The sequence below is a fragment of the Rhizobium sp. FKL33 genome, from assembly GCF_005222915.1.
Taxonomy (GTDB): Bacteria; Pseudomonadota; Alphaproteobacteria; order Rhizobiales; family Rhizobiaceae; genus Rhizobium_E.
In genome coordinates, this window is record NZ_STFX01000015.1 from 110,885 (window position 1) to 153,077 (window position 42,193).

A 42,193-nucleotide genomic window follows, 5' to 3' on the forward strand; every position below is an offset into this window, starting at 1 on the left:
CCGCAATGCGGTCGCCGCTGCGCAGGCCGCCTCCGGCTGGTCCTCGGCTACGGCGCATAACCGCGCGCAGATCCTCTACTACATCGCCGAAAATCTCTCGGCCCGCGAGGACGAGTTCGCCGCCCGCATTGCCGCCCAAACCGGCCGCAGCGCGGCCTCCGCCAAGGCCGAAGTCGAGGCGTCGATCTCGCGTCTCTTCACCTATGGCGCCTGGGCCGACAAATATGAGGGCCTCATTCACACGCCGCCGCTGCGCGGCGTGGCGCTGGCCCTGCCGGAGCCGCAAGGCGTGACGGGCGTCATCTGCCCGCCGGAAGCTCCGCTTCTCAGCTTCATCTCGCTGGTTGCGCCGCTGATCGCCGTCGGCAATCGCGTTGTGGCCGTTCCCAGCGAAGTTCATCCGCTGTCGGCGACGGACTTCTACTCCGTGCTCGAAACCTCGGATGTGCCCGCCGGCGTCGTCAATATCGTCACCGGCTCGGCCATGGAGCTCGGCAAGGCTCTGGCGACCCATAATGATGTCGACGCGCTCTGGGCCTTCGGCTCGCCCGCGCTCGCCGCCATGGCCGAGAAGGCCTCCGCCGGCAATCTCAAACGCGTCTTCACCGATTACGGCAAGGCGATCGACTGGATGGATCCGGCGCAATCGGAAGGCCCGCTCTTCCTGCGCAAGGCGACCGACATCAAGAATGTCTGGATCCCCTACGGCGAATAAACCGCGCCTTCTCTCCAATGAAGCCTCCGTTCGAAAGAGCGGGGGCTTTGTCGTTTCCTGCCCCGCAAGGGCCGGAATTGCAGCCTTTCGGCGGCAAGAACCTTTACATTTTTAGGCGTTCCATTGTATGCGCTCGCCCATGAGCACAGAAAATCGCACGCCCCTTTCCCATATCCGCAATTTCTCGATCGTGGCCCATATCGACCACGGCAAATCGACGCTGGCCGACCGTCTGATCCAGACCTGTGGCGGCCTTGCAGCGCGCGAGATGTCCGAGCAGGTGCTCGACAATATGGACATCGAAAAGGAACGCGGCATCACCATCAAGGCCCAGACGGTGCGTCTGCACTACAAGGCCAACAATGGCGAAACCTATGTGCTGAACCTCATGGACACTCCCGGCCATGTCGACTTCGCCTATGAAGTCAGCCGGTCGCTCGCCGCCTGCGAAGGTTCGCTCTTGGTGGTGGACGCCTCCCAGGGCGTCGAAGCCCAGACGCTGGCGAACGTCTATCAGGCGCTCGACGCCAATCACGAAATCGTTCCGGTGCTCAACAAGGTCGACCTGCCCGCGGCCGAACCCGAGCGCATCAAGCAGCAGATCGAGGACGTCATCGGTCTCGACGCCTCCGACGCGGTGATGATCTCGGCCAAGACGGGCCTCGGCATTCCCGACGTGCTGGAAGCGATCGTCAATCGCCTGCCGGCGCCCAAGATCGGCGACGACAAGGCTCCGCTCAAGGCCATGCTGGTCGACAGCTGGTACGACACCTATCTCGGCGTCATGGTGCTTGTCCGGATCATCGACGGCGTGATGAAGAAGGGCCAGCTCATCCGTATGATGGGCACCGACGCCAAATACACCGTCGAGCGCATTGGCGTACTGACCCCGAAAATGGTCAATGTCGACGAACTCGGCCCGGGCGAGGTTGGCTTCATCACCGCCTCGATCAAGGAAGTGGCCGACACCCGCGTCGGCGACACCATCACCGATGATCGCAAGCCCACCGCCGAGGCGCTGCCGGGCTTCAAGCCGGCCCAGCCGGTGGTGTTCTGTGGTCTGTTCCCGGTCGACGCCGCCGATTTCGAGGATCTGCGCGCCGCCATGGGCAAGCTGCGCCTCAACGACGCGTCTTTCTCCTTCGAAATGGAAAGCTCCGCTGCGCTCGGCTTCGGCTTCCGCTGCGGCTTCCTCGGCCTGCTGCATCTCGAAATCATCCAGGAGCGTCTCGAGCGCGAATTCAATCTCGACCTGATCGCCACCGCGCCGTCGGTCGTCTATCAGATGTCGATGACCGACGGCTCCGAGATCGAGCTGCACAATCCGGCCGACATGCCCGACGTCGTCAAGATCAAGGAAATCCGCGAGCCCTGGATCCGCGCCACCATCATGACGCCGGACGATTATCTCGGCTCGGTGTTGAAGCTCTGCCAGGATCGTCGCGGCATCCAGGTCGAACTCACTTATGCCGGCTCCCGCGCCATGGTCACCTATGACCTGCCGCTCAACGAAGTCGTGTTCGATTTCTATGACCGCCTGAAGTCCATCTCCAAGGGCTACGCCTCGTTCGACTATCACCTGACCGATTACCAGCCCGGCAATCTCGTCAAGATGTCGATCCTCGTCAACGGCGAGCCGGTCGACGCGCTCTCGATGCTGGTTCACCGCTCGGCGGCGGAAAAGCGCGGTCGCGACATGTGCGAAAAGCTCAAGGAGCTGATCCCCAAGCACATGTTCAAGATTCCGATCCAGGCGGCCATCGGCGGCAATGTCATCGCCCGCGAGACCATTTCCGCACTTCGCAAAGACGTGACGGCGAAGTGCTACGGCGGCGACGCCACCCGTAAGCGCAAGCTGCTCGACAAGCAGAAGGAAGGCAAGAAGCGCATGCGCCAGTTCGGCAAGGTGGAAATTCCGCAGGAAGCCTTCATCGCCGCCCTGCGCATGAGCGACGAGTAAGTCACAAAATTAAAGCTTTGAGAACCTGAACAAATTTAGGTTCTCTTTAAGATTTGACATTACGTTGCGTTGAGTAAGCTCCACAACTTGGGGACTCGACGATGACCGTCGCGACACTGGATCAGATCGATCATGAACTGGCCGGCGGCTTCCGCTGGTTGCGCTTTGCGGACGCTCTGGAGCGTTCTTACGGGCGCGAATTCGCCGAAGCCCGCATCAAGCTGGCCATGTTCTGGGCTCTGGTCGGAACCTTCATTTACGATCTGGTCTATTTCGGCGACGTCACGATGATGCATGACGTCTTTCCGCAACTCGCTTTCGTGCGCTTCTGCATATTCACGCCCTACGCCTTCATCGCCGTCTGGCTGGTGCGTCGGCGGCCCACGGCGCTCAATTATGATCTGCTGGCGATCTCGGTCTGCGTTCTCGGCGGCTTCCTGCCGATGGCGGCGAGCGTTCCGAGCCAAAGCCCGCATTTCTTCGTCTACCAGAACGGCAATATCGCCACGCTCCTGTTCTTCGTGATCGCGCTTCAGCCGCGATTTCCCGCCATCGTCATCGGTCTCGCGACGCTCTGCACGGTGCATTTCACGTTGATTCAGATGAATGGTTCGCTGGATGCGGTCGCCTTTTCCGGCGTGATCACCTTTTTCGTCACCCTGGCGATTTTCCTGGCGCTCAGCGCCTATTTCATGGAGCGCAAGGACCGGCTGAATTTCCTCAACCGTTTGCGCGGCGAACTGCTGCAGGCGGAACTGAGGCACCAGTCCGAGCGGGACGAATTGACCGGACTCTACAACAGGCGGTCCCTGAGCCGCATCGCAAAATCCGTATGGGAGCGGCCGGCAAGCACAGCCGTTTCCGTCATCATGCTCGATATCGACCATTTCAAGCTCTATAACGATGTGCACGGTCATGTCGAAGGCGACGCCTGCATCAGGCAGGTGAGCGCCTGCGTGGCGGAAGAGATCCGCGAATTGGGGGCCGCCTTTCGTTACGGCGGGGAGGAAATCCTTATCCTTCTGCCCGGATGCGATGGGAATACCGCGCAGATGGTGGCCGAACAGCTTCGGCAGGTCATCGAGGCGTCGGCCGTCCCCCATCACGGACTGGCCGAAGGCGGCGTCGTCACCGCAAGCCTGGGCGTGTCGTCCGCGCAGAGCGGCTTGTTCAGCCTCGACGATCTTGTCAGAGCCGCCGACGCAGCTCTTTACGACGCAAAGCGCGGCGGTCGAAACATGGCCGCCTTCCGCAGGCCCGAACCGCAAGCGCAGGATCAATTGCGGCTGGCGGGCTGAGCCTCAAAGCGCGCGGGCCATCTCCGTGATCACGTCGAAGGCCATGTCGATATCGGCTTCGGTCGTGTCGAAACTGCCGGCCTGGAAGCGGATGGCGATCCGGCCCGCGACACGCGTCTGGGTGAGATAGATCCGGCCATCGGCGTTGATGGCGTTGACCAATGCGATGTTATGCGCATCGGGATCTTCCCCGCCTCTGTGTCGGAAGGAGAACAGCGACAGGATCGGCTCCGTCACCAGTTCGAAATCCTGTTCGGCCGCCAGTCGACGCGCCAGCTTTTCCGCCCAGGTCACGTGATTGACGATGACCGCGCGCAGGCCCGACAGGCCGTAATGTCGAAGCAGGAACCACAGTTTCAGCGCCCGGAAACGCCGGCCGAGCGGCACGGTCCATTCGGAATAATTGACGATGCCGTCGGCGCCATGGGTTTTCAGATATTCCGGCTGGATGGCCAGCGTGCGCACCTGCTCCTCCGGTCGGCGCAGGAACTGGATCGAGCAGTCGAACTGCGCGCCGAGCCATTTATGCGGATTGAAGACGATGGAATCAGCCGTCTCGATGCCTGTCCATAGCATGCGATAATCGGGGCAGATCATCGCCGATCCCGCCCAGGCGGCGTCGACATGCAGATAGAGATCATGCTTGCGGGCGATCTCCGCCACCTCCGCGATGGGGTCGCAGGCCCCGATCGAGGTGCCGCCGGTGCAGGCGATGATCCCCGCCGGCAGCAGGCCGGCGGCCTTGTCTTCGAGGATCCGCGCTTCGAGCGCTGCCGGATCCATGCCGTGCAACGGACCCGTGACCGGAATGCGCACGAGGTTTTCCTCGCCCACGCCCGAAATCCAGATAGCCCGGTCGATGGATGTGTGAACCTGGCTGGAGGCATAGATCCGCACGGCTTTTTGACCGGAAAGGCCCTTCGTATTGCCGGTCCAGCCGAGCGCACGCTCGCGCATGGTCAAGACCGCCGCGAGCGTCGCAGAGGAGGCGGAATCCTGGATGACGCCGGAAAAGCCCTCCGGCAGCCCGAGCGCCTGGCGCATCCAGTCGATCACGCGGGTCTCGAGTTCTGTGGCGGCGGGCGAGGTCTGCCAGAGCATGCATTGCGCCGCCATGGCGGAGACCAGATATTCCGCGACGACCGACACAGGGGCAGCATTGGCCGGGAAATAGGCGAAGAAGCGCGGATGCTGCCAATGCGTCATTCCGGGGAGGATCACCCGCTCGAAATCGGCGAAGATCGCTTCCATGGCCTCGCCAGTCTCCGGCGGCGATGGCGCGATCTCGGCGGCGATGGCTCCGGGGCTTGTCTGCGCCCGCACGGGGCGGTCGCGCAGGCTTTCCCGATAGTCTGCGCCCCAGTCGGCAGCCTTGCGCGACCATTGTTTGAAATCCTCACTGTTCATCTCATCCTCCTTCGTCCTCCGCGCTCTATAGCCGCATTCACGAGCCCGCGCCACGGATTGACCAGCCTCACAATGGGCTATAGATTAGAATAATTCTAAAGAGGTGGTTATGCTCAACTCGTTCTTCCGTTCCCGCAAACGTCCCCTGGCCTCACTCTCGGAGCAGGAAGTGCTGGCGCTCGCCATTTCCAACGAGGAGGATGACGGCCGCATCTATCTCGCCTATGCCGATGCGCTCCGGCAGGACTATCCGCATTCCGCCAAGGTGTTCGAGGAAATGGCGGAGGAAGAGAGCCATCATCGTCAATTACTGATCGACCGGCATGTGGCGCGTTTCGGCCCGCGCATTCCGCTGGTGCGGCGCGAGCATGTGCGGGAGTTTCCCGAACGCAAGCCGGACTGGCTGATCGCACAACTGCCGATCGCCGAGGCGCGCCGTCAGGCCGAGGCCATGGAAATCTCCGCCCACCGCTTCTATCTCGAAGCTGCGGCCCGCGCCACGGACGCCGAAACCCGCAAACTCCTGGGCGACCTCGCACTCGCTGAAAAATCGCATGAAAGCCTCGCCCGTCGTCTCGGCGAAACCCATCTCTCCGAAGACGCGAGGGAAGAGGAGGAAGAAACGGCGCACAGGCAATTCGTGCTGACCTGGGTGCAGCCCGGTCTCGCCGGCCTGATGGACGGTTCGGTCTCGACGCTCGCCCCGATCTTCGCCGCCGCCTTTGCGACCGGGGACACTACCCAGACTTTCCTTGTCGGCCTGTCCGCCTCCGTCGGCGCCGGCATTTCCATGGGATTTACGGAAGCCGCGCATGATGACGGGGTCATCTCGGGTCGCGGATCGCCGTGGAAGCGCGGTCTCGCCTCGGGCGTCATGACGGCGCTCGGCGGGCTGGGCCATGCGCTGCCCTATCTCATTCCGCATTTCGCCACGGCGACCGCGATCGCCATTGCCGTGGTGTTCGTCGAGCTCTGGGCGATCGCCTTCATCCAGAACCGTTATATGGAGACGCCCTTCTTCCGAGCCGTCCTGCAGGTCGTGCTGGGCGGGGGGCTGGTGCTGGCGGCCGGCATTTTGATCGGAAACGCCTGACGAATGATCTTGCCGATACAAAGTGGATGCACTATGTCCACTTTGTCATCTGGCGGCGCCGTCGCCACGTAAGCGTTAACGTCACTCAACGCGCAAAGGACCGCGGGACACGTCTGGCGGATTTGCGCGCTGGCGCGTCTAAGGTCCTTTTTGTACCGAAAGGACAGACATGGCATCGCAAACCACTTTCCCGGATGCTCCTCCCGCCGAACGCGTGCGTCACGATTTGAAGCGCCGGGAGTTGACGGTTTCCTCCGTCGAACGCGTGACGCCGAATATGCTGCGCATCACGCTCACCGGTCCCGATCTCGCGGATTTTCCGAGCGCCTCGCCGGATGATCACGTCAAGGTGTTCATCACCGGCTCCGACGGCCAGCCGCAGATGCGCGACTACACCCCTCGGCGCTTCGATCGGGCGACTTGCGAACTGGTTCTTGATTTTGCGCTCCACGAGGCTGGCCCCGCCACCGCCTGGGCGCTCTCGGCCGCGCCGGGAGATCCGCTGACCGTGGGCGGTCCGCGCGGTTCGCTCGTTCTGTCGTCCGACATCAAACGCTTCCTGCTGATCGGCGACGAAACCGCGCTTCCGGCCATCGGTCGCCGGATCGAGGAAGCCGGATCGGATGTCGACATCATCGTTTATGCCGCGGTGACGGGTCCCGAGGAACAACAGACATTCGAAACCGAAGCGACGGTTTCCCTGAACTGGGTCCATCGCCCGGCGGAGGATGCGGCGAGCGCGCAGAGAATTCTGGGCGTCCTTCAGGACGTGACGATCGCGCCCGGAACCTATGTCTGGATCGCCGCCGAAGCCTCCGTCGCCCGCGCTGTCCGAAGCCATCTCGTCGGAACGGTGGGCTATCCGCTCGCCTGGATCAAGGCGTCCGGCTACTGGCTGCTCGGCCAGGCGGACGCGCATGAAAAGCTCGATTGATATCCTCGGAAAGCATTGCCGGCGATAGATCGCCGGCAATGAAAAAAGCGCCGCCCTTTCAGGCGACGCCAAATCTGCGCGAGCAGAAACGGTGATTATTGTTCGACGGCGCCGACCAGCACTTCGTCGGAATTCTCGATCGTGACCCAGCGGCCCGTGTCGAACGACGCCTGACGCTTAAGAAAGCGGTAATGCGTGTCCGACCACAGCTTCACATCGGGCTCGAGATTGTCGAGCACATAGTCGCCTTCCGACGTGCGGAGCGTCAGGACGGCGTGACCTTCGCCGTCGGGCTTGCGCACCACGGTCATCAGGAGATCGGCCGGCGAGAAGCCGCGTTCCATCAGAAGCTTGCGCTTCAGCAGTGCGAAGTCTTCGCAATCGCCCGCGGTGGTCGGATAGGCCCAGACTTCGTCGCGACCGTAAAGCTCGGCGTCGGTCACCGGCTCGATGGTGCTGTTGACCTCGGCATTGATCTCGGAGACGACCTTCCAGCCGAATTCCGTGACCTTAGGCGCCACAGAGCTCGGCGACTTGACTGCGCATTCGCTGCGGTGGGACTGGCAGAATTCGTAATGGCCGATCGGCTGCGACGTCACGGCGCCGACCTGCATGAAGCGCGACGCGGCATTCGCCGCGCCATGTGCGGCGGCAAGCGCCAAGGCAGCCATCGCCAGCTTTGTCAGAAGTCCCGCCATCATGCGCCCCTGTCTTCGTTAACAGGGAGTAAACGGGAATTCGACCGCGCGAGTCAATTCTTAAGGAACCGTTAACCATGTCGTTTGTTCAACGTGGTTAACGTCGGTGGCTGATTTTAACCCTTTTGTGACATGTGTGACACAGCCGCGAGCATCCGCTCGATGTCTTCGGGCCGCGACAACCTGTGATCGCCGTCATGGATCAGAGTGAGGATCGCATCGTCGGCGACAATGCGCTCCATGATCTTCAGCGCATGCTGATAGGGCACATCCGGATCCTTCATGCCCTGAAGGATGTGCACCCGGCAGCCGGTTTCGATGAGCCCGGTCATGACCCGGTTCGCCCTGCCATCCTCGATGAGGGCGGCGGTGAAGCGGTTGGGCTCCTCGGAATAGCCCGAAGGCTCCTCGAAATAGCCTTTCTCCGCCAAGGCTGCGCGTTCCGCGTCGGTGAGATTGGGTTCGATGAGTTCGCTGGTGAAATCGGGCGCGGGCGCGATCAGCACCATGCCCGCCAGTCGCTCGGCCTCGCCGCGCTGGCGCAGCGCCTGCGCGAGGCGGAAGGCGATCCAGCCGCCCATGGAGCTGCCGACCAGCAGCAATCGTCCCTTTGGCGCAAGGCCGTCGAGGACGGCGATCGCGTCTTCGAGCCAGATCGAGATGGTTCCGTCCGTATAGTGGCCGCTGGAGGCGCCGTGGCCGGTATAGTCGAAACGCAGAAAGGCCGGGCCAAGCGCATCCATATGGGCTTCGAGCGCCACCGCCTTGGTGCCCGTCATGTCGGAGCGATAGCCGCCGAGCCAGACCACGGTCAGATCCTTGCCGGCGCTTCCCGGCGTGAAGACCGCAGCCAGGCGGCGGCCCGCTATGGTGATTTCGTGGCTCTGTCGCTGGCGTTCGTCACTCATCGCCCATCCTCCGCTATTGCTGCAAGCGCGTATAATCGACCGCGTCGGAGGGGGTGATTTCTCAGAAAAATCATGCTATGGAGCAACCCCTCAGCCGATTTGGCGATTGCTTTCAGCGACCGCTGATGGCAGATAGTGCCACACTTGTAAATCACTCAGGAGAATACGACCATTCGCAGACCTTTTAAGGCGGAAGGCCCCACCAGAGACGGCCCGCGCGCCAACCGTGAAATCCGGGTCCCCCGTGTGCAGTTGATCGACGCCGAAGGGCAGAACCGTGGCGTGGTGCCGACCGACCAGGCGCTCGCGCTTGCGGAAGAGGCTGGACTGGACCTGGTTGAGATCTCTCCCAACAACGAGCCGCCCGTCTGCAAGATTCTCGACCTCGGCAAGCTCAAATACGCGACCCAGAAAAAGGCCGCCGAAGCGCGCAAGAAGCAGAAGATCATCGAGATCAAAGAGATCAAGATGCGTCCGAACATCGACACCCATGACTATGAGGTGAAGATGCGCGCGATCCAGCGCTTCTTCGAAGAGGGCGATAAGGTTAAGGTGACGCTGAAGTTCCGCGGCCGCGAAATGGCGCATATGGAGCTCGGCATGAAGCTTCTGCATCAGGTCCGCGACGACACCCAGGCGATCGCCAAGGTGGAAGCCGAGCCGAAGCTCGAAGGACGTCAGATGATGATGGTGCTGGCGCCGAAATAAGGACGCCGACCGTTACAGTCTCGAAAAGCCGCCGGACAGGATTCGGCGGCTTTTTTGTATTCCGGTCAGATGTCGGCGGACCCTTCGGCGAGGCGATCGGCGCGCCGCTGGGCGATGCTGGTTTTCAGGAAGGCGAGGATGAACACTCCGCTCATGATCAGCACGATGGTCGGGGCCGGCGCGCTGTCGATCATGAAGGACAGATACACCCCTGACAGCGTGGAAATCACTGCCGCCGCAATCGCGATGATCAGCATGGCTGAAAAGCGCCGCGCCAGCAGATAGGCGATGGCGCCGGGTGCGATCAGCATGGCGATGGCGAGAATGATGCCGACCGCCTTGAGCGCCCCGACGATCGTCAGCGAAAGGATGGCGAGTAGGCCGTAATGCAACAGGCCGACCGGCAATCCGCTGGCCTTCGCCTGGGCGGGATCGAAGGCGTGCAGCAGGAAGTCCTTCCACTTGAGCGCCAGAATGAGCGTCACGATGACGGCGATCACGCCGGTCTCAAGAATATCGGGCCAGCCTACGCCCAGCATGTCGCCGAACAGGATATGGTCGAGATGCACGTCGGACTGAATCTTGGTGTAGAGCACGATGCCGCTCGCGAACATGCCGGAGAACACCACGCCCATCACCGTGTCCTGCTTGATGCGGCTGTTGTCCTTGAGATAGCCCGTGAGTAGCGCCGCCCCCATGCCGGCCGTAAAGGCGCCAATGGCCAGCGGCAGCTTGAGGATATAGGCGAGCACCACGCCCGGCAGCACCGAATGCGAGACGGCGTCGCCCATCAGCGACCAACCCTTCAGCACCAGAAAACAGGAGAGCATGGCGCAGGGAATGGCGACCAGCACGCCGATGATCAAGGCAAGCCGCAGGAACTCGAATTGCAGCGGCCAGAGCGCATAGACGAGGATCTCGCTCATGCCGCGTCCTCCGTAAGCGCCGACCGCGCCCGGATCCGCGCCGCCAGCAAGCCGTGCTTCGGCGCGAAGACGAAGGCGATCAGGAAGATCAGCGTTTGCAGCACGACGATCACCCCGCCGGTGGCGCCATCGAGGAAATAGGAGATATAGGCGCCGATCAGGCTGGTCAGCGAGCCGATCGCCACGCTGATGCCGATCAGCCGGGGAAAGCGGTCGGTGAGCAGATATGCGGTCGCGCCCGGCGTCACGACCAAGGCGATCACCAGAAACGCGCCCACGGTCTGCAGCGCCGCCACAGTCGAGGCCGACAAAAGCGTGAAGAAGATCAGTTTCAGCCTGGAGGGATTGAGGCCGATGGAGCGGGCGTGGTTCTCGTCGAAGAACACCACCATCAAATCCTTCCACTTCAGCAAGAGAACCGCGAGCGAAATGAAGCCGATGACGGCGAGCTGCAGCGTGTCTTCCGGCGTGATGGCGAGGATGTTGCCGAGCACGATGGTCTGGATGTCCACCGCGGTCGGCGACAGCGACACCATGAACAGGCCGAGCCCGAAAAAGCCGGTGAAGATCAGCCCGATCACCGTGTCTTCCTTGAGTCGGGTGCGCTGATTGAGAAACAGCATCGCGCCGGCCGCAAGGCCGCCAGCGAAGAAGGCGCCGATCGAAAAGGGCAGGCCGAGCATATAGGCGCCAGCCACGCCGGGAACGATGGAGTGGGACAGCGCGTCGCCGATCAGCGACCAGCCCTTGAGCATCAGATAGGCCGAGAGAAAGGCGCAGACCGCGCCGACCATGGCGCTGACCCACATCGCGTCGATCATGTATCGATAATTGAAGGGTTCCAGCAATAGCTCGGTCATATGCCGCCACCTTCATCAGGCGTTTCCGGCTTGCGGGGGTGGTAGAGCACGAATGGGCGCTCGTCATCTGTGATCACGCCTACGGCATGGCCCTGTTCTGCCGTCTCCAGCCCGAGCGCCATATGCCGGAGCACGCCGCCGAAGGTCTTTTCGAGATTTTCCCGGGTAAAGACCGTCTCCGTGGGCCCATAAGCGAGCACGGTGCGTTTGAGCAGCACCGTCTGGTCGCAGAAATCAGGGACCGATCCGAGATTGTGGGTGGAGACCAGCATCACCCGGCCTTCGGCGCGCAACTCCTTGAGCAGGGTGACGATAGCTTCTTCGGTGGTGACGTCGACGCCGGTAAAGGGCTCGTCGAGCAGGATGACGCGGCCATCCTGGGCAAGGGCGCGGGCGAGGAACACGCGCTTCTTCTGGCCGCCCGACAATTCGCCGATCTGCCGCTTGCGGTAATCGCTCATGCCGACGCGGGCGAGCGCCGCGTCCACCGCGTCCCGATCGCGCTTGGTCGCCATGCGCAGGAAATTCATATGGCCGTAACGGCCCATCATCACCACGTCCTCGACCAGCACCGGGAAGTTCCAGTCGACCTCTTCGGCTTGCGGCACATAAGCGACGAGATTGCGCTTGAGGGCGTCCGCCACCGGCAGGCCGAGAACGCGGATCGAGCCTGTGCTCGCGCGCACGAAACCCATGATTGCCTTGAAGAGCGTGGATTTTCCGCTGCCGTTGACGCCCACCAGCGCGGTGATCGTGCCCGTGCCGATCGAGAAACTGGCGTCTTTCAATGCCGTATGGCCGTTGCGATAGGTGACGGACACATGCGCCACGTCGATGCCGGGACTATCGGCAGATGACGCCTGGATGTCCTGCCGCGCCTGCATGTTCATTCGGACAGCCCCTTGGCGATGGTCGACGCCGTCGTCTTGATCAGGTCGATATAGGTCGGCACCGGGCCGTCGGGATCGCTGAGCGAGTCCACATAGAGCACGCCGCCATAGCGGGCGCCGGTTTCTCGGGCCACCTGTTTGGCCGGCTTGTCGGAAATCGTGCTTTCGGAGAAGATCACGTCGATCTTGTTGGCGCGCATCGCATCGATCACGGTCCTGACCTGACGCGGCGTGCCCTGCTGATCGGCGTTGATCGGCCAGAGATAGAGCGTCTTGAGCCCGAAATCCCGCGCCAGATAGGAGAAGGCGCCTTCGCTGGTGACGAGCCAGCGTTTGTCCTCAGGGATTTTGGCGATCTCGTCGCGGATCGGCTGGATCTCGGCCTTGATGCGGGCCTTATAGGCCTCGGCGTTGCGCTTATAGGTCTCGGCATTGGCGGGATCGTATTTGACGAAGGCGTCGCGGATATTGTCGACATAAACCAGGGCGGCGTCGGGCGACATCCAGGCATGCGGATTGGGTTTGCCCTGATAGGGGCCGTCCGTGATGCCCATCGGCTCGACGCCGTCGGAGACGACGACGCTCGGCACGCCGTTCAGCGTCTGGAAGAATTTCTCGAACCAGCGTTCGAGATTGAGCCCGTTCCACAGGATCAGATTGGCGCCCTGGGCCTTGACGATGTCGCCGGGCGTCGGCTGGTAATTATGGATTTCCGCGCCGGGCTTGGTGATGGATTCCACATCCGCAGCATCGCCTGCGACATTGCGGGCCATGTCGGCGATGACGGTGAAACTGGTCACCGCCTTGAATTTTGCATTCGCGGGCGCGGCGGCGAACAACATCGCCATGGAGAAAACGGCCGCGGAAAACAGCATGCGCTTGATCGTCACGAGGGATCTCCAGCTCTCTTGCGTCATCGGAGGATGACACAGTTTTCTGCTATTGCAACTTATTCGCAATAAGGAAGCGAGAAAAAGGCGCTTTTGCGGCGGAGCCCTGCGTCTTGGCGGAGTTCAGGGGGAGGCGGGCGTGAACCAGGCGTAGCCGATGTGGTAGCGGTCGTCAGCGCGGCCGTAGAGGAACGGCGTCGCGGCCTGCCGGGGCGAGAAGGGCAAGGGCGCCAGCAATGGCTGGCTTGCGCGCCACGTCGCCAGTTCCTCCGGGAGGGCAGGATCGGCCTTTCCTCTGTTGCGCCAGACCATCAACACCGGGCCCTTCGGCGCGGCGACCTCTTGGGCGGCAAAGGCGGAAAAGCCGGGCATGACGACGGGAACGCCCTTGATGTCGAAGCGCAGATTGCCGGCGAGCTGCTGGTCATTGGTCACGATCAGCGCCGGCCGTTGAGTTGACGTCCCGAGGATTGCTGCGCTCGCCGCCTCATAGGGCACGTTGAGTTTCTCATAGGCGCCGAGAGCGCCGAGGATCGGGATGCGCAGGCCGAGCGCGGTGGGGATCAGCGCCATGATGGCGAGCCCGATCAGAACCATCCGGCGCGCGCCTGCGCGATCCAGGAGGGCGCTCTTGTCCAGCTTGAGCGCAAGATAGAGCGGCAGCAGGAAGAGCAGGGGCGTCAGCCAGCGATCCTTGATGTTCTCCGCGCCGGCAAACAGTACCAGCGCCGCGATCAGCAGCAGGAAGGCTGCGAACAGCTTTTCCATGAACCGCGCCCAATCCGACGATGCGTCCATCGCCCGCCACAAGCTCATCCTGAAGGCGGCAAAGAAGAGAAGCAGGGTGACGGCGCTGAAGCCGATAACGGCGCCGACCAGCGAGGCCAGGCCCTCGGCCACCTGGCTCAACCAGGGTTCTCCGGCCTCCGCCATCATCTTGCCCATGGTGCGCTCGGTCGCCAGACCGAGATTGTCCTTGAGCCAGAGCGCATGCGGCGCGACAATCATCAGCGCGATGCCGATGGTGAAGAGAAGTCTTGCATCCAGCACCCGGCGGCGCATGTCCCGGTCCGTCAGCATCACCAGCATGGTCGCCACGGGCATCAGCGTGAAATTGTATTTGGACAGCGCCCCGCAGCCGATCGCGACGCCGGTCAGCGCATAGCCGATCCAGTCGGGCTTCTCGACCGTCCGCGTCAGCGCAAAGATGAACAGGCTCGAGGAAAACAGCACCGCTACCGTATGCGTCAGATCGCGCTGCGCCTCGAAGCCGATCTGCGGAATGGTGAGGAGACCAAGCGTGGCGACGACAACCAGGATCGGGTTCGCAATGAGCCGCCGGGCCGTCAGCGCATAGAAGAGATAGGTGAGAAAGAGCAGCGCGTTCTTGGTGAGCGTCAGCGCCAGCACGGACGGCCCGATCAGGGCGAAGACGCCATATTGCAGCCAGTTATAGAGCGGCGGCTGGCTGTCATAGCCCGCCGCCAGCCATTGGCTGAAGAACATTTGCTGCGCCTCGTCGAGCTCCAGCGAAGCCGGAAGCATCAGCCGGACCGCGGCATTGACGAGAAAATAGCCCGCGAAGAGCAGGACCAGATGGCTGAAACGGCGCTCCAGCCAGTCGAGCATCAGACTTTGTCCGAGCCGAAAATCTCACGGACGGCGTAATGCTGCGTCCCTGTGTTGGAGCGCGCCATGAATTCCGCGAGAATGCCGGTGGTGATCGCCTGAACCGAGCCCATGAACAGCATCACGGCGATCAGCAGCAGCGGCCGCGTGCCGATATCTTCGCCGAGCGCGAATTTCACGAAAGCGAGATAGGCGAAGATCAGGAAGCTCAATCCGCCGAAAGCGAGCCCGATCGAACCGAAGAAATGGCCGGGCCGGGCGCGGAAGCGCATGAAGAACAAGACGGCGAGCAGATCGAGGATCACCCGGAAGGTGCGGGAAATGCCGTATTTGGACTGGCCGAACTGGCGGGCGTGGTGATTGACCACGACTTCGCCGATGCGCGAATGCGGCGCCACGCTGGCGACCCAGGCTGGAATGAAGCGGTGCATGCCGCCGATGATGCGAACCTGCTTGAGGATCTTGGAGCGATAGATCTTCAGCGAGCAGCCGTAGTCATGGATCTTCACGCCGGTGATCTTGCCGATCAGGTAATTGGCGCACCAGGAAGGGATCTTGCGCAGCACCAGCCCGTCCTGGCGGCTCTTGCGCCAGCCCGACAGCAGGTCGAGATCGCGCGCTTCCAGCATGTCGATCATCATGGGAATGTCGACGGGGTCGTTCTGCAGGTCGCCGTCGAGCGTGGCGATCAGTCGTCCGCGCGAGGCGTCGATGCCGGCCTGCAGCGCCGAGGCCTGGCCGAAATTGCGCTGCAATTCGACGATCTTCAGCGTCAGGCCGTCGCGTCCCAGCGCCTTGCGGGCGTTCGTGAGCGTGCCGTCGGTGCTGCCGTCGTCGACCAGGATCAGCTCCCAGGCTTTGTTGAAGTCCTTGAGACCGAAGAGGACGCGGTCGATCATCGGTGCGATATTGTCTTCCTCGTTATAGACGGGGATGACGACCGACAGCTCGATCTCGGGCTGGGCCTCGATCGGGGTCTGGGTGGCTGCGGCATTGAGCACGATGGAACGCTCCGATTGGGTCTGGCTTTGCTGGCGCCTCTGTTATATCAGCGGCCCGGAGGGCGCAACCGCCCGACTTCGATGGATTGCGCATGGCTGACGATGCCAGACGAGGGGCCGGATGGTCCAGACACGGCGTGGCGCTCATCGCCGGCGCCTGCGTGCTGGCCTACGCGGTCTTCATTCAGGTCTATTTCGGCTGGAGCGTCGTGCTCGCCAACTGGGCCGACATCGGCGCGCCGACCATCCTCGCCTCCATCCTCGCGCTGGTCGGCACGCAGTTCATCCGCACGCATCGAATGGCCAGCTATTTTCCCGACCTGTCCAGAGGCTCCTTTCTACAGCTCTACCGCCTCACGCAGATCCACAATCTCCTCAATATCATGCTGCCCTTTCGCAGCGGCGAGGTTTCCTTCCCGGTGCTGATGCGCGCGGAGTTCGGCCTGCCGGTCATGCGCGGCGCCTCCGCGCTCGTTGTTCTCCGGCTGCTCGACCTGCATGCGCTGACGCTGGCCGCGGGGCTGGCGCTTGTGGCCAAGGCCGGGTTTTCTTTCCTCGCCTGGGCCCTCTGGACGGTGTTTCTGCTTCTGCCGCTTCTGTTTTTCCCGATCAGTCGGCGTCTGGTCGGCTGGCTGCAGAGCCGCGCTCCCAAGAGATTGGCGGACAAGCTTGCCCAAGTGGCGGACGGACTGCCCGCGCATCTGCCGGCTTTTTTGCTCGCCTGGGCGCTGACGGTCCTCAACTGGCTGATCAAGGTCGCGGCCTTGGGCCTGTCGCTGTCGATGATGGGCGTTGCGCCGCTCGCGGCTGCATTCGGCGGCGCGGTCGGCGGCGAACTCTCCTCCGTGCTGCCGTTCCACGCCCCCGCCGGCGTCGGCACCTATCCCGCAGGCATCGCGGCGGGCGCTGTCGCTTTCGGCGCGGCGAGATCCGGTGCGGGCTTTTCGGATCTGCTGCAGGCGGCGGTCAACGGCCATCTGCTGATCGTCGTCTCGGCTTTGGCGGCGACCGCTCTGGCCTTGCCGCTGTCCTCCCGCAAAAGGTCTTCCGAGGGCTGAGAAAGATTCCGTTTCCAGCCGGTTGCGCTTTTGTCGGACTGACTGTATAAGCCGCCCGTCCGAACGGTCCGGCAGGGCATGCCGTGGCCGTTCTTTACGCTTGAAACGGGCCTCATCAGCCGGTTTCACAAAAACCAGAACAATGGAGTAGCAAAATGCCCAAGATGAAGACGAAGTCTGCCGCCAAGAAGCGGTTCAAGATCACCGCGACCGGCAAGGTCAAGGCCGCCGCCGCCGGCAAGCGCCACGGCATGATCAAGCGTTCCAACAAGTTCATTCGCGACGCCCGCGGCACCATGGTTCTGGCTGAACCCGATGGCCGCAAGGTGATCAAGAACTACCTGCCGAATGGTCTCTGAGACTAAGAAGCCGCGAAAAAGAACACTAAGGAGATCATGACATGGCACGTGTAAAGAGAGGCGTTACCGCCCACGCCAAGCACAAGAAGGTTCTGAAGGCCGCCAAGGGCTTTTACGGCCGTCGCAAGAACACCATCCGCGCCGCCAAGGCTGCCGTCGATCGCTCGATGCAGTACGCCACGCGCGACCGCAAGGCCAAGAAGCGCAATTTCCGCGCTCTGTGGATCCAGCGCATCAACGCCGCTGTCCGCGAGCACGGCCTGACCTATGGCCGCTTCATCGACGGCCTCAACAAGGCTGGCATCGAAGTCGACCGCAAGGTCCTGTCCAACATGGCGATCACCCAGGCTGAAGCCTTCGGCGCGCTCGTCGAAGCCTCCAAGAAGGCTCTCGGCTACCTGAAGGACGCCGGCACCGCCAACGAGTTTGAAAGCGTCGTCCGTTAAGGTCAGCGCTTCCCAAGACTGTGGAATTATGGGAAACCCGCGCTGGCACGGCTGGCGCGGGTTTTTCTTGTCCGCCTGATATCATCCGCAAATCTTACGAGCGACACATGTCCGATCTCGATCAGTTGAAGACCACCATTCTCGAGGAAATCGCCGGCGCGGCGGACGAAGCGGCGATTGAGGCCGTTCGCGTCAATGCGCTCGGCAAGAAGGGTTCGATCTCGGAACTCCTGAAGACGCTGGGCGCCATGAGCCCGGAAGAACGCCAGACGCGCGGCGCGGCGATCAACGTCATCAAGGCCGAGGTGACCAACGCGATCACTGAACGCAAGACGCTGCTGCGCGACCAGGCGATCAACGAGCGCCTCGCCCGCGAAACCGTCGACGTGACGCTGCCGGTTCGCTCGTCCCCGGCCGAGCGCGGCCGCATCCATCCGATCACCCAGATCATCGACGAGATCACCGCGATCTTCGGCGATATGGGCTTCTCAATCGCCGAAGGTCCGGATATCGAAACCGACTATTACAATTTCACGGCGCTGAATTTCCCCGTCGGCCATCCGGCGCGCGAAATGCACGACACCTTCTTCCTGCCGCCCGACGCAAACGGCGAGCGCAAGGTGCTGCGCACCCACACCTCGCCGGTGCAGGTGCGCACCATGGAAAGCCAGAAGCCGCCGATCCGCATTATCATTCCCGGCAAGACCTACCGGCAGGATTCCGACGCCACCCATTCGCCGATGTTCCATCAGGTCGAAGGCCTGGTGATCGACAAGACGGCCAATGTCGCCAATATGCGCTGGGTGCTGGAAGAGTTTTGCAAGGCCTTCTTCGAAGTGCCCTCGGTCAATATGCGCTTCCGCCCGTCCTTTTTCCCCTTCACCGAACCGTCGGTCGAAGTCGATATCCAGTGCGATCGCTCCGGCGACGTGGTGAAGTTCGGCGAAGGCAATGACTGGATGGAAATCCTCGGCTGCGGCATGGTGCATCCCAATGTGCTGCGCGCCGGCGGCCTCGATCCCGACGAATATCAGGGTTTTGCCTGGGGCATGGGGCTCGACCGCATCGCCATGCTGAAATACGGCATGCCCGACCTGCGCGATTTCTTCAACGCCGATGTCAGGTGGATGAACCATTACGGCTTCCGCCCGCTCGACCTGCCGACGCTGTTCGGCGGCCTGAGCGCATAAAGGAGGATTAGACGATGAAATTCACACTCTCCTGGTTGAAAGATCACCTCGACACCGACGCCTCGCTCGACGCCATCTGCGAGCGCTTGACGCTGATCGGCCTCGAAGTCGAAAGCGTCGACGACAAGGCCTCCTTCAAGCCCTTCGTGATCGCCAAGATCCTCACGGCTGACAAGCATCCGCAGGCCGACAAGCTCAAGGTTCTCTCCGTCGACACCGGCGCGGGCAAGCCCGTGCAGGTGGTCTGCGGTGCGCCCAACGCCCGCGCCGGCCTGATCGGCGCTTTCGCCGCCCCGGGAACCTATGTGCCCGGCATCGACGTGACGCTGTCGGTCGGCAATATCCGCGGCGTCGAAAGCCATGGCATGATGTGCTCGGAAAAGGAGTTGGAGATTTCCGACGACCATAACGGCATCATCGACCTGCCCGAGGACGCCCCCGTCGGCGCCTCTTTCGCGAGTTATTACGGCATTGACGATCCGGTCATCGAGATCAATCTGACGCCGAACCGCCCCGATTGCACCAGCGTCTATGGCATTGCCCGCGATCTCGCCGCCTCGGGTCTCGGAACGCTCAAGGCTCCGAACACGCCTGAGCTGTCGATTTCGGGCGAGACGCCTGTCAACGTCACGCTCGCTTTCGACGGCGAAGACAAGGCGCTCTGCCCCGGCTTCGCGCTGCGCCTTGTGCGCGGCGTCAAGAACGGCCCGAGCCCGGCCTGGATGCAGAAGCGCCTGCGCGCCATCGGTCTGCGCCCCATCAACGCGCTGGTCGACGTCACCAATTATCTGACCTTCGATCAGGGCCGGCCGCTGCATGTCTTCGACGCCGCCAAGGTCAAGGGTGACCTGACCGTGCGCCGCGCCGTGGACGGTGAAAAGGTGCTGGCGCTCGACGGCAAGGAATACACACTGTCGCCGGCCAATGTCGTCATCTCCGACGATAACGGCGTGGAATCGATCGGCGGGATCATGGGCGGCGAGCTCTCGGGCTGCGACGAGAACACCACCGACGTGCTGATCGAATCGGCGCTGTGGAGCCCGCTCAACATCGCCCGCACCGGCCGCTCGCTCGGCATCATCACCGATGCGCGCTACCGCTTCGAACGCGGCGTCGACCCGGAATATATGGTTTCCGGTCTCGACCGCGCCACCGAACTGGTTCTGGAGCTTTGCGGCGGCGCGCCTGCGGAAGCAAGGGTGGTCGGCTATGAGGGCTACGAGCCCCGTCGCGTCTCGTTCCCGCTCAGCGAAGTCAAGCGCCTGACCGGCATCGAGGTCAGCCGCGCTGAAAGTCTCGCCATTCTTGAGCGTCTCGGTTTCGGCGTCGAAGGCGAGGGCGAAGCCGTGAACGTGTCCGTTCCCTCCTGGCGTCCTGACGTCGACGGCAAGGCCGATCTCGTGGAAGAGATCATGCGCATGCATGGCATCAACGAGGTCAAGCCGCAGCCCTTGCCGCGCCTCACCGAGGTCAACACCCGCATCCTCACCACGCTGCAGATCCGCACGCGTCTCGCCAAGCGGGCGCTCGCGAGCCGCGGCATGCTGGAAGCCGTCACCTGGTCCTTCATCCCGGCTGAGCAGGCTGCCCTCTTCGGCGGCGGCGCGCCGGCGCTGAAGCTCGAAAACCCGATTGCTGCGGATATGTCGGACATGCGTCCGTCGCTTCTGCCCGGCCTCCTGACCGCCGCCCAGCGCAATGCCGACAAGGGCTATGGCGATGTCGCCGTCTTCGAAGTCTCCGGCGCCTATGAGGACGACACGCCTTCGGGCCAGCGCCGCATGGCCGCCGGCATTCGTCGCGGCACGGCGACGCTGAATGGCGCCGGTCGCCTCTGGTCCAACAAGGACAAGGGCGGCGGCAAGCCCGTCGACGTGTTCGACGCCAAGGCCGATGCGCTGGCGGTGCTCGAGGCCTGCGGCTTCCCGACCGCCAATCTGCAGATCGAACAGGGCGGTCCCGCCTGGTTCCATCCCGGCCGTTCCGGCACGATCAAGATGGGTCCGAAACTGGTTATCGGCCATTTCGGCGAATTCCATCCCAAGACGCTGGAAGCCATGGATGTGTCGGGCGCGCTCTGCGGCTTCGAACTGTCGCTCGACAAGCTGCCGGACCCGAAGAAGAAGGCCACCCGCACCAAGCCGGTGCTCGGCCTTTCGCCCTTCCAGGCTGTCAAGCGCGACTACGCCTTCGTGGTCGACAAGACGGTCGACGCCGCCTCCATCCTGAAGGCAGCCCAAAGCGCCGATCGCAAGCTGATCACCGGCGTCTCGGTGTTCGACGTCTTCGAGGGCGCCTCCCTCGGCGACGGCAAGAAGTCGATCGCCATCGAAGTGTCGATCCAGCCGGTCGACAAGACGCTGACGGACGAGGATTTCGAGGCGTTGTCGCAGCGCATCGTCGCCAATGTCGAAAAGAACACCGGCGGCAGCCTGCGCGGCTGATCGACTGATAAGTGCAGACATGGCAAAGGGGCGGTTTTCCGCCCCTTTCTTCGTTTATGACAAGGTCTTGGCTATCGGTCTCAAGCGCTCCGGAAGACGTGCGAACATCACGACATTTCCGGTCAGAGTCAGCAGCAGGCCTGCTACCCCCATGGGCGTCCAGTGATAGTCTTCGTAAATGCTCGACAGGCTGAGCGCCACGACCGGAAACAGCACGGTGGCGTAGGCGGCTTTCTGTGACCCGATCCGCGACACCAGGGTCAGATAGGTGGTGAAGGCGACCACGGAGCCAATGGCGGCGAGATAGAAAAGCGCCGCGAGGTAGGTCATGTCGGTCGGCGCAACCATCGGCGCGCCCGTGACGGCGATCAGGAGAAGAAGCGCAGTCGAGCCATAGGTCATGCCCCAGGCATTGGCGATGACGGGTTTGATGCCGGCGGCGCTGTTGCGGCGAGAGGCCATGTTGCCGAACGAAAAGAACAGCGTGCCCAAAGCGGCGAGACCAATGCCTTTCCAGCTCTCCGGCTTCACCGCGAGAAAAATGTCCGGCCCGAACAGCAAGCACAAGCCAAGCGCGCCCAAGGCGGCGGCGAGAAGCGTGCGTGGGTGGATCCTGTCGCCAAAGAAGATCCGCGCATTGACCGCATTGTAGATCGTGGCGAGCGAGAAGACGACGGAGATCAGTCCTGACGGCACATAGGCCGCCGCGTGATAGAAGCACAGGAAATTGCAGCAAAACAGCGACAGCGCCTGGATCAGGAGGAAGGGTTGCTGCTTCAGAGGCGGCGCTTTCATCTTTCCGGTGATCAGGAGAAAGCCGACCAGGATCAACGCCGCGAGCGCAAACCGATAAAACACCGACACCAACACCGGCACGGGTCCGATCTGCAGCGATATGGCGATCCAGGTGGTGCCCCAGATCAGCACGGTGGATGAAAACAGCAGGAAATTGGTCACGGTCACTCCGGATCTTTGCGTTTATGCGAGAGACATTGCCGGTCGTTTTCTGCCGCTTCTTGCAGGATCTTGCGGTGAAATCGGCTGCGCACTGATTGGGGACCAGTTTGTCCATGGCGGTTCGCGGTTATTGCGCTAGAATGGCGGCATTGTTTCCAGAGCTGGGCCATGCTGCAGACTATATCCGTTTTCGACACACTGTCCGCCTCGACGCGCGCCGAGCGCCTCGAGGTTCTCGACCTTGGCGAGGGCAGGGCAAGCGCGATCTGGCGAAACAGTCATGACCGGATGCGCTACGAACGCCCGGATGGGCATACATTCAGTTGCTATCTGCAGGGCGGCGCCGGCACCCGCCGCCTCGACGCTGGCTCTATCGCTGGTTGGCCGGGGGCGTTATGCCTTATGCCGCAGGGGGCGTCGTCCGAATGGGAGATCACGGATCAGTTCGAATTCGTGCATCTCTATGTGTCGGATGTGGAGCTGCGCCGGCTGTTTGCCGAAACCTTCGATCGCGACGCCCGGTTGATGCAGCTGCCCGAGGCGACATTCGCCAGCGTTCCCTGCCTATCCGAAGCCCTTGTCGAGGTGGCCCGCGCTACGGTTTCGGGCGACCTGTTGCGGGCCGATGCAGCGACCGCCGAGGCTGTCGGCCAACTGTTCGCCAATCCGCATTATGGCGGCCAATCATCTGTCACCTTGAAGGGCGGCCTGTCGCCCAATATCAGGCGGAGGCTGCTCGACTTCATCGAAGCTTCGCTTGCCGATTCCATCAGCCTTCGCGATCTCGGCTGCGTCGCAGGTCTCAGCGAGTTCCATCTGCAGCGCATGTTTCGGATGACGTGCGGAGTCTCTCCCCACGTTTTCATCCTCAATCGGCGCATTGCCAGGGCAAAGCGGATGTTGGCCGGCTCAGATCCGATCGCCCAGATCGCGCCCGCCTGCGGCTTCAGTAGCCAGAGCCATCTCAACCGTATGTTCAAGACGATCACCGGCGCCACGCCGATGGCATGGCGACGGGCGCTCACGGCCTCTCGGTAAAGCGCTGCGCTCAGCGCCCGGCCATCCTGGCCATCGCCTCGCTGTAGCGCGCGCCAGCGACCTTGTCGGGCGAGACGATCGAACCCAGCGTCGCGAGATCCTGAGGGGTCAGCGTAATTGCTGCGGCGGCGATATTGCTTTCAAGATTGGCGATCTTGGTGGTGCCGGGGATCGGCACGATGAAGTCGCCCTGCGCCAGAACCCAGGCGAGCGCCAATTGACCTGCCGTCACGCCCTTCTCCGCCGCCATGGTTTCCAGCGCCTCCACAAGCGCGAGATTGGCGTCGAAATTCGCCTGGTCGAAACGCGGCAGGCCGCGGCGGAAATCATTGGCGCCGAGCTTGGAGAGATCCTTCAAGGCGCCTGTCAGCATGCCCCGGCCGAGCGGCGAGAAGGGCACGAAGCCGATGCCGAGCTTGCGGCAGGCGTCGAACACGCCATTGGTCTCGGGATCTCGCGTCCAGAGAGAATATTCGCTCTGGATAGCGGCGATCGGATGGACGGCATGGGCGCGCCGCAGCGTCGCCGCGCTGGCTTCCGAAAGACCGAGGGTCCGCACCTTGCCCTCTTTCACGAGACCCGCCATGGCGCCGACGGTCTCTTCGATCGGCACATCGGGATCGACGCGGTGCTGGTAGAACAGATCGATGACCTCGACGCCGAGCCGCTTGAGCGATGCTTCCGCCACTGCGCGCAAATGTTCCGGCCGGCTGTCGAGACCCGAGGGTCTTGCCGCCTTGGCCTCGTCGCCGATGGTGAAGCCGAACTTCGTGGCGATCGCCACTTTGTCGCGGTGCCTGCGCAGACCCTGTCCGACCAGGACCTCATTGGTGAAGGGGCCATAGACTTCGGCCGTGTCGAAGAAGGTGACGCCGAGCTCGACGGCGCGGTCGAACAGAGCCTGGGCGGCCTTCTCGTCGACATCAGAGCCATAGGCATGGCTCATGCCCATGCAGCCGAGGCCGAGAGCAGAAACACGGAGGCCGGAGCCGAGCGAACGGGTTTTCATGGACGTCTCCAGAGGTGAATGGAATCAACACTCCTACAATAACCGCGCATCATGGTCGCGATAAGCCGTGCAATTCACGCCGCCTTGTTCTATTATTTAGAACAATGAACCGGATCCAGCTCTCACAACTCGCTGTTCTCGCCGCCGTCGCCGAAGGCGGCGGCTTTCGCCGCGCCGCCCGCGAACTCGGTGTGGCCCCCTCCGCCGTCAGCCATGCGGTCTCGGCGCTGGAGGAGAGCTTGGGAATCCGGCTTCTCGCCCGCACCACCCGCAGCGTCGCGCCGACTGAGGAGGGGCGACGGCTGCTCGAATCCCTCAAGCCGGCCTTGGGCGAGATCGGCGCGGCGCTCGATGCGCTGGTCGAGAACCGCGACCGTCCGGCCGGCCCCTTGCGCATCACCATGCCTAGACTGGCCTGCGAGCATCTGGTGGCGCCGCGTCTTGGGGACTTCATCGCGCTTTACCCCGAGATCGAGCTGGAGATTGTCACACGAGATCAGTTCGAGGACATTGTCGCCCAGGGGTTCGACGCGGGTCTCAGATTGGGAGAACATCTCGAAGCCGATATGATTGCTGTCGGGGCAAGCCCGCTCTGGCGTGCTTCGGTGGTCGCTGCGCCCTCTTATTTTCAGGATCGGCCGCTGCCCCGGCATCCCCGCGATCTGCTCGATCATCGCTGCATCCGCCGCCGCTTTTCGAGCGGCTCGATCTATCGCTGGGAGTTCGAAAAGGACGGCAAGGCGCTCGCCGCCGATATATCGGGTCCGCTGATCCTGCCCGAAGATCGGCTCATTCTCGTCGCCTGCCTTGCCGGCGCGGGCCTCGCCCAGCTGTTCGATGCGCGCGTCGACGACTATGTGAGGGAGGGCCGCCTCATCCGGGTGCTGGAGGACTGGTGTCCGCCTTTCGACGGTTTCTATATCTATTATCCCAGCCGCCGGCAGATGCGTCCGGCGCTCCGGGCCTTCGTCGATTTTTTCAAGTTTCAGTAGCGAGCGACGAGAGGTTTGCGGGCGCCGCGGATCGGCGGCAGGCCCGGCTCCACCCAATTGCTCGGCGGATGCGTAAGCGCTGCCGGCGCGGCTGGGGCTTCGAGATCGTTGAGCCACAGCCAGGCCAGCATGCAGAACCAGGCGTCCTCGAGCGCGCCGTGCTGCTTGCCGCGGGCGGAGAGGCCCATATGCTCGAGAACCTTGTCGAGCCCGCCCGGGCGCTGATGCTTGCGCTTATAGGCCTTGAGCGTGCAGTCGAAGCGTGACGCGGGCAGCTCATACCCCGCCATGCGAAATTCTGTTCTCAGGAAACGCTCGTCGAAGGCGGCATTGTGGGCGAGCACCTGATCCGCCTCGGTGAAGGCGGGAAGAATCTCTTCGGCATGGACGGCAAAACGCGGCTGGCTGGTCAGCACCCAGTCCTGATAGCCATGCACGGCGGCGGCAAAGGGATTGCTGGGCCGGCCGGGATTAAAGATCAGATGGCTCAGTTGAACCGCGTCGCGCCCGTCCTTGAGCGCGTCGAGATCGAGCGCGACCATGCCGAGCGTGATCACCCGGTCGTCATAGGTGAGACCCGTAGTTTCCGTATCGACGAATAGCAGCCGGCTCATGCGCCGATCCGCATGCGGTAGCGTACATGGCCATCGGTCTTGACATAGGAGTCGTAGAGCTTGCGGGCGGTGGCGTTGCCTTCATCCGTATGCCAGTAGAGCCGCGCCCAGCCCTTGTTCTTGCAGATGCCGATCAGGTCGTCGATCAACGCCCGGCCGACGCCACGCCCCCGAAAGCGGGAGTCGAGATAGAGATCTTCGAGATAGCAGTCCTCATCCGCCACCCAGGTGGAGGGGTGATGCAGGTGGATAGCGAAACCGGCCGCCTCGCCATCGACAAAGGCCAGCCGCATCGACACGGGCGAGCCCGGATCGAGAATGCGCCGCCAGGTGCTGTCGGTCACCTCGGGCGCGAGATCCACTTTGTAGAAGGCGAGATAGCCCGCCCAGAGCTGTCTCCAGGCGGCTTCGTCTGTTGCGGTGGCGGTGCGGATCGTCGGCTCGGTCATATCGTGTCCTCTTGGGACCGGTCTAATCCCGGCCCGCTCGATCCGCAAGCGGCTGGATCAGCAAAGATCGATCGAGGTTCCCACCATGCCGAGATGCAGTTGCGAACCGCTCCAGGGATGGGCGTCGCAGACCGCTTCATCCAGTTCCACGCCGAGGCCCGGCTCGCTGGAGGGGATGACATAACCCTCTTCGACCACGATCTTCTTCTTGAGCAGCGTCTCGTGGAAGCCGTCGAAGGTCTTGATCGCCTCGAGGATGAGGAAATTCGGCAGCGTCAGCGCGAGCTGGATATTGGCGGCCGCGACGATCGGGCCGCAATAGCAATGCGGCGCCACCTGAATGTGATAAGCCTCGGCCATCGCCGCGATCTTCTTGGTTTCGAGAATGCCGCCGGAGCGGCCGAGATTGGGCTGCAGGATGGAGGCGGCGCGATGTTCGATCACGCGGGCGAATTCCCATTTCGTTGTCAGCCGCTCGCCGGTCGCGACCGGAATGGAGGTGCCGCGCGCCACCTGCGCCATGACTTCGGGCATGTCAGGCGGCACCGGCTCCTCGAACCACAGCGGATCGTATTTTTCGAGCGCGCGGGCCATGCGCAGCGCGCCCGAAGCGGTGAATTGTCCATGTGTGCCGAACAGGATGTCGGCCTTCGCGCCCACCGCCTCGCGCACGGCTTTCACCATGCGTTCGGAGAGATCGATGTCGATGAGCCGCGGTTGGTGGCCGTCATAGATCGTATAGGGGCCGGCGGGATCGAATTTCAGCGCCGTGAAGCCTTCCTTCACATATTCCAGCGCGGTCGCGGCGGCGATATCCGGATCGTTATAGACATTCTTGCCTTCGATCTCGGCCGGCACGACCGAGCCCGATTTCGGATAGAGATAGGTATAGGTGCGGATGCGTTCATGCACCCGGCCGCCCAGCAGCTTGTGCACCGGCTTGCCGGCTTCCTTGCCGATAATGTCCCAGCAGGCCATTTCCAGCGCTGAGACGCAGCCCATCATGCTGAGATCGGGCCGCTGCGAGAAGCCGGAGGAATAGGCGTTGCGGAAGAAGGTCTCGATGTCGTGCGGATCGCGGCCGACGAGATAGCGCGCGGCGACGTCCTCGATCAGCTTGGCGGTCAGATGCGGATCGAAGTTGGCGTTATAGGCCTCGCCATAACCGACGACATTGCCGTCGGTGACGAGCTTGACGAAGATGAAATAGCGTCCGCCCGCGCCCGGCGGCGGATTGCCTACGACCCAGGTCTTGACGTCGGTGATTTTCATGGCGTTCCCTCACGACTGGTTTGCGCCCTTGTATACCAGTTTTGCGTCACGGGCCTGCGCAGGCGCGTCAGGATCGAGGCGGAAATGGAACCGGTCTGTGCATAAGACCGTCAGAGACTTGAACCGAAGCGCCGCTTGCGGCTTCCATCAGGGCAAAGGGAGTGGATGATGAACGACACCGGCATCAAGCTCGAAGACAGCTGGCGCGCCGCCTTGGCGGCAGAGTTTTCAAGCCCCTATATGGCCAGCCTCAAGGCCTTCCTGCAGGCGGAGAAGAGCGCGGGTAAGACCATCTTCCCGAAAGGGGCGGAGTATTTCCGCGCGCTCGATCTGACGCCGCTTGGTCAGGTGAAAGTGGTGATCCTGGGGCAGGACCCCTATCACGGCGATGGCCAGGCGCATGGCCTGTGCTTCTCCGTCCGTCCCGATATCCGCATTCCGCCGTCGCTCGTGAACATTTACAAGGAGATGCAGAGTGATCTCGGCATTTCCCCCGCCCGCCACGGCTATCTGGAGCATTGGGCGCGTCAAGGGGTGTTGCTGCTGAATTCAGTGTTGACGGTCGAGCGCTCGCTCGCCGCCTCGCATCAGGGCAAGGGCTGGGAGAAATTCACCGACGCCGTCATCGCCCGGGTCAACGAGCAGGACACGCCTGTCGTCTTCATGCTTTGGGGCGCCTACGCCCAGCGCAAGGCAGCCTTTGTCGATCAGTCCCGGCATCTGGTGCTGAAGGCGCCGCATCCCTCGCCGCTGTCGGCCCATAACGGCTTTTTCGGCAGCAAGCCTTTCTCCCGCGCCAATGCCTTTCTCGAAGAAAAGGGCTTGGGCGCGATCGACTGGCGACTGCCGGAGAGAGCCGAGATCACAACGTGACGGTATAGCGGTAGAAGGCGTCGCGCTTGTTGTAGCTGTCATAGAGCTTCTGGGCCGTGACATTGTCCTCAGCCGTGATCCAGTAGACCGACACCCAGTCCTTCTCCTTGCCGAGCGCAACGAGATCGTCGAGCAAAGCCTTGCCGACGCCTAGGCCGCGCGCCTCGGGGCTCACGAACAGGTCTTCGAGATAGCAGGTCGGCCTGACATCCCAGGTGGTCAGATGCGTGTGATGATGGGCAAAGCCGAGCACGACGCCATCCTTCACCGCCAGCCGTGCGGTCAGCAGGTTCATCGGATCGAGGATCCGGGCCCAGGTCGCCTGCGTCACCTCGTCCGTCAGGCTGGTCTTATAGAAGGTCAGATAACCCTGCCAGAGCGGCAGCCAGCCGTCAAAATCCTCAGCCGTCGCATTGCGGATCTCCAGCGCCATCTCAGAACTGCTCCTTCAGCCTGGCGAGCAGTTCGGAGAGAAGCCGGTCCGTCGCCTCTAAAGAGCCGGTTTCGACATAGATGCGCATCTCCGGCGCATTGCCCGACTGACGGAAATGCACGGTGTCGCCGTTTTCGAACGCCATCCGCACGCCGTCGAGCGTCGAGATCTCTGTCGGGGTCGCGATGCGCGCGTCGAACCCGGCGCGAAACTCCGCCGAGGTCTCCACCGAGGTCAGGAATGCCTTGCCCTTGTCGGGCGCGACCTCCTTGACGCGATCCGCCTTCATGAAGCGCGGCGGCAGCGTCGCCGCCAAGGCCGACAGGCTGCGTCCCTCGTTTTTGGCGAGCACCAGCGCCGCCACCGCCGGCAGGATCGCGTCGCGCGTCGGCAATTTGCCGAGCACGCCGCCTGCGAGCGCCACGTCGTCGCCGAGCAGAAAACCGCCATTGGCCTCAAAGCCCACGACCGGATGGCTGGTTGCCTTGGCCATGCCGGCCACTACAAAGGGCGAGCCGATACGGGTGCGGTCGACCGTTTCGAACCAGCCCGATTGCTCGACGGCGCTGGTCGAGGAAAGCGGCGTCACCACCGTCTTCGCCTTGATGAGTTTCGCTGTCAGCACGCCCAGCACGTCGCCATTGATCTGCCGTCCTTCGTCGTCGATCACCAGCGGCCGGTCGCCATCGCCGTCGGTGGAGATCACGCCGTCGAGACCGTGCTCCGCAATCAGCGCCCGCGCCCGCGCCACGTCGTCAGGATCGAGCGCCTCGGTGTCGACCGCGACGAAATGATCCATCCGCCGGAAGGCATGCACCTCCGCTCCCAGTTTTTCCAGGATCGCGACCGTCAGATCGCGACCCACGGCGGAATGCAGATCGACGCCGATCTTGAGGCCGGACAGGGCCTGGGGGCCAAAGGCGGCTGCATAGCGGGCGATGTAATCCTCGGCTGCGGCGGCGAAGGCTTCGCCGGGCGCCGACGGCGCGATCTCGCTGCCTTCCGCCATAATGGCCTCGGCCCGTTCACGCACCGGCGCTTCGTCCTCTTTCAGGAATTCGCCGTCGGGTCGGTAGAATTTGATGCCGTTATAGGCTTCGGGAATATGGCTGCCGGTGATCATGATCGCCGGAGCCTTCCGCGCCATGGCGTAGGCCGCGACCGCAGGCGTCGGCACATTGCCGGCCCAGGCGGCGGTCCAGCCCATGGCCTTGATCGCGGCCAGGCATTGGCCGGCGATGCGCGGGCTCGATTCGCGGAGATCGGCGGCCACATAGGCCGTCTTGTCGGCTGTTTCGCCGGCGACGCGCTCCAGGAAAGCCGAAATATAGGCGGTGCAGAGTAGGGGAGTAAAATCGACTGCAGGGCCTCTGAGCCCCGATGTTCCAAATGCCGCCGCCACGATGCGCTCCTCTGATGACAACCTCTCCGTTCCTGCTTAGCGCAAATCCGCGTCCAGTCAATTTGTCGCGCGCTGCAGGAGGGATTTGCTTCCGTCAGGGTAAAAATGCGCGCGAAAAATCGTTGAAGTTCCTGCGGCGCATTGCTATGACGATGGCGCGCCTGCGGATGTCGGCGTCGTGGGGTCATAGCTCAGCTGGGAGAGCGCTACGTTCGCAATGTAGAGGTCGGGAGTTCGATCCTCCCTGGCTCCACCATGTTTTTATCTCATATGTAATATATCAATTGACAGGCGTCTTACGCCCGAAAAATGCGTTTCGACGCGGCGGCCCTGACGTGGATAAATTCGAGGCGCGATCATAATGTTTAGCCTCGGCATTTAAACTTGCGGCCTGCGTTGAGCCTTCGATTTGGAAATGCCCAAAGTCAGGACTGCAATTGACGCGATTACAATCCACATAAGGGTATTCGGAGTGACGTTGAGCAGGTAGAGGATGACGTCCCGCCAGTTCGGGTTGATCTGATATTCCGTATAAAACACCGTGTCGCTGAATTCGCAGCGGGTGTAGGAAGAACCGAGAAGCACCATGTGCTGGTCCAGTTCGCCAACCAGCCCCAAGGCGGCCTTCCTGGCGCCGTCAATCGTGGCGAGTTCATCGAGGATCGCCTTGAGACTGGCCATATCGGCATGCGCGCATGCATTCATCGGGCTTGCTTCATCCGTGAGGCTGCCCGGCAACAACTCCCACAAACAGTTTGCCGACTGTATCTCGTTGTAGAGAAGCAGCGCCTTCAGATGTTCGTTCCGATCCGGAATCTGTCGCGCCAGATCGAGAATCCGATCGCGGAAAGGGGCAATCGCAATCATGGCGCCGTGATCTATGGCGGCGATCTCGAAGCCTTTGGCCTTGTCTTTGGGGATGGCGATGTCATGCGCCAATGCGAAACCCGATGAGCTACCGAGCGCGATAGCCAATAAGGCCGCAAGCATCTGTAGCCAGCTTCTCATCCATCGACCGACCGAATTCATCGCCAGGCTCCCTGGTCCAGACCGCATCATCATATCCTCGGCGTGGACAGAAGCCAAAGGCCTAGAAAGGTGAAGGCGATCATGAGAACAGCCATCGGAACTTCAAGCCGGAACACTTTTTCCGGTCGCTCGATCTGTTCCGACACCATGCCATGCGCCATGACGACCCCGACAACGTGACCCAGGGTTACGATCGCCACCTGTGCGCTGAAGAGCATGCGGACGGCGTCGAAGTCGTTGAGGAAAGACAGGGTCACATGATGGTCCTTCATACCCAGCCAGTCTTGCCCGAGAGCAAAGGGATCGCTCGTTGCAACGGCGAGATCCTGCAGTCCTACAAGCGCCACCGTCAAATAGTGCGACATCTGAAACGCCAGCGATATCGGCAGGATGGAATAGATCATCCGTCCGGCGATGTCGTGATTGGAGCCCGTCTGCGCCAGAGCCCGTCCGAGAGCCACGGTAGCATAATAGACGACTGCGAACAGGACGAAACTCGCGACCAATCCCGAGGTCGACGACAGGACGACGGAACTGCGCCCCTGAAAGTCGAGAGGATTGACGCCAATGGCGCCGAACCACAAAAATGTGTTGGAGAACCCATCGAAAGAGACGGTCGACAAGGTCAGGAGGACGAATAGGACTTTCGAGGCAGGAAGCGGCGGCTGCGCATAGAGCGCATGGCCGGGCCAGCCCAGCCGCGGACGGCGCCGATAGGTGGAGACCCGTTCCCAACCGAGAGGGGAAAGACCGCCGATCAGGCGGAAGAAAATGGAGAAAGGCTCGCCCCGGTTGGCCCACTCCTCCGCTCCGAAGGTGATCATGGCGACAAAATTGACGGTCCAGTAGGCAATGACTGCAACCGCCAGCCGACGCGGATCTTCGGGGGCGGCATCGACAAGCTCGAACCAGGCGAAGGCGTAGAATTGAGCAATGGCGGGAAATGCGCCGAGCCAGCCGGGCAGGGAAATTCGCGCGCGCGCTCCGAGATCGCGACCGGTCAGTTTTCCGAGCAGCAGGAGCGGACCTGTCCACGGATTGAGCCCATTCCAGAGCGGGCCGACCACGCCGTGCAAAATGACGAGGACCACCCAAAAACCGGTCCATATGAAGTGGGGCAGCGGATTGAGGGTGGGATCGGGAGACCCCGCCAGACCCGCTACCACCATGAAGCACAAAATCGCAAAAGAAAGCAGGCTGCTCTGGGCGTCCGAAGGCATCGGCAGCGCCGGAAGGCGCAGGGTGGTCTGGTGCAACCGTTGCGCCCACCTGTTGGGAAGCAGGGAAACCAGCAGAAAACTCGCGGCGACGGCGGCGCAGCCGGCAATGATGTAATAGCCAGTGGGAAGCAGCAGGACGATGCCGCCTTCCGCGCTGTGTGCGAGGGCCGGGCTGGTCAGCCCGAAATGCGACGCGGCGGTCCAAAGTGCGAGAGCGCACAGTCTTTTCATCGCATGGTTCCGATCACGGCTACGGGATGACATTGCCCCTGCTCGGGGCAATGTCAGAGATATACATCGGTTACAGGACTGCGCAGACGGATTTGACTTCCGTGAAGGTCCGGATCGCCTCAGCTCCCTCTTCGCGGCCCCAGCCGGATTGCTTGAAGCCGCCGAAAGGCAGCGCCGGATCGAAAACATTGTGCGCATTGATCCAGACGCTGCCGGCCTTGATCCGTTTGGCCATTTTGTGCGCGACAGACAAGTCTCGGGTCCATATGGACGCGGCCAGGCCAAAGATCGTTTCATTGGCTTTGGCAGCGATGGCGTCGAGATCGTCGTCTTCATAGGCCTGAACGCAAAGGACCGGGCCGAAGATCTCCTCGCGGACCACCGACATGCCGTCATGCGTGTTGGTGAGCACCGTCGGCTCCATGAAGAAGCCGACATCACCGATGCGGCCGCCGCCAATGACGGTTTCGGCGCCTTCCGATTTGCCTTGATCGAGGAAACCCATGACCTTCTGCAACTGCGCCGATGAAATCAACGGGCCCATCGTCGTATCAAGCTCGAGACCATGGCCGATTTTGAGCTTGCGGCTCTCAGCGGCAATGCCTTCGACGACGCGGTCGTGAATGGACTTGTGCACGTAAAGGCGCGTGCCTGCCGTGCAGACCTGCCCTTGATGGAAAAAGATCGCCCCGGCCAGACCGGGAATCGCGCGATCGAGGTCGGCGTCAGGGAAGACGACCATCGGCGACTTCCCGCCAAGCTCCAGCGTGACGCGCTTCAGATTGCCGGTCGCGGCGGCGGCGATCTTTCGTCCGGTCGTCACCGATCCGGTGAAAGCGACCTTGTCGACGCCATGATGTTCGACGAGCGCCGAACCGGCCGGCGAACCATAGCCCGTGATCACGTTGACGACACCCGCGGGAAAGCCGACTTCCTCGAGAATTTCAACGAAGCGCAGGGTCGATAGCGGGGTGAGTTCCGAAGGCTTGATGATGCAGGTGCAGCCGACTGCGAGCAGCGGGGCGAGCTTGTAGGCGGTCAGAACGAGCGGGAAGTTCCACGGCGTGATGGCCGCCACCACCCCCACAGGTTCCCGCAGGGTGAAGGCGTGATAGTCTCCCGGGTTGGCCAGCGACACCGTCTCGCCAGACACTTTGCTCGCCCAACCCGCCATATAGTGATAAATGTTGGCGGTGAGGCCCACATCGACATATTTGGCGTAGGTGACCGGTTTGCCGCAGTCGATCGCTTCGATCTCGGCCAGTTCGTCCGCCAGTTCTTCCAGCCGGCTGGCGAGCTTGCTGATCAGCTTGCCGCGTTGGATGCCGGTCATCTTCGACCAGGGTCCCTTGTCAAAAGCCTCTCGCGCAGCGGCGACTGCCTTGTCGACATCCGCAGCAACTGCCGCCGTCGACGTGCTGATGACGCGACCCGTCGCAGGGTCGAGGACATCGATCGTCTCGCCGGACACCCCGTCGACCCATTCGCCGTTAATGTAGAGTTTGTGAGCGCGCTTGAGAAAGGCTTCCGTGGAGGCGGAAACAGCCGGTGTTTTGACGTTTATATTCATAACGTTCCCCTTTATGGTTTTGGTCAGATTGAATATGCAGATTTGATGATGTCGGCCGCGCGCTCGCCGATGATCACGGTCGGAGCCATCGTGTTGCCCGTCGAAATCGCGGGCATGATGGATGCGTCGGCGATGCGGAGACCTTCAATGCCGTAAACCTTCAATGCGCCATCAACGACGGACATCACGTCGCGGCCCATCTTTGCGCTGCAGCTTTCGTGGAAGTAGGTTCCGGCCGCATTGCGGATGAAGTTCTCCATGTCGGCGCCCTTGAGATCGCCGGGCATGCATTCGCGTTTGCGATAGGGAGCGCAGTACTCCGAATTGCCGATCTCGCGGCACATTTCGACGCAGCGAACCATCGCCTTCATATCGGTGTCGGTCGACAGGAAATTTGCGAAGATGAGCGGCGCATCGAGAGGATTGCTGCTGGCCAGAAGGATCTCACCTCGGCTATCCGGCCGCGCCAGTCCCGGCGCCAGCGTCCAGGCGGAGGCCGGACCGACAGGCAGGTCAAATTCCTTGGTCGTGACCTCGCTGCCAAATGGCGTCTCCTCGAGCACCGGCATCAGATCAGGCGTCTTCAGGCTGGAATCCGACTTGGCGATGAAGACGAATTCGGCGGCATTGTTCCGGGGCGGTTCCGGCGTGATATACTCCCAGCAGCATCCCGCCAGCAGGATGTGATCCTGGAAGTTTTTGCCCACGCCCGGAAGATGCTGACGCACGGCAATGCCATGACGCGACAGTTCCTTTTCCTCGCCTATGCCCGAAAGCATCAGGAGCTTCGGCGTGTTGATGGCCCCCATCGACAGGACCACTTCCTTGTCGGCTCCGACCGTATAGGTGCGTCCGCGGCGAACAAAGGTGACCCCCGTCGCCCGCTTTCCGACAAAGGTCAGTCCGACGATTTCAGCACAGAGAAGGATGTGCAGGTTCGGACGCGACATGGCGGGATGAAGATAGGTCGCCGCCATCGAGACGCGCTGGTTTCCGTCCTGGACAAGAACGTTCGGCAGACCGCATCCACCTTCGCCTTCCATCGCCGCGCCGTTGATGTCATCGACGAAGGGGATGCCGATCGCTTCCGCGCCCTTGATCAGGCCTTCCACCAGCGGGATCGGGTTTTCGGGCTGAAGGATGTTCAGAAGACCGTCGGCGCCGCGACGATGGGCGTCCGGCGTGCCGTTCCACTTCTCGATTCGACGATAGATTCCGAGCACGGACTCGTAATTCCACGCGTCGTCACCCGCCTCGGCGGCCCAGAAATCGAAGTCATGTTTGTGACCGCGGGCCCAGACCGAACCATTGATCGAGGAGCCGCCGCCCAGCACCTTGCCCATCGGCAACAGAGGCGTGCGGCCGTTGACGGTGGGAGAGGGCTGCGCCTTGTATCCCCAATCGCGTTCCGTAGCGATGTTCCACATCCACTGCGTGCTGTCGATGACGGATGGAACGCGATCGCTCCCGCCCGCCTCGATCAGCAGCACGCTGACGCCAGGGTTCTCGGATAGGCGGCTGGCGACGACGCAGCCCGCGGATCCGCCGCCGCAGACGATGAAGTCATACGTGGATCGGATCGTTTCCGCGAGAATCTCGCGATCCGGCGTCAGGCTGGAATTCGGATTTTCACTCATATTGATCTCCCTCTGTTAGGGCGCGCGGACTAATGTCCGACGCCGAGATATTTCTTGAGGATGGAGGTGTCGGCGCGAACGGCGTCGATCTCGAATTCGGATTTGACCGCTCCGTGATCCATGAAGGCGATGCGGTCGGCGACCGGCATGACGGCGTCGATCCGCTGCTCGACCAGCAGCACGCCGACGCCTTCGTCGCGCAGGCGAATGACAACGTCGCGAATGGCGGCGATCATGCTCGGCATCAAGCCTTCCGTCGGCTCGTCGAGCATGAGGATCGTGGGTTCGATGCACAGGGCCCGCGCGATCGCCAGCATCGTTTGCTCGCCGCCTGACAGCGTGCCCGATCGTTGATCCATCCGCTCGCGCAGTACGGGAAAGTAGGACAAGGCCCTTTCCAGCGCCGACGGCCCGCTGTTTCGGGTCATGAGACCGATCTTCAGGTTCTCTCGCACCGTCATTTCGGTGAAGAGCCGCCGGCCCTGCGGCACGTAACCGATCCCGTGCCGGGGGATGAATCGGGGCGCCACATTCGTGAGGTCGACGCCGTTCAACTCCATTCGGCCCGCCGCGGGACGGATGATCCCCATGATCGACTTGAGCGCTGTGGTTTTTCCGGCGCCGTTGCGGCCGAGCAGACAGACGACCTGTCCGGGCGCAACATGGATGGAGAAACCGCGCAAAGCCTGGCTTTCTCCATAAAAACAATCGAAGTTCTCAATCTTGAGCATCATGACCCCAGATAGGCTGCTTGGACGTCTGCATTGTTGCGGATCTCGTCTGGAGTGCCCTCGGCGAGAAGACGCCCCCGGGTGAGGACCGAGATGCGATCAGCAAGCGACATCACGACATGCATGTTGTGTTCGATGAGCAGAATGGTCGCCGACTTGCCGATCCGACGCACCAGCTGCAGAAAGTTCTCGATCTCCGAGTCCGACAGGCCCTGCGTCGGTTCGTCGAGGATGAGCAGCTTTGGCTGAAGCGCCACCCCCATCGCGATTTCCAACAGCCTCTGGTGCCCGTAGGCCAATTGGCTGGCGGGCGTGTCGGCGCGCGCCGCCAGGTCGACCGCCTCCAGGGCCGCGATCGTTTCGGCTTCCGGATCGAGAGGCGCGCCGACATGGCGCTTCAGCCTGCTCTGCACGGCGATCCTGACATTGTCCGCCACGGACATGGATTTGTAGACATTGGTGATCTGAAACGTGTAGGCGATGCCGAGTTCGACCCGACGGAATGCGGGCAAAGCCGTAACGTCCTGTCCCGCAAACGATATTCTTCCGCCGCTGGGCGCTGTCCGTCCGGAGAGCAGGCTGACAAAGGTCGTTTTGCCGGCGCCGTTGGGTCCGATGATCGCTCGGATTTCGCCCGCGTTGAGGGTGAAGTTCACGCCGTCAACGGCTCTGATCCCGCCATAATGCCGCGTCAGATCTTCGGTGGAAAGTAGTGGCGTCAAAGCATCCATGGGGCAACCCTTTCGCGGATCGTCCCCAAAATGCCTTTCGGGAACCAGAGAATGAGAGCGATGAGGACAACGCCGATAACCATCAGATAGGCGGACATGAGCTCGCTGAGCTTGTCGATCATCGTCACCATCAGGACCACTCCGACCAGCGGACCAAGGAGCGTTCCTGCGCCGCCCAGCAGGGTGAAGAGCAAGGCTTCGATCGAATATTGGAACGAGGCGAATGTGGAGCCGACATAGCCGAACAGCAGGGCGTAAAGGGCGCCCGCGCCGCCCGCGATCAGGCCGGAGATTACGAAGACTTCGAGCTTCACCGCCAGAACGTTGAAGCCGAGCATTTCCGTCCGCTCTTCATTCTCGCGGATCGCCATGATCACCCGGCCTCGTCGGCTGGAGAGATAGACGAACAGCGCCGCCAGGGTGATGGCCAGCATAACGAAGGCAATGTTGTATCGAGTAAGGGCGCTGGAAAGATCGAGCGCCCAGGGGCCGATCGCCATGGCCCTGGCCGACTGGGGCAGCGAGAGCCCCTCCTGACCATTGGTGTAGCCGGTGAAGTAGAGGCTCATCAGATAGCCGACCTGTGCGAACATCAGCGTCACGATCATGAACGACACGCGGATCGTGCGCAGAGTGATCATGCCGATCACGACCGCGACGACTGCCGAAGCGATGACGCCGAGGGCGAAGGACGTGGCGACGCCAGATCCGAGATGGTAGCTCGAGAGGCCCGCGCCATAGAGCCCGGCTGCGAAAAACAGCGCATGCCCCAGGCTCATCAGTCCCAGATAACCGAGCAGCGTATTGAAGCCGACGGCGAAGATCGCCAACACCATCATACGGGTCGCAGTCAGGATGTTGTATTCCGGCAGCACGAATTGCAGAAGGAACAGGATTGCGAGCGTCACTGCCAGGAGAACGGCGTTTTTCTTGAAGGTCAGGGTCATCGAACGCCCTTTCCGAAGAGGCCGTTGGGCCGGAAGACGAGAACCAATGCGACGAGTAAGGTGGAGATCATCTTCGCGAGGGTCGGCGAAAACAGAACCGAGAGAATGCCATCAGACAATCCGATGATCACGGCCGCCAGCACTGTGCCCGACATGCTGCCGAGACCGCCGATGATCACCACGATGAAAGACAGAAGAAGCGGGTCCTGGCCCATCAGGTAATGCGCCTGCTGGATGGGAACGACCAGGACGCCGGCAATCGCCGCCAGCATCGCGCCGAGTGCGAAGACGATCGCCGAAACGCGTTCCACCGGGATGCCGAAAGCCTGCGCGGTTTCGCGGTCGAACTGGGTGGCGCGCATGATGAGGCCCGCCTTGGTGTTGCGCATGACGTACCAAATGACGCCCATGAGAACCACAGCCGCGACGACGATGAAGAGCTTGTAGCCAGAGTAGCCGAACCACGGGAAAGAAACCCTGTAGTAGAAGGGCGGTTCGACCGGTCTCGCATCGGGGCCATAGGCGATCAATACGCCTTGCTGAATGATATACAGCATGCCGATGGTCGCCACGATCGTCGCTTCGGGATTGTAATCGAGGCGTTTGAGCACGAGGCGTTCGGCGGTGAAGGCAATGATGCCGACGATGAGCGGGCTGATCAGCAATGCAATCAGAAAACCAACGGCCGGATGAGCTCCGAGCGCATTGGACACGAACCAGGCGATGACGGCGCCGAGCATCACGAACTCGCCGTGCGAGATATTGACGACCCGCATCACGCCAAAGACCAGCGACAACCCGGCCGCCGTGATCGTCAAGACCGCCGCTTGGACCAAGCCTTCCAATGCGGCGAGAAACAGATAGGGACCTTGACCCATGAATTCGCATCTTTCGGTCGAGCGAACGCAATCCGCTGCGCAGATTGCGCCCACGTTTAAGGGCTCCGCTGACCGACGTCAGCGGAGAGGCATCACGCGAAGCTTTTGTTAAAGCGCCATCTTTGTGTAATCGACCGTGCTCTCGTAACGACCGTCTTCGATCGACGTCGTGTGCACCACGGTCAATTTGCCGTCCTTCACCTTCGAGATGTTTTGCTTGCCGAAGACCTGATGGGTCTTGCCATCGAAGATCTTGGAGCCCTGGGGCCGCTCCTTGCCTTCCGGCAGGTCGGTCAGGCCTTCCATCGCCACGATGAGGTCCTTCTTCTGTTCGGGGCCCTTGTAGCCGGCAATCTCCATGCCTTGCTTGATGGCGAACAGCGTCTCCCAGCAGGAGAACATATGGGAGTAGGTGGAGATATCCTTGGGATCGGAAAGGCTAGCGCCATTTGCATCCACGCCGACCCGCTCGCGGTAAAATTTATCGAACTCGGTCTGGTTCGTCTGAGCATAGCGTGGATAGGCTTCCCAGAAATAGGTGCCTTCCAGAAATTCGAGCTGGGGCGTCGCCAGATCCACGGCTTCCAGCGAGTCGATGAAACCAAAGATCTCGGGGCGCTGGCTGCCGAGATAGTCGCCCAGTTCCTTCACGAAGGTCAGAACGGCGGGGCCGACCATCACGTGATAGATCACGTCGACATCCATCGGGATCTGCGGCAGGTAGCGGGTGAACGAGGTTTCTGCCGGCGGAATGGCGATCACGCTGACGACCTCGCCGCCCTGGGCCTTGATGGCCGGCGTGAGATAGTCGCGATGGTCATGGCCGAAATTGAAATCGGGAATGATCATTGCGATCTTCTTGCCCAAAGTCGAAGAGATCCAGGGCGCCATGGCGTGAACCTGGGCATGAACATCGGTGATGCCGGGCTGGAACACGTAGCGGTTCAGAGCGCCCTTCGTCAGCAGGCTCGCTTCGGAACAGATGAAATATGGCAGCTTCAATTCGCCCGCGCGCGGTGCGGCGGCCGCGACCACATGTGAAAAGAGGTGAGCGAAAACCGCGTCAACCTTGTATTCCGTGGCGAATTTTTCGATGACTTCGGTTCCGCGCTTGGGATCCGTTCCGTCATCCTCTACGATCATCTCCACCTTCATGCCATTGATCCCGCCCATCTCGTTGACGAGGTTGACGGCTGCGGAGGCGGTCCGTTCATACCATCTGCCATAGGATGCGCCGATGCCGGTGCGGTGGATCGGCGCGCCGAGCTTGATGGTCTTTTCCTGCGCAAAACCAGGGCGGATCACGGCCGGCGATGCAAGCGTGACGGCGGTGGCGGCCATCGTCTTGAGGACTTGGCGGCGAGGCATGGAGAGTGAAGATTTCGCATCGTTCCAGTTCATTATAGTTCCCCTTTCGGTTTTTCCGAATTTTGTTTCAAGGTCTGCTTTGGTGGATGCTTTTATTCCGTTAGATAACGTCCTTTCGTCTGCCTGAAACTATGAGATGAATTAACACTGATCCGAATATTTATTGTCTGGATGCAATGTTGTATTACGTAGATGAACGTCGGGCGCTGGACAATTTTGATTGGAATGCGCCGGAGAAGCGGATGAACACCTTTGCTGCAGAGCGTTGGTTGGCGGCGAAAGAAGATGGGTTTCCCATATCCAAAGTCCGATAGGTCTTGCGTTTCAACACTGGCTTCACCGGCGTCTCGAATGGCGCGCTGGCTAGCCGCGCCATTCGAATTTCCGTATCGCCATCTTTCGCGCTCGCAGGTCCTGAGATCTTGAGTTTGCGCTGGCAGCATTCGCAGACTTGCTTGTGCGCCATGGCTTGATTGATCTCAGTTTAAAGCAGAAGAAAAACAGGCGGCATTGGACGACGACGCCTCAAGCTCTGGCCCAGAACCCCTATGTCCGGCTGTGTTGGCTATCGGCCAAGCGCGCCGCATATTCGAAAGTCCGATTAAGAGGCTGTCGTCACCGGCTTGCATTGCCGGAGTATTTTGCCAAGCAGGGAGCATTCGGGTTAAATCAAACGCGCAAGCCTTGAGGAGCTTGGACGACAGGCTGCCGGGAAAATGAGACGACGCGGACATCGTGGTGTCCAAAGGGACACTCCAACCGAAGGCGGGCAGAACCGATCTACGGATGCTCATGCGCAAACTCCCAGGGTGCCGCGAAACGAAGCGTGTGTTTAGTTGGATTGCCAGATGCTCATTTATTCTCCTTGGTAAAAATATTTGCACACAAACGACTTCTCCGTCAACTCCATCGCGAAGATTCGTTCGGCGATGCTTGGATGTTGGCAATGCGGATTTGATGAAAAATGACAAAAATTGCTATAGTATCAATGGGATGAATGATCTATCTCTGGTTTTTGAATGGCGCAAACAGAATGCATGTTGGCGATGGCGGGCCATCAAGTAGCAAGAGAGCTGCATGACCTCCGTCGCGCAGTGCAACTTCGGCTATCGAAGCGGCCATTCTGATCCGATGGCTTTCGACGAAATCTGGCTATTGTGAGGTTGGTTGAAGCCTGTTGCAGGGCTCTCGCCGGGCAAGGCGGTTCGTTTCCATTTCGGCGCTCCGTCCGGTCCATAGACCGAACGCGACAATCATGGGGCGGCGCTATGGAGCGCGATCCGAGCAGTCGTGTTCGATAAACTCACCACAGGTGCCTAGGCAGTAGACTCATAACGCCTTTATCCAGATGCGAGTAGCAATGAGTTTGACGGCGGCGAGGAAATTGGCCGGATTCTT

General features: G+C 61.7%; 40 protein-coding genes and 1 tRNA gene (1 of these 41 only partly in view). 15 read left to right on the forward strand and 26 right to left on the reverse strand.

Annotation, left to right across the window (positions count from 1 at the left end; genetic code table 11):
* The 3 genes from E8Q41_RS09485 to E8Q41_RS09495 all read left to right on the forward strand — a co-directional run.
* A protein-coding gene (locus E8Q41_RS09485) for an aldehyde dehydrogenase family protein (RefSeq protein WP_170976427.1) crosses the window boundary here: on the forward strand, positions 1-715 show its final stretch. Its footprint begins 1,676 nt before the window's first position; only the last 715 of its 2,391 coding nucleotides appear in the window; its start codon lies beyond the left edge, outside the window; it ends in the stop codon at positions 713-715.
* A 127-nt stretch (positions 716-842) separates the two neighbouring features.
* Positions 843-2,675 (forward strand): translation elongation factor 4, encoded by a 1,833-nt coding sequence (lepA, locus tag E8Q41_RS09490; RefSeq protein ID WP_137155291.1) that lies wholly within the window; start codon positions 843-845, stop codon positions 2,673-2,675.
* Between the two features lie 101 nt (positions 2,676-2,776).
* On the forward strand, positions 2,777-3,973 hold the full coding sequence (locus tag E8Q41_RS09495) for a GGDEF domain-containing protein (protein WP_137155292.1): 1,197 nt from the start codon (positions 2,777-2,779) through the stop codon (positions 3,971-3,973).
* A 3-nt stretch (positions 3,974-3,976) separates the two neighbouring features.
* On the opposite strand, the gene E8Q41_RS09500 is transcribed toward E8Q41_RS09495, so the two are convergent.
* On the reverse strand, positions 3,977-5,380 hold the full coding sequence (locus E8Q41_RS09500; protein ID WP_137155293.1) for a pyridoxal-dependent decarboxylase: 1,404 nt from the start codon (positions 5,378-5,380) through the stop codon (positions 3,977-3,979).
* A 109-nt stretch (positions 5,381-5,489) separates the two neighbouring features.
* Here E8Q41_RS09500 and mbfA point away from each other — a divergent pair, with 109 nt between their 5' ends.
* Positions 5,490-6,473, forward strand: coding sequence for an iron exporter MbfA (gene mbfA / locus E8Q41_RS09505; RefSeq protein WP_137155294.1), 984 nt, complete (start codon positions 5,490-5,492; stop codon positions 6,471-6,473).
* A gap of 169 nt (positions 6,474-6,642) precedes the next feature.
* Positions 6,643-7,407, forward strand: a complete 765-nt coding sequence (locus tag E8Q41_RS09510; RefSeq protein ID WP_137155295.1) for a siderophore-interacting protein — start codon at positions 6,643-6,645, stop codon at positions 7,405-7,407.
* A gap of 95 nt (positions 7,408-7,502) precedes the next feature.
* On the opposite strand, the gene E8Q41_RS09515 is transcribed toward E8Q41_RS09510, so the two are convergent.
* Both E8Q41_RS09515 and E8Q41_RS09520 read right to left on the reverse strand, forming a co-directional pair.
* Complete coding sequence (locus E8Q41_RS09515; RefSeq protein ID WP_246660145.1) at positions 7,503-8,021, reverse strand: transglutaminase-like cysteine peptidase; 519 nt, start codon at positions 8,019-8,021, stop codon at positions 7,503-7,505.
* Positions 8,022-8,221: 200 nt separating this feature from the next.
* Positions 8,222-9,013 carry an alpha/beta hydrolase gene (locus tag E8Q41_RS09520; RefSeq protein WP_137155297.1) on the reverse strand — a complete coding sequence of 264 codons (792 nt, stop codon included), beginning with the start codon at positions 9,011-9,013 and terminating at the stop codon, positions 8,222-8,224.
* A gap of 171 nt (positions 9,014-9,184) precedes the next feature.
* On the opposite strand from E8Q41_RS09520, the gene infC reads away from it, so the two are divergent.
* Positions 9,185-9,721: a translation initiation factor IF-3 gene (gene infC / locus E8Q41_RS09525; RefSeq protein WP_137155298.1), complete on the forward strand. Its 537-nt coding sequence runs from the start codon at positions 9,185-9,187 to the stop codon at positions 9,719-9,721.
* Between the two features lie 65 nt (positions 9,722-9,786).
* On the opposite strand, the gene E8Q41_RS09530 is transcribed toward infC, so the two are convergent.
* The 6 genes from E8Q41_RS09530 to E8Q41_RS09555 form a co-directional block, all read right to left on the reverse strand.
* Positions 9,787-10,647 (reverse strand): metal ABC transporter permease, encoded by an 861-nt coding sequence (locus E8Q41_RS09530; protein WP_137155299.1) that lies wholly within the window; start codon positions 10,645-10,647, stop codon positions 9,787-9,789.
* Complete coding sequence (locus E8Q41_RS09535; protein WP_137155300.1) at positions 10,644-11,507, reverse strand: metal ABC transporter permease; 864 nt, start codon at positions 11,505-11,507, stop codon at positions 10,644-10,646. Before E8Q41_RS09535 ends, E8Q41_RS09530 begins: the two co-directional genes overlap by 4 nt.
* The gene (locus E8Q41_RS09540; protein ID WP_137155301.1) at positions 11,504-12,397 is read right to left on the reverse strand and encodes a manganese/iron ABC transporter ATP-binding protein; all 894 of its coding nucleotides are present in this window, start codon (positions 12,395-12,397) and stop codon (positions 11,504-11,506) included. The genes E8Q41_RS09535 and E8Q41_RS09540 overlap by 4 nt, the downstream gene beginning before the upstream one ends.
* Positions 12,394-13,245 carry a metal ABC transporter substrate-binding protein gene (locus tag E8Q41_RS09545; RefSeq protein ID WP_246660146.1) on the reverse strand — a complete coding sequence of 284 codons (852 nt, stop codon included), beginning with the start codon at positions 13,243-13,245 and terminating at the stop codon, positions 12,394-12,396. Before E8Q41_RS09545 ends, E8Q41_RS09540 begins: the two co-directional genes overlap by 4 nt.
* A 165-nt stretch (positions 13,246-13,410) precedes the next feature.
* Positions 13,411-14,916 carry a glycosyltransferase family 39 protein gene (locus E8Q41_RS09550; RefSeq protein WP_137155303.1) on the reverse strand — a complete coding sequence of 502 codons (1,506 nt, stop codon included), beginning with the start codon at positions 14,914-14,916 and terminating at the stop codon, positions 13,411-13,413.
* Complete coding sequence (locus E8Q41_RS09555; protein WP_246660141.1) at positions 14,916-15,917, reverse strand: glycosyltransferase family 2 protein; 1,002 nt, start codon at positions 15,915-15,917, stop codon at positions 14,916-14,918. The genes E8Q41_RS09550 and E8Q41_RS09555 overlap by 1 nt, the downstream gene beginning before the upstream one ends.
* Positions 15,918-16,009: 92 nt before the next feature.
* Here E8Q41_RS09555 and E8Q41_RS09560 point away from each other — a divergent pair, with 92 nt between their 5' ends.
* The 5 genes from E8Q41_RS09560 to pheT all read left to right on the forward strand — a co-directional run bounded on the left by E8Q41_RS09560 (position 16,010) and on the right by pheT (position 21,414).
* Complete coding sequence (locus E8Q41_RS09560) at positions 16,010-16,975, forward strand: lysylphosphatidylglycerol synthase domain-containing protein (RefSeq protein ID WP_137155305.1); 966 nt, start codon at positions 16,010-16,012, stop codon at positions 16,973-16,975.
* A 155-nt stretch (positions 16,976-17,130) separates the two neighbouring features.
* A complete protein-coding gene (gene rpmI / locus E8Q41_RS09565; RefSeq protein WP_137155306.1) occupies positions 17,131-17,334 on the forward strand; it encodes a 50S ribosomal protein L35 in 204 nt (67 codons plus the stop codon).
* A 41-nt stretch (positions 17,335-17,375) separates the two neighbouring features.
* Positions 17,376-17,780, forward strand: a complete 405-nt coding sequence (rplT, locus tag E8Q41_RS09570) for a 50S ribosomal protein L20 (protein WP_137155307.1) — start codon at positions 17,376-17,378, stop codon at positions 17,778-17,780.
* A 107-nt stretch (positions 17,781-17,887) separates the two neighbouring features.
* Complete coding sequence (gene pheS / locus E8Q41_RS09575) at positions 17,888-18,970, forward strand: phenylalanine--tRNA ligase subunit alpha (protein ID WP_137155308.1); 1,083 nt, start codon at positions 17,888-17,890, stop codon at positions 18,968-18,970.
* A gap of 14 nt (positions 18,971-18,984) precedes the next feature.
* Positions 18,985-21,414 carry a phenylalanine--tRNA ligase subunit beta gene (gene pheT / locus E8Q41_RS09580; protein ID WP_137155309.1) on the forward strand — a complete coding sequence of 810 codons (2,430 nt, stop codon included), beginning with the start codon at positions 18,985-18,987 and terminating at the stop codon, positions 21,412-21,414.
* A gap of 54 nt (positions 21,415-21,468) precedes the next feature.
* On the opposite strand, the gene E8Q41_RS09585 is transcribed toward pheT, so the two are convergent.
* On the reverse strand, positions 21,469-22,371 hold the full coding sequence (locus E8Q41_RS09585; protein ID WP_137155310.1) for a DMT family transporter: 903 nt from the start codon (positions 22,369-22,371) through the stop codon (positions 21,469-21,471).
* Between the two features lie 288 nt (positions 22,372-22,659).
* On the opposite strand from E8Q41_RS09585, the gene E8Q41_RS09590 reads away from it, so the two are divergent.
* Positions 22,660-23,409 (forward strand): AraC family transcriptional regulator, encoded by a 750-nt coding sequence (locus E8Q41_RS09590; RefSeq protein WP_170976430.1) that lies wholly within the window; start codon positions 22,660-22,662, stop codon positions 23,407-23,409.
* A gap of 10 nt (positions 23,410-23,419) precedes the next feature.
* Here the strand turns inward: E8Q41_RS09590 and E8Q41_RS09595 are convergent, their stop codons facing one another.
* Positions 23,420-24,418: an aldo/keto reductase gene (locus tag E8Q41_RS09595; protein WP_137155312.1), complete on the reverse strand. Its 999-nt coding sequence runs from the start codon at positions 24,416-24,418 to the stop codon at positions 23,420-23,422.
* A gap of 104 nt (positions 24,419-24,522) precedes the next feature.
* On the opposite strand from E8Q41_RS09595, the gene E8Q41_RS09600 reads away from it, so the two are divergent.
* Positions 24,523-25,410, forward strand: coding sequence for a LysR family transcriptional regulator (locus E8Q41_RS09600; protein WP_137155313.1), 888 nt, complete (start codon positions 24,523-24,525; stop codon positions 25,408-25,410).
* On the opposite strand, the gene E8Q41_RS09605 is transcribed toward E8Q41_RS09600, so the two are convergent.
* Genes E8Q41_RS09605 through E8Q41_RS09615 form a run of 3 tightly spaced genes read right to left on the reverse strand, consistent with a single transcriptional unit; the run spans position 25,404 to position 27,745 of the window.
* The gene (locus E8Q41_RS09605; RefSeq protein ID WP_137155314.1) at positions 25,404-26,024 is read right to left on the reverse strand and encodes a 3'-5' exonuclease; all 621 of its coding nucleotides are present in this window, start codon (positions 26,022-26,024) and stop codon (positions 25,404-25,406) included. The genes E8Q41_RS09600 and E8Q41_RS09605 overlap by 7 nt on opposite strands.
* Positions 26,021-26,473: a GNAT family N-acetyltransferase gene (locus E8Q41_RS09610; RefSeq protein ID WP_137155315.1), complete on the reverse strand. Its 453-nt coding sequence runs from the start codon at positions 26,471-26,473 to the stop codon at positions 26,021-26,023. The genes E8Q41_RS09605 and E8Q41_RS09610 overlap by 4 nt, the downstream gene beginning before the upstream one ends.
* A 57-nt stretch (positions 26,474-26,530) precedes the next feature.
* On the reverse strand, positions 26,531-27,745 hold the full coding sequence (locus E8Q41_RS09615; protein WP_137155316.1) for a mandelate racemase/muconate lactonizing enzyme family protein: 1,215 nt from the start codon (positions 27,743-27,745) through the stop codon (positions 26,531-26,533).
* Positions 27,746-27,913: 168 nt separating this feature from the next.
* Here E8Q41_RS09615 and ung point away from each other — a divergent pair, with 168 nt between their 5' ends.
* Positions 27,914-28,618: a uracil-DNA glycosylase gene (ung, locus tag E8Q41_RS09620; RefSeq protein ID WP_137155317.1), complete on the forward strand. Its 705-nt coding sequence runs from the start codon at positions 27,914-27,916 to the stop codon at positions 28,616-28,618.
* On the opposite strand, the gene E8Q41_RS09625 is transcribed toward ung, so the two are convergent.
* Positions 28,608-29,051 carry a GNAT family N-acetyltransferase gene (locus tag E8Q41_RS09625; RefSeq protein WP_137155318.1) on the reverse strand — a complete coding sequence of 148 codons (444 nt, stop codon included), beginning with the start codon at positions 29,049-29,051 and terminating at the stop codon, positions 28,608-28,610. The two genes, ung and E8Q41_RS09625, sit on opposite strands and share 11 nt — an antisense overlap.
* A 1-nt stretch (position 29,052) precedes the next feature.
* A complete protein-coding gene (locus E8Q41_RS09630) occupies positions 29,053-30,453 on the reverse strand; it encodes a phosphomannomutase (protein ID WP_137155319.1) in 1,401 nt (466 codons plus the stop codon).
* Between the two features lie 180 nt (positions 30,454-30,633).
* Here E8Q41_RS09630 and E8Q41_RS09635 point away from each other — a divergent pair.
* Positions 30,634-30,709, forward strand: a tRNA-Ala gene (locus E8Q41_RS09635).
* Positions 30,710-30,831: 122 nt separating this feature from the next.
* Here the strand turns inward: E8Q41_RS09635 and E8Q41_RS09640 are convergent.
* The 10 genes from E8Q41_RS09640 to E8Q41_RS09685 form a co-directional block, all read right to left on the reverse strand.
* Positions 30,832-31,482 (reverse strand): hypothetical protein, encoded by a 651-nt coding sequence (locus tag E8Q41_RS09640; RefSeq protein WP_137155320.1) that lies wholly within the window; start codon positions 31,480-31,482, stop codon positions 30,832-30,834.
* A gap of 29 nt (positions 31,483-31,511) precedes the next feature.
* Positions 31,512-32,933, reverse strand: coding sequence for a hypothetical protein (locus tag E8Q41_RS09645; RefSeq protein ID WP_137155321.1), 1,422 nt, complete (start codon positions 32,931-32,933; stop codon positions 31,512-31,514).
* Positions 32,934-33,003: 70 nt separating this feature from the next.
* Positions 33,004-34,503: an aldehyde dehydrogenase family protein gene (locus E8Q41_RS09650; RefSeq protein WP_137155322.1), complete on the reverse strand. Its 1,500-nt coding sequence runs from the start codon at positions 34,501-34,503 to the stop codon at positions 33,004-33,006.
* Positions 34,504-34,526: 23 nt separating this feature from the next.
* On the reverse strand, positions 34,527-36,140 hold the full coding sequence (locus E8Q41_RS09655; RefSeq protein WP_137155323.1) for a GMC family oxidoreductase N-terminal domain-containing protein: 1,614 nt from the start codon (positions 36,138-36,140) through the stop codon (positions 34,527-34,529).
* Positions 36,141-36,169: 29 nt separating this feature from the next.
* Positions 36,170-36,874 carry an ABC transporter ATP-binding protein gene (locus E8Q41_RS09660; RefSeq protein WP_137155324.1) on the reverse strand — a complete coding sequence of 235 codons (705 nt, stop codon included), beginning with the start codon at positions 36,872-36,874 and terminating at the stop codon, positions 36,170-36,172.
* Entirely contained in the window at positions 36,871-37,593 is a 723-nt protein-coding gene (locus E8Q41_RS09665) for an ABC transporter ATP-binding protein (protein ID WP_137155335.1), read from the reverse strand. The genes E8Q41_RS09660 and E8Q41_RS09665 overlap by 4 nt, the downstream gene beginning before the upstream one ends.
* A complete protein-coding gene (locus E8Q41_RS09670; protein WP_137155325.1) occupies positions 37,590-38,549 on the reverse strand; it encodes a branched-chain amino acid ABC transporter permease in 960 nt (319 codons plus the stop codon). Before E8Q41_RS09670 ends, E8Q41_RS09665 begins: the two co-directional genes overlap by 4 nt.
* The gene (locus tag E8Q41_RS09675; RefSeq protein WP_137155326.1) at positions 38,546-39,427 is read right to left on the reverse strand and encodes a branched-chain amino acid ABC transporter permease; all 882 of its coding nucleotides are present in this window, start codon (positions 39,425-39,427) and stop codon (positions 38,546-38,548) included. The genes E8Q41_RS09670 and E8Q41_RS09675 overlap by 4 nt, the downstream gene beginning before the upstream one ends.
* Before the next feature lie 108 nt (positions 39,428-39,535).
* Positions 39,536-40,828 (reverse strand): ABC transporter substrate-binding protein, encoded by a 1,293-nt coding sequence (locus E8Q41_RS09680; protein WP_137155327.1) that lies wholly within the window; start codon positions 40,826-40,828, stop codon positions 39,536-39,538.
* Positions 40,829-40,979: 151 nt separating this feature from the next.
* Positions 40,980-41,261: a hypothetical protein gene (locus E8Q41_RS09685; protein ID WP_137155328.1), complete on the reverse strand. Its 282-nt coding sequence runs from the start codon at positions 41,259-41,261 to the stop codon at positions 40,980-40,982.
* Between the last annotated feature and the right edge of the window lie 932 nt (positions 41,262-42,193).

Bases quoted from the DNA above. Each gene is read 5' to 3' on its own strand.
- E8Q41_RS09650 (WP_137155322.1), bottom strand. From the start codon at position 34,503: ATGAATATAAACGTCAAAACACCGGCTGTTTCCGCCTCCACGGAAGCC.
- rplT (WP_137155307.1), top strand. From the start codon at position 17,376: ATGGCACGTGTAAAGAGAGGCGTTACCGCCCACGCCAAGCACAAGAAG.
- E8Q41_RS09500 (WP_137155293.1), bottom strand. From the start codon at position 5,380: ATGAACAGTGAGGATTTCAAACAATGGTCGCGCAAGGCTGCCGACTGG.
- E8Q41_RS09545 (WP_246660146.1), bottom strand. From the start codon at position 13,245: ATGGCGATGTTGTTCGCCGCCGCGCCCGCGAATGCAAAATTCAAGGCG.
- lepA (WP_137155291.1), top strand. From the start codon at position 843: ATGCGCTCGCCCATGAGCACAGAAAATCGCACGCCCCTTTCCCATATC.
- E8Q41_RS09550 (WP_137155303.1), bottom strand. From the start codon at position 14,916: ATGCTCGACTGGCTGGAGCGCCGTTTCAGCCATCTGGTCCTGCTCTTC.
- E8Q41_RS09535 (WP_137155300.1), bottom strand. From the start codon at position 11,507: ATGACCGAGCTATTGCTGGAACCCTTCAATTATCGATACATGATCGAC.
- E8Q41_RS09605 (WP_137155314.1), bottom strand. From the start codon at position 26,024: ATGAGCCGGCTGCTATTCGTCGATACGGAAACTACGGGTCTCACCTAT.
- E8Q41_RS09610 (WP_137155315.1), bottom strand. From the start codon at position 26,473: ATGACCGAGCCGACGATCCGCACCGCCACCGCAACAGACGAAGCCGCC.
- E8Q41_RS09595 (WP_137155312.1), bottom strand. From the start codon at position 24,418: ATGAAAACCCGTTCGCTCGGCTCCGGCCTCCGTGTTTCTGCTCTCGGC.
- pheT (WP_137155309.1), top strand. From the start codon at position 18,985: ATGAAATTCACACTCTCCTGGTTGAAAGATCACCTCGACACCGACGCC.
- pheS (WP_137155308.1), top strand. From the start codon at position 17,888: ATGTCCGATCTCGATCAGTTGAAGACCACCATTCTCGAGGAAATCGCC.
- E8Q41_RS09680 (WP_137155327.1), bottom strand. From the start codon at position 40,828: ATGAACTGGAACGATGCGAAATCTTCACTCTCCATGCCTCGCCGCCAA.
- E8Q41_RS09560 (WP_137155305.1), top strand. From the start codon at position 16,010: ATGGCTGACGATGCCAGACGAGGGGCCGGATGGTCCAGACACGGCGTG.
- E8Q41_RS09625 (WP_137155318.1), bottom strand. From the start codon at position 29,051: ATGGCGCTGGAGATCCGCAATGCGACGGCTGAGGATTTTGACGGCTGG.
- rpmI (WP_137155306.1), top strand. From the start codon at position 17,131: ATGCCCAAGATGAAGACGAAGTCTGCCGCCAAGAAGCGGTTCAAGATC.
- E8Q41_RS09675 (WP_137155326.1), bottom strand. From the start codon at position 39,427: ATGGGTCAAGGTCCCTATCTGTTTCTCGCCGCATTGGAAGGCTTGGTC.
- mbfA (WP_137155294.1), top strand. From the start codon at position 5,490: ATGCTCAACTCGTTCTTCCGTTCCCGCAAACGTCCCCTGGCCTCACTC.
- E8Q41_RS09645 (WP_137155321.1), bottom strand. From the start codon at position 32,933: ATGAAAAGACTGTGCGCTCTCGCACTTTGGACCGCCGCGTCGCATTTC.
- E8Q41_RS09520 (WP_137155297.1), bottom strand. From the start codon at position 9,013: ATGAGTGACGAACGCCAGCGACAGAGCCACGAAATCACCATAGCGGGC.
- E8Q41_RS09655 (WP_137155323.1), bottom strand. From the start codon at position 36,140: ATGAGTGAAAATCCGAATTCCAGCCTGACGCCGGATCGCGAGATTCTC.
- E8Q41_RS09670 (WP_137155325.1), bottom strand. From the start codon at position 38,549: ATGACCCTGACCTTCAAGAAAAACGCCGTTCTCCTGGCAGTGACGCTC.
- E8Q41_RS09640 (WP_137155320.1), bottom strand. From the start codon at position 31,482: ATGAATTCGGTCGGTCGATGGATGAGAAGCTGGCTACAGATGCTTGCG.
- E8Q41_RS09540 (WP_137155301.1), bottom strand. From the start codon at position 12,397: ATGAACATGCAGGCGCGGCAGGACATCCAGGCGTCATCTGCCGATAGT.
- E8Q41_RS09660 (WP_137155324.1), bottom strand. From the start codon at position 36,874: ATGATGCTCAAGATTGAGAACTTCGATTGTTTTTATGGAGAAAGCCAG.
- E8Q41_RS09600 (WP_137155313.1), top strand. From the start codon at position 24,523: ATGAACCGGATCCAGCTCTCACAACTCGCTGTTCTCGCCGCCGTCGCC.
- E8Q41_RS09510 (WP_137155295.1), top strand. From the start codon at position 6,643: ATGGCATCGCAAACCACTTTCCCGGATGCTCCTCCCGCCGAACGCGTG.
- ung (WP_137155317.1), top strand. From the start codon at position 27,914: ATGAACGACACCGGCATCAAGCTCGAAGACAGCTGGCGCGCCGCCTTG.
- E8Q41_RS09590 (WP_170976430.1), top strand. From the start codon at position 22,660: ATGCGCTACGAACGCCCGGATGGGCATACATTCAGTTGCTATCTGCAG.
- E8Q41_RS09515 (WP_246660145.1), bottom strand. From the start codon at position 8,021: ATGCAGGTCGGCGCCGTGACGTCGCAGCCGATCGGCCATTACGAATTC.
- E8Q41_RS09685 (WP_137155328.1), bottom strand. From the start codon at position 41,261: ATGGCGCACAAGCAAGTCTGCGAATGCTGCCAGCGCAAACTCAAGATC.
- E8Q41_RS09495 (WP_137155292.1), top strand. From the start codon at position 2,777: ATGACCGTCGCGACACTGGATCAGATCGATCATGAACTGGCCGGCGGC.
- E8Q41_RS09615 (WP_137155316.1), bottom strand. From the start codon at position 27,745: ATGAAAATCACCGACGTCAAGACCTGGGTCGTAGGCAATCCGCCGCCG.
- E8Q41_RS09530 (WP_137155299.1), bottom strand. From the start codon at position 10,647: ATGAGCGAGATCCTCGTCTATGCGCTCTGGCCGCTGCAATTCGAGTTC.